This is a genomic window from Nocardiopsis sp. NPDC055879 (genome assembly GCF_053615935.1).
This window is the reverse complement of sequence record NZ_JBSHCT010000018.1, coordinates 111555-166197: the sequence shown is the minus strand read 5'-3', so window position 1 is coordinate 166197 and position 54643 is coordinate 111555. Positions and strand designations below refer to the sequence as shown.

At 69.1% G+C, this 54643-nt stretch carries 49 protein-coding genes and 1 riboswitch (1 of these 50 running past the window's edge); of the genes, 28 read left to right on the top strand and 21 right to left on the bottom strand.

The window, feature by feature from the left end:
- Together ACWGKS_RS21795 and ACWGKS_RS21790 are read left to right on the top strand one after the other, a co-directional pair.
- Window positions 1–326 (top strand): DUF418 domain-containing protein (locus ACWGKS_RS21795; RefSeq protein ID WP_452523693.1); only part of this gene is annotated, 326 nt, incomplete at its 5' end.
- A 124-nt stretch (window positions 327–450) separates the two neighbouring features.
- Window positions 451–843 (top strand): helix-turn-helix domain-containing protein, encoded by a 393-nt coding sequence (locus tag ACWGKS_RS21790; protein WP_358514474.1) that lies wholly within the window; start codon window positions 451–453, stop codon window positions 841–843.
- A 116-nt stretch (window positions 844–959) separates the two neighbouring features.
- Here the strand turns inward: ACWGKS_RS21790 and ACWGKS_RS21785 are convergent, their stop codons facing one another.
- The 3 genes from ACWGKS_RS21785 to ACWGKS_RS21775 all read right to left on the bottom strand — a co-directional run bounded on the left by ACWGKS_RS21785 (window position 960) and on the right by ACWGKS_RS21775 (window position 2949).
- Window positions 960–1571, bottom strand: a complete 612-nt coding sequence (locus ACWGKS_RS21785) for an ATP-dependent Clp protease proteolytic subunit (protein WP_358514472.1) — start codon at window positions 1569–1571, stop codon at window positions 960–962.
- Window positions 1568–2224: a ClpP family protease gene (locus ACWGKS_RS21780; RefSeq protein ID WP_358514470.1), complete on the bottom strand. Its 657-nt coding sequence runs from the start codon at window positions 2222–2224 to the stop codon at window positions 1568–1570. Before ACWGKS_RS21780 ends, ACWGKS_RS21785 begins: the two co-directional genes overlap by 4 nt.
- 230 nt (window positions 2225–2454) lie before the next feature.
- The gene (locus tag ACWGKS_RS21775) at window positions 2455–2949 is read right to left on the bottom strand and encodes a MarR family winged helix-turn-helix transcriptional regulator (protein ID WP_358514468.1); all 495 of its coding nucleotides are present in this window, start codon (window positions 2947–2949) and stop codon (window positions 2455–2457) included.
- 251 nt (window positions 2950–3200) lie between these two features.
- On the opposite strand from ACWGKS_RS21775, the gene ACWGKS_RS21770 reads away from it, so the two are divergent.
- The 6 genes from ACWGKS_RS21770 to mnhG are packed head-to-tail and all read left to right on the top strand — an operon-like array spanning window position 3201 to window position 9999.
- On the top strand, window positions 3201–6173 hold the full coding sequence (locus ACWGKS_RS21770) for a Na+/H+ antiporter subunit A (protein WP_358514482.1): 2973 nt from the start codon (window positions 3201–3203) through the stop codon (window positions 6171–6173).
- The gene (locus ACWGKS_RS21765; RefSeq protein ID WP_358514466.1) at window positions 6170–7003 is read left to right on the top strand and encodes a Na(+)/H(+) antiporter subunit C; all 834 of its coding nucleotides are present in this window, start codon (window positions 6170–6172) and stop codon (window positions 7001–7003) included. Before ACWGKS_RS21770 ends, ACWGKS_RS21765 begins: the two co-directional genes overlap by 4 nt.
- A gap of 2 nt (window positions 7004–7005) precedes the next feature.
- Entirely contained in the window at window positions 7006–8664 is a 1659-nt protein-coding gene (locus ACWGKS_RS21760) for a Na+/H+ antiporter subunit D (protein ID WP_358514464.1), read from the top strand.
- Window positions 8661–9269: a Na+/H+ antiporter subunit E gene (locus ACWGKS_RS21755; protein WP_358514462.1), complete on the top strand. Its 609-nt coding sequence runs from the start codon at window positions 8661–8663 to the stop codon at window positions 9267–9269. The genes ACWGKS_RS21760 and ACWGKS_RS21755 overlap by 4 nt, the downstream gene beginning before the upstream one ends.
- Complete coding sequence (locus ACWGKS_RS21750) at window positions 9266–9598, top strand: monovalent cation/H+ antiporter complex subunit F (protein ID WP_358514460.1); 333 nt, start codon at window positions 9266–9268, stop codon at window positions 9596–9598. Before ACWGKS_RS21755 ends, ACWGKS_RS21750 begins: the two co-directional genes overlap by 4 nt.
- Window positions 9595–9999, top strand: coding sequence for a monovalent cation/H(+) antiporter subunit G (mnhG, locus tag ACWGKS_RS21745; protein ID WP_358514458.1), 405 nt, complete (start codon window positions 9595–9597; stop codon window positions 9997–9999). The genes ACWGKS_RS21750 and mnhG overlap by 4 nt, the downstream gene beginning before the upstream one ends.
- A gap of 61 nt (window positions 10000–10060) precedes the next feature.
- Here the strand turns inward: mnhG and ACWGKS_RS21740 are convergent, their stop codons facing one another.
- The 3 genes from ACWGKS_RS21740 to ACWGKS_RS21730 all read right to left on the bottom strand — a co-directional run bounded on the left by ACWGKS_RS21740 (window position 10061) and on the right by ACWGKS_RS21730 (window position 13361).
- Window positions 10061–10444: a DUF779 domain-containing protein gene (locus tag ACWGKS_RS21740; RefSeq protein WP_358514456.1), complete on the bottom strand. Its 384-nt coding sequence runs from the start codon at window positions 10442–10444 to the stop codon at window positions 10061–10063.
- Window positions 10444–11967 (bottom strand): acetaldehyde dehydrogenase ExaC, encoded by a 1524-nt coding sequence (gene exaC, locus ACWGKS_RS21735; RefSeq protein WP_358514454.1) that lies wholly within the window; start codon window positions 11965–11967, stop codon window positions 10444–10446. Before exaC ends, ACWGKS_RS21740 begins: the two co-directional genes overlap by 1 nt.
- Window positions 11968–12095: 128 nt before the next feature.
- Window positions 12096–13361 (bottom strand): GAF domain-containing protein, encoded by a 1266-nt coding sequence (locus tag ACWGKS_RS21730; protein ID WP_358514452.1) that lies wholly within the window; start codon window positions 13359–13361, stop codon window positions 12096–12098.
- A gap of 215 nt (window positions 13362–13576) precedes the next feature.
- Between ACWGKS_RS21730 and ACWGKS_RS21725 the strand changes: the two genes are divergently transcribed.
- The 5 genes from ACWGKS_RS21725 to ACWGKS_RS21705 all read left to right on the top strand — a co-directional run bounded on the left by ACWGKS_RS21725 (window position 13577) and on the right by ACWGKS_RS21705 (window position 19484).
- The gene (locus ACWGKS_RS21725; RefSeq protein WP_358514450.1) at window positions 13577–14215 is read left to right on the top strand and encodes a hypothetical protein; all 639 of its coding nucleotides are present in this window, start codon (window positions 13577–13579) and stop codon (window positions 14213–14215) included.
- A 348-nt stretch (window positions 14216–14563) separates the two neighbouring features.
- The gene (locus ACWGKS_RS21720) at window positions 14564–15412 is read left to right on the top strand and encodes a hypothetical protein (protein ID WP_452523687.1); all 849 of its coding nucleotides are present in this window, start codon (window positions 14564–14566) and stop codon (window positions 15410–15412) included.
- Between the two features lie 100 nt (window positions 15413–15512).
- On the top strand, window positions 15513–16169 hold the full coding sequence (locus tag ACWGKS_RS21715) for a hypothetical protein (RefSeq protein WP_358514446.1): 657 nt from the start codon (window positions 15513–15515) through the stop codon (window positions 16167–16169).
- 55 nt (window positions 16170–16224) lie between these two features.
- Window positions 16225–17922, top strand: coding sequence for a serine/threonine-protein kinase (locus ACWGKS_RS21710; protein WP_452523685.1), 1698 nt, complete (start codon window positions 16225–16227; stop codon window positions 17920–17922).
- Window positions 17919–19484: a serine/threonine-protein kinase gene (locus ACWGKS_RS21705; protein WP_452523683.1), complete on the top strand. Its 1566-nt coding sequence runs from the start codon at window positions 17919–17921 to the stop codon at window positions 19482–19484. Before ACWGKS_RS21710 ends, ACWGKS_RS21705 begins: the two co-directional genes overlap by 4 nt.
- Here ACWGKS_RS21705 and ACWGKS_RS21700 read toward each other — a convergent pair.
- On the bottom strand, window positions 19481–20887 hold the full coding sequence (locus ACWGKS_RS21700) for a short-chain fatty acyl-CoA regulator family protein (RefSeq protein WP_358514440.1): 1407 nt from the start codon (window positions 20885–20887) through the stop codon (window positions 19481–19483). The genes ACWGKS_RS21705 and ACWGKS_RS21700 overlap by 4 nt on opposite strands.
- 1103 nt (window positions 20888–21990) lie before the next feature.
- On the opposite strand from ACWGKS_RS21700, the gene ACWGKS_RS21695 reads away from it, so the two are divergent.
- The 6 genes from ACWGKS_RS21695 (at window position 21991) to ACWGKS_RS21670 (ending at window position 30478) form a co-directional block, all read left to right on the top strand.
- Window positions 21991–23358 carry a DUF222 domain-containing protein gene (locus ACWGKS_RS21695; RefSeq protein ID WP_452523680.1) on the top strand — a complete coding sequence of 456 codons (1368 nt, stop codon included), beginning with the start codon at window positions 21991–21993 and terminating at the stop codon, window positions 23356–23358.
- A gap of 1063 nt (window positions 23359–24421) precedes the next feature.
- Window positions 24422–25930 carry an MmgE/PrpD family protein gene (locus tag ACWGKS_RS21690; RefSeq protein WP_358507076.1) on the top strand — a complete coding sequence of 503 codons (1509 nt, stop codon included), beginning with the start codon at window positions 24422–24424 and terminating at the stop codon, window positions 25928–25930.
- On the top strand, window positions 25930–26823 hold the full coding sequence (prpB, locus tag ACWGKS_RS21685) for a methylisocitrate lyase (protein ID WP_358507078.1): 894 nt from the start codon (window positions 25930–25932) through the stop codon (window positions 26821–26823). Before ACWGKS_RS21690 ends, prpB begins: the two co-directional genes overlap by 1 nt.
- Window positions 26824–26838: 15 nt before the next feature.
- A complete protein-coding gene (locus ACWGKS_RS21680) occupies window positions 26839–27975 on the top strand; it encodes a bifunctional 2-methylcitrate synthase/citrate synthase (RefSeq protein WP_358507080.1) in 1137 nt (378 codons plus the stop codon).
- A 160-nt stretch (window positions 27976–28135) separates the two neighbouring features.
- Window positions 28136–29161, top strand: coding sequence for a methyltransferase (locus tag ACWGKS_RS21675; protein ID WP_358507082.1), 1026 nt, complete (start codon window positions 28136–28138; stop codon window positions 29159–29161).
- 141 nt (window positions 29162–29302) lie between these two features.
- Entirely contained in the window at window positions 29303–30478 is a 1176-nt protein-coding gene (locus tag ACWGKS_RS21670; protein WP_358507084.1) for a beta-1,3-glucanase family protein, read from the top strand.
- Window positions 30479–30552: 74 nt separating this feature from the next.
- Here the strand turns inward: ACWGKS_RS21670 and mmsB are convergent, their stop codons facing one another.
- From mmsB to ACWGKS_RS21650, 4 genes are all read right to left on the bottom strand, one after another.
- The gene (gene mmsB / locus ACWGKS_RS21665; RefSeq protein WP_358507086.1) at window positions 30553–31470 is read right to left on the bottom strand and encodes a 3-hydroxyisobutyrate dehydrogenase; all 918 of its coding nucleotides are present in this window, start codon (window positions 31468–31470) and stop codon (window positions 30553–30555) included.
- On the bottom strand, window positions 31467–32543 hold the full coding sequence (locus ACWGKS_RS21660; RefSeq protein WP_358507088.1) for an enoyl-CoA hydratase/isomerase family protein: 1077 nt from the start codon (window positions 32541–32543) through the stop codon (window positions 31467–31469). Before ACWGKS_RS21660 ends, mmsB begins: the two co-directional genes overlap by 4 nt.
- Window positions 32543–33685 (bottom strand): acyl-CoA dehydrogenase family protein, encoded by a 1143-nt coding sequence (locus tag ACWGKS_RS21655; protein ID WP_358507090.1) that lies wholly within the window; start codon window positions 33683–33685, stop codon window positions 32543–32545. The genes ACWGKS_RS21660 and ACWGKS_RS21655 overlap by 1 nt, the downstream gene beginning before the upstream one ends.
- On the bottom strand, window positions 33682–35181 hold the full coding sequence (locus ACWGKS_RS21650) for a CoA-acylating methylmalonate-semialdehyde dehydrogenase (protein ID WP_358507091.1): 1500 nt from the start codon (window positions 35179–35181) through the stop codon (window positions 33682–33684). The genes ACWGKS_RS21655 and ACWGKS_RS21650 overlap by 4 nt, the downstream gene beginning before the upstream one ends.
- A riboswitch (adenosylcobalamin (AdoCbl) riboswitch) is annotated at window positions 35179–35329 on the bottom strand. Its footprint overlaps the gene before it by 3 nt.
- A gap of 418 nt (window positions 35330–35747) precedes the next feature.
- Between ACWGKS_RS21650 and ACWGKS_RS21645 the strand changes: the two genes are divergently transcribed.
- The gene (locus ACWGKS_RS21645; protein ID WP_452523674.1) at window positions 35748–37103 is read left to right on the top strand and encodes a hypothetical protein; all 1356 of its coding nucleotides are present in this window, start codon (window positions 35748–35750) and stop codon (window positions 37101–37103) included.
- A 136-nt stretch (window positions 37104–37239) separates the two neighbouring features.
- A complete protein-coding gene (locus tag ACWGKS_RS21640) occupies window positions 37240–37509 on the top strand; it encodes a hypothetical protein (RefSeq protein WP_358507095.1) in 270 nt (89 codons plus the stop codon).
- A 20-nt stretch (window positions 37510–37529) separates the two neighbouring features.
- On the opposite strand, the gene ACWGKS_RS21635 is transcribed toward ACWGKS_RS21640, so the two are convergent.
- Window positions 37530–39734: a hypothetical protein gene (locus tag ACWGKS_RS21635; protein ID WP_358507097.1), complete on the bottom strand. Its 2205-nt coding sequence runs from the start codon at window positions 39732–39734 to the stop codon at window positions 37530–37532.
- A gap of 57 nt (window positions 39735–39791) precedes the next feature.
- Between ACWGKS_RS21635 and ACWGKS_RS21630 the strand changes: the two genes are divergently transcribed.
- On the top strand, window positions 39792–39962 hold the full coding sequence (locus ACWGKS_RS21630) for a hypothetical protein (RefSeq protein ID WP_358507099.1): 171 nt from the start codon (window positions 39792–39794) through the stop codon (window positions 39960–39962).
- Window positions 39963–39982: 20 nt separating this feature from the next.
- Here ACWGKS_RS21630 and ACWGKS_RS21625 read toward each other — a convergent pair whose 3' ends face one another.
- Entirely contained in the window at window positions 39983–40576 is a 594-nt protein-coding gene (locus tag ACWGKS_RS21625) for a TetR/AcrR family transcriptional regulator (RefSeq protein WP_358507101.1), read from the bottom strand.
- Between the two features lie 526 nt (window positions 40577–41102).
- Here ACWGKS_RS21625 and ACWGKS_RS21620 point away from each other — a divergent pair.
- Both ACWGKS_RS21620 and ACWGKS_RS21615 read left to right on the top strand, forming a co-directional pair.
- A complete protein-coding gene (locus tag ACWGKS_RS21620) occupies window positions 41103–42206 on the top strand; it encodes a WD40/YVTN/BNR-like repeat-containing protein (protein WP_358507103.1) in 1104 nt (367 codons plus the stop codon).
- A gap of 1 nt (window position 42207) precedes the next feature.
- Window positions 42208–42492: a MoaD/ThiS family protein gene (locus tag ACWGKS_RS21615; RefSeq protein WP_358507105.1), complete on the top strand. Its 285-nt coding sequence runs from the start codon at window positions 42208–42210 to the stop codon at window positions 42490–42492.
- 4 nt (window positions 42493–42496) lie between these two features.
- On the opposite strand, the gene ACWGKS_RS21610 is transcribed toward ACWGKS_RS21615, so the two are convergent.
- Entirely contained in the window at window positions 42497–43675 is a 1179-nt protein-coding gene (locus tag ACWGKS_RS21610; protein WP_358507107.1) for a DUF418 domain-containing protein, read from the bottom strand.
- A gap of 148 nt (window positions 43676–43823) precedes the next feature.
- Between ACWGKS_RS21610 and ACWGKS_RS21605 the strand changes: the two genes are divergently transcribed.
- The 3 genes from ACWGKS_RS21605 (at window position 43824) to ACWGKS_RS21595 (ending at window position 46846) form a co-directional block, all read left to right on the top strand.
- Window positions 43824–45044, top strand: a complete 1221-nt coding sequence (locus tag ACWGKS_RS21605) for a sensor histidine kinase (RefSeq protein ID WP_358507109.1) — start codon at window positions 43824–43826, stop codon at window positions 45042–45044.
- Complete coding sequence (locus tag ACWGKS_RS21600) at window positions 45041–45691, top strand: response regulator transcription factor (protein ID WP_358507111.1); 651 nt, start codon at window positions 45041–45043, stop codon at window positions 45689–45691. Before ACWGKS_RS21605 ends, ACWGKS_RS21600 begins: the two co-directional genes overlap by 4 nt.
- Before the next feature lie 141 nt (window positions 45692–45832).
- A complete protein-coding gene (locus tag ACWGKS_RS21595; protein ID WP_067604607.1) occupies window positions 45833–46846 on the top strand; it encodes a zinc-binding dehydrogenase in 1014 nt (337 codons plus the stop codon).
- A gap of 9 nt (window positions 46847–46855) precedes the next feature.
- Here ACWGKS_RS21595 and ACWGKS_RS21590 read toward each other — a convergent pair whose 3' ends face one another.
- Window positions 46856–48322 (bottom strand): SDR family NAD(P)-dependent oxidoreductase, encoded by a 1467-nt coding sequence (locus ACWGKS_RS21590; protein ID WP_358507113.1) that lies wholly within the window; start codon window positions 48320–48322, stop codon window positions 46856–46858.
- 197 nt (window positions 48323–48519) lie between these two features.
- Between ACWGKS_RS21590 and idi the strand changes: the two genes are divergently transcribed.
- The gene (gene idi / locus ACWGKS_RS21585) at window positions 48520–49077 is read left to right on the top strand and encodes an isopentenyl-diphosphate Delta-isomerase (protein WP_358507115.1); all 558 of its coding nucleotides are present in this window, start codon (window positions 48520–48522) and stop codon (window positions 49075–49077) included.
- Between the two features lie 9 nt (window positions 49078–49086).
- Here the strand turns inward: idi and ACWGKS_RS21580 are convergent, their stop codons facing one another.
- The 6 genes from ACWGKS_RS21580 to ACWGKS_RS21555 form a co-directional block, all read right to left on the bottom strand.
- On the bottom strand, window positions 49087–49386 hold the full coding sequence (locus tag ACWGKS_RS21580) for a DUF6221 family protein (protein WP_358507117.1): 300 nt from the start codon (window positions 49384–49386) through the stop codon (window positions 49087–49089).
- Window positions 49387–49516: 130 nt separating this feature from the next.
- The gene (locus ACWGKS_RS21575; RefSeq protein WP_358507261.1) at window positions 49517–50344 is read right to left on the bottom strand and encodes a glutamate ABC transporter substrate-binding protein; all 828 of its coding nucleotides are present in this window, start codon (window positions 50342–50344) and stop codon (window positions 49517–49519) included.
- A 43-nt stretch (window positions 50345–50387) separates the two neighbouring features.
- Complete coding sequence (locus ACWGKS_RS21570) at window positions 50388–51782, bottom strand: hypothetical protein (RefSeq protein ID WP_358507263.1); 1395 nt, start codon at window positions 51780–51782, stop codon at window positions 50388–50390.
- Window positions 51783–52016: 234 nt separating this feature from the next.
- Window positions 52017–52739, bottom strand: a complete 723-nt coding sequence (locus tag ACWGKS_RS21565) for an FHA domain-containing protein (RefSeq protein ID WP_358507118.1) — start codon at window positions 52737–52739, stop codon at window positions 52017–52019.
- 9 nt (window positions 52740–52748) lie between these two features.
- Entirely contained in the window at window positions 52749–54098 is a 1350-nt protein-coding gene (locus ACWGKS_RS21560) for a vWA domain-containing protein (protein WP_358507120.1), read from the bottom strand.
- On the bottom strand, window positions 54082–54643 hold the 3' portion of the coding sequence (locus ACWGKS_RS21555; protein WP_358507122.1) for a PP2C family protein-serine/threonine phosphatase. 665 nt of this gene lie beyond the right edge of the window; the window shows 562 of its 1227 coding nt (coding positions 666–1227); its start codon lies off the right edge, out of view — the gene reads right to left on this strand; its stop codon occupies window positions 54082–54084. The genes ACWGKS_RS21560 and ACWGKS_RS21555 overlap by 17 nt, the downstream gene beginning before the upstream one ends.

Here is a 54643-nt window from a genome sequence, read left to right as displayed (position 1 = left end):
GAGTGCTGTTCGACCGGGTACGACGCCCCGGGCCCGTGACGGCCGCTTTGAGCTCGGTGGGCAGGACCGCGCTCAGCTGCTACATCCTCCAGAACATCCTGGCCTCGGTGCTCTTCTACGGCTGGGGAGTCGGTTTGGCCGCTCACGCGCACCACGCGGGCTGGATGGTGGCCGCCTGGGCGGTGATCGCTCTGATTCTGGTGGCGGGTTCTCGCTGGTGGCTGTCGCGATTCTCGCGAGGGCCCATGGAGACCCTGCAGGTCAAGATCTTGGCTCTGGGCACCGAGGGTAGACGCGCCTCCGGCCCTTCCCCCGTCAAGAGGTGAGACCCGCTTCGACGGGGCCGCTCGCTACTTCTGCCGTCCGCATAAGGCCACGGACACCTCTCCCCTTGGAGCGTTCGGCGGCGTAGTGTCGAGAAATCGGAGATCTCGACGGGGGAGGCATCAGATGAGCGAGAGCGTCCTACGCTCCCTGGAACAGGCGCGCAGGGGCCCGTCCCCCGCCGAGTCGACGAGCGAGCCGCTCATGCGCGACCTCATCGGTGATCTGCTGCGTCGCACCCGGGTCGAACAGGGCCGAACCCTGCGCGAGGTCGCCGAGGACGCCCAGGTGTCACTCCCCTACCTGTCCGAGATCGAACGCGGGCGCAAGGAGGCCTCCTCCGAGCTCCTCGCCGCCGTGTACCGGTCACTGGGCCTGAGCATCACCGAGGTGCTCGGCGAGCTGTACCAGCGCACCACGCTGTTCCGCATGGAGCGGGCCGGTTCCCACCAACCCCGCCTGGCCACGGTTCCCACCGCCCCGACCCACCAGGCCCGTGTGCTCTCCCTCGCGGCCTGACCTGCCGTATCCCCCCACACCAGACGGCACCGCGTTTCAGCTCATCCCAAGGCGCGCGGCGCCCGGCGGTGGTTCCGGGGCGCTCTGCCCGGAACCACCGCACCCCCGACCTCGAATCACACCGCGAGAGGTGCGAGCTCCCTCGTCGTGATCACGTTGTCCACCAGCCCGTACTCCTTCGCCTGCTCGGCGGTGAAGATCTTGTCCCGGTCGGTGTCGGCCCGGAGCCGCTCCTGGGTCTGGCCGGTGTGCCGGGACAGGATGTCCTCCACCTGCGCCCGAACACGCAGGATCTCCGCCGCCTGGATCTCCAGGTCGGCCGCCTGCCCCTGCCCCTCCGTGGAGGGCTGGTGCAGCAGTACCCGGGAGTGCTCCAGCGCGGAACGCTTACCGGCCGTCCCCGCCGCCAGGAGCACCGCCGCCGCGGAGGCCGCCTGGCCCATGCACACGGTCGCCACGTCCGCCTTGACGAACCGCATCGTGTCGTAGATGGCGGTCAGCGCGGTGTTCGACCCCCCGGGCGAGTTGATGTACAGCTGGATCTCGGTCTCGTGGCTCTCATAGTCCAAGTGCAACATCTGAGCCATGATCACGTTGGCGACGTCGTCGTCGATGGGCGTGCCCAGGAAGATGATCCGTTCGGACAACAGCCGGCTGAACACGTCGAACGAACGTTCCCCGTTCGGGGTGCGTTCGACCACCACCGGCACCGTGTAGCGCCCGCTCATCGCTTTCCTCCCCTCGGACCGGCGAACCCGGGCGTGGCACCACCCAGGCGCATGCCGCCCTCCATCTGGTCGACGGTCTCCACGACGTGGTCGACGAACCCGTACTCCCGTGCCTCCTCGGCGGTGAACCAGGCGTCCCGGTGCTGGTCCTTGGCGATGGTCTCCTCGCTCTTGCCCGTGTGTTGGGCGATGAGCCGCACCATGGTGCTCTTGGTGTGCGCGAGGTTCTCGGCCTGGATGGCGATGTCCGCGGCGGTCCCGCCCAGCCCACCGGAGGGCTGGTGCATCATGATCCGCGCGTGCGGCATGCTGTACCGCTTGCCCGGAGCCCCGGTGCAGGCCAGGAACTGCCCCATGCTGGCGGCGAACCCCATGACCAGGGTGGAAACGTCGTTGGGCACGAAGTTCATGGTGTCGTAGATGGCCAGGCCGGCACTGATCACTCCGCCGGGGCTGTTGATCGCCAGGGTGATGTCCCTGTGCGGATCCTCGTCGGCCAGCAACAGGATCTGCGCGCACACACGGTTGGCGCTCTCCTCGTCGACCTGGGTCCCCAACAGCACGATCCGGCTGCGCAGCAGGCGCGCGGCCAGTTGGTCGTCGAACCCACCACCGGGCGCGTACTCGGTGACGAGCGTGGGTCGTATCGGCATCGGTCCTCCTCATCGCCGGTGTTCGTACCGGTGATCCCAGCCTGCGCCGGGCGGGACCTCGACCGCCACGATTTCGCCCGGGAGCAGATCTGCCAACGGCAGAGCCACCCCGGCCCACCCCCGAACATGACGAAAGGCCCCGGGTGGGGGCCTTGGAGATGCGCGGACTCGGGGCCTGGGAGTCCTTGGCGGCGGGGGTGGAGGGAGGGGAGGGGGATGAGGTTCGTCGATCAGGTGTCGTCTATGGCGGCGCGCAGGTCACGGAGAACGTCGAGCACCAAAGGCCGAAGGGAGGGCCTTATGGCGTCGAAGACCTGCTTCTGTTTTCGCTCCAGGTGCTTGCGGCGCTCGGCGAGGACTCGTTCGCCCTCCGCCGTGATGGTGACCACCGTGCTGCGTTCGTCACGCTCGGACCGGCGTCGGGCCACCATGCCCTTGCGTTCCAACTGTTGGATCATCCGAGTGGCGGAGGGTGAGGAAACACCCACGATGTGAGCAACCGCACCGACACTCGGATTGTCCATCCCGCGCACCGCCTCCATCAGGAGCGATTGTGTCAGTGTGATCTCCTCCGCACCACGATGCCCATGCCCGCCCCGAGAGCGGGCGTGTAGCGCCGCGTTGATGAGTTCGGTCCAGACGCGCTGGAACTCTTCGAGTTCAGCCGCGTTCGGATGATCGCATTCCTGCTGCTCAGAACAGGAATCGGGGGTCTCTTCGAGCAAGAAACGGTCCTCGCTGGATGGGCTCTGCACACGGGTCCCCGACCCGCGCGGTGGTTTGACGTATGTGTAGTCTAGCTATTAAATAGCTTGCGCACGCAAGTTCAAGTAGATCCATGCCCCACCAAAACGGAAACGACACTCCCGTCCCCTGATCTGTTCCTGGACGGTCTCGTTCTCCACCGGGGTGGTGGACGTCCGCCCGGGCACGTCGGGCGGGCCCGGACCGGTCCGGGAGGGGCGCATTGACGACAGTGCTGGTCGCGCATTTCATAACAGCTGCGGTCGCGCCCTTAGTGATACGCCAGTGGGGCCGTAACGGTTTCTACGCGCTCGCGATCGTCCCCGGCCTGGCGACCGTGTGGACCCTGTTCCAGCTCCCGACCATCCTCAACGGCGGCACGCTGTCGGAGTCGGTGGAGTGGGCCCCCGAGTTCTCCCTCCGGCTCGGCACGCACATGGACGCCCTCGGTCTGGTCATGACGCTCATCGCCGCGGGCGTGGGCACCCTGATCCTGGCCTACTGTGCGCGCTACTTCAGTGACTCCGACGAAGGTCTACCGCGCTTCGCGGGCGTGTTCGTCGCGTTCGCCGGCGCGATGCTGGGCCTCGTCCTCGCCGACGACCTCATCCAGCTCTTCATCTACTGGGAGCTGACCACGGTCTTCTCCTACCTCCTCGTCGGTCACAAGGCCGAGTCGAAGGACAGTAGACGGGCGGCGATGACGGCCCTGGTCGTCACCACGTTCGGCGGCCTGGCGATGCTGGTCGGCATGATCATGCTCGGCGAGACCGCCGGGACCTACGTGATCTCCGAGATCGTCGCGGACCCGCCCACGGGCGGAGCGCTGGTCAACTCGGCGCTCGTGCTGATCATGGTCGGCGCGATGTCCAAGTCGGCGTTGTTCCCCTTCAGCCTGTGGCTGCCCGCGGCCATGCAGGCGCCCACACCGGTCTCCGGTTACCTGCACGCCGCGGCTATGGTCAAGGCCGGTGTCTACCTGGTCGCCCGTCTCACGCCCGCCTTCGGCGACGTGGCCGTGTGGACGACGATGGCGCTGTTCTTCGGTGTCATCACCATGATCTTCGGCGGGTGGAAGGCGCTACGCCAGTTCGACCTCAAGCTCGTCCTGGCCTACGGCACCATCAGCCAGCTCGGTTTCCTCATCGCCCTGCTCGGCACCGGGACCCGCGCCGGCGCCCTCGCCGGTATCGCGATGCTGGTGGCGCACTCCCTCTTCAAAGCTCCCCTGTTCCTCATCGTCGGCATCATCGACCACAGCACGGGAACCCGGGACCTGCGCGAGCTCTCCGGCCTGCGCAAGTCCATGCCGGCCACCTTCTGGACCACGATCGTGGCACTGGCCTCGATGTCCGGTCTGCCGCCCACCGCCGGGTTCGTCGCCAAGGAACTCGCCTTCGGGGCCTATACCGAGGGCGGTGGCGTCGACACCCTGGTCCTGGTCGGCCTGGTCCTGGGATCCACCCTCACCGTGGCCTACAGCCTCCGCTTCCTCTGGGGTGCCTTCCTCGACAAGGAGGGTGTGCAGCCCAACGAGGTCCACTCCCCCGGCCCGCTCTTCCTCGCGCCCGCGGTGGTCCTCGCCGCGCTGAGCCTGATCGGCGGAATCGTCTCCGGGAGGATCGACCGACTCTTCGCCACCTACGCGGACACCGTCCCCCTGGGACCGAGCGAGGAGTACCCCACCTACCTGGCCCTGTGGCACGGCTGGGAACTGCCGCTGCTGCTGTCGGCGGTCTGCGTCGTCGGCGGTCTGGTGCTGTTCTACTTCCGCCACCGGGTCGCCTGGCTCGGCAACCGGCTGGCCTACGTCAACCCCGAGCGCAACTACCGGCGGATGATGGCCGGCCTGGAGACCCTGGCGTTGCAGGTCACCGGTAGCACCCAGCGAGGTTCACTCCCGGTCTACCTCGGCACCATCCTGGTGTTCCTGGTGGTCACCGCCGGAATCCCGATGATCACGGGACGCCTGTGGGAGGGCGACTACCCGACGCTGCGCGTGTGGGACACCCCGGTGCAGGTCATCCCCGCCCTGATCATCGTGATCACCTGCCTGATGATCCTGTTCGTGCGACGCCGCCTCTTCGCGGTGATCCTCGTCGGCATCGGCGGTTACGGCGTGGGCGCCCTGTTCTACCTGCAGGGCGCGCCCGACATCGCGCTCACCCAGTTCCTCGTCGAGACCGTCAGCCTGGTGGTCTTCGTCCTCGTGCTGCGCCGCTTCCCGTCCCACTTCTCGGCACCCGCGCTCAAGGGCCGCCGGATCTGGAACATGGTGATCGGCGTCGCCACCGGCCTGCTCGTGTCGGCCATGACGTGGTTCGCCCTGGCCGGTCGACAGGAACCCTCCATCGCGGTGGGCGGACCCGACGGGCCCTCCTACGTGGAGGCGGCGGAGGAGGCCGGCGGGGACAACCTCATCTCCGTGCTGCTGGTCGACGTCCGCGCCTGGGACACCATGGGCGAGATCTCGGTGCTGGCCGCCGCCGCCGCGGGTGTGGCCAGCCTGATGTTCGTGCGTCGCCGGGCCCAGCCCCGAAAGGCCCCCGGTGGCGTGATGGCCCTGTCCGTCACCCAGCCGCCCACACCCACCGACGGACACGACCGGCTGGACCTGAGCAACCTGAAGGTCGCACCGCGGAACATGCACGTCAAGCCCCAGTGGAACCGTGCCTGGCTGCCAGGGGCGGAGGCGATGCCCACCGAACGCAGGTCGATCATCTTCGAGGTGGTCTCGCGCTTCCTCTTCCCGGTGATCATGGTGATCTCGGTGTACCTGCTGCTGACCGGGCACACCGACCTCGGCGGTGGTTTCGCCGGTGGCATCGTGGCGGGCCTCGCGTTCATCGTCCGCTACCTCGCGGGTGGTCGCTTCGAGCTGTACGCCACCGCGTGGGTGCAGCCGGGCGCTCTGATCGGTGCCGGTCTGGCGCTGGCGACGGGCACGGCGATCGGCGGGGCGATCTTCCTCGACGACGTGCTCGCCGGGGCGGACTACTACCTGAACTTCGGGATTCTCGGCGAAGCGCACGTCACGGTCTCGATGCTGTTCGACATCGGCGTGTACCTGCTGGTCATCGGACTGATCCTGGACATCCTGCGCAGTCTCGGCGCCCGCATCGACGAACAGATCGAACGAGACGCCGCGCACTCGGAGGCCATCGATCCGGGTACCTCCGCACGAACCGAGGAGGCCACCTCGTGAACGAGTCGCCAAGCCTGACACTCGTCATCGTCGTGGGCGTCCTCGTCGCGGTCGGCGTCGTGCTCATGTTGGAGCGCAGCCTCACCCGTGTGCTGCTGGGCTTCATCGTGTTCAGCAACGGCGTGAACCTGATGATCCTGGCGATGGCCGGAGAACCGGGCGGTCCTCCGATCCGGTGGTTCACCGACGACGTCAACGAGATGACCGACCCGCTACCACAGGCGATGATCCTGACGGCCATCGTCATCACCCTCGGCATCACCGCGTTCCTGTTGGCGTTGGCCTACCGGAGCTGGCAGCTGGAGGGCAACGACGAGGTCCAGGACGACGCCGAGGACCTCCGTATCGTGCAGGGCGAGGGCCGGCGCGCCGTGCGTCAGCGATTCCTACAGGAACGTCGCCGGCTGCGCGCGGACATCCGCAGGCAGCGGGCCGAGCTCCAGGCCACCATCGCCGCGGCCGACGCCCAGGAGCTGGCCGAACAGGCCCGCATCAAGGCGGAGATCGCGGCAGCCCAGGCCGAGCTCGCCAGGTTCGAGGTCGAGGCCGAGGACGGCGACATCGACGAGCAGTCCCAGGAGACCATGCGTCGTCTGACCCACCGCCGGCAGAGCATGGTCAACCAGGTGACGGAACTGCGCGGCCGGATCCGCATGGGACGCAAGCGACTGCGTGAGCACAGGCGCGCCGACCGCGCCGCCGAACGCGAGCTGTGGCGCGAGCTGCGCCGCCGCATCCGTTCGCAGCGGCGTCAGGCACGTCAGACCATGCGGGCCGAGCGTGAACGCTTGGCCCGCGCGGAAGACAGCGACCTGCAAGGGAACGACTGACCATGGAATGGGACTACCTCGCCGGAATCCTGCACTACCTCGTTCCCCTGCCGGTGGTGTTGCCGCTCTTCGCGGCCGGTGTCAAGCTCGCGATGGGTATCCGCCGGCCCCGCTTCCAGCAGTGGCTGAGCGTCATCTCGCTGACGCTGGTGTTGCTGATCGGTGCCACGCTGATGGTGGGCGCCGACATGTTCGGGCCCCAGGCCGTCCAGGTGGGCGGTTGGGAGACCCCCGTCGGCATCACGCTGGTGGCCGACCGGCTGTCCGCGCTGTTGGTGACGGTCTCCGCGGCCATCACCCTGGCCGTGCTGATCTACTCGATCGGTCAGGGCATGGCGGGCAAGGGCGAGGTGGCGCCACTCTCGGTGTACCAGCCGACCTACCTGATCCTGGTGGCCGGTGTCTCCAACGCCTTCCTCGCCGGTGACCTGTTCAACCTGTACGTCGGTTTCGAGATCCTGCTGACCGCCAGCTACGTGCTGCTGACACTCGGCGGTACGCAGTCGCGGATGCGGGCGGGCGCCATCTACGTGGTGGTGTCGCTGGTGTCCTCGGTACTGTTCCTGATCGGTATCGCCCTCGTCTTCGGCGCGACCGGCACCGTGAACATGGCCCAGCTGGGCGAGCGACTGCCCGAGATCTCCTCGGATCTGGCGCTGGTCCTACAGGTCATCCTGTTGGTCGCCTTCGGCATCAAGGCCGCCGTCTTCCCGCTGGCCGCGTGGCTGCCGGACTCCTATCCCACCGCGCCGGCCCCGGTCACCGCGGTGTTCGCGGGTCTGCTCACCAAGGTGGGCGTGTACGCGATCATCCGGACGCAGACCCTGTTCTTCCCCGGCGATCCGCTCAACGACGCCCTGATGTGGGTGGCCCTGGCCACGATGCTCCTGGGCATCCTGGGCGCCGTGGCGCAGACCGACATCAAACGTCTGTTGTCGTTCACCCTGATCAGTCATATCGGCTACATGGTGTTCGGTGTGGCGCTCGGCAGCCAGTTGGGTATGACGGGCGCCGTGTTCTACATCGCCCACCACATCACCGTGCAGACCACGTTGTTCCTGGTGACGGGGTTGATCGAGCGAAGGGGCGGGTCGACGTCGCTGGACCACCTGGGTGGTCTGGCGAAGATGGCACCGTTCCTGGCCATCCTGTTCTTCATCCCGGCGATGAACCTGGGCGGCATCCCGCCGCTGTCGGGCTTCCTCGGCAAGGTCGGGCTGATGCAGGCCGGTGTGGAGGCGGGCACCCCGCTGGCCTACACACTGGTCGGCGCCTCGGTGCTCACCAGCCTGCTGACGCTGTACGTCATCGCGCGTGTGTGGAACTACGCGTTCTGGCGCACTCCGTCCGAGGGCATGGTCGCCGAACCCGGCACGATCCTGGAGGACACCGAGGAGGAGGACGACTCCACCGCGGCCCTGGGCCCGGGCGAGGCCGTCGGCCCCTCCTCCCGGCTGAGCGACACCTCGACCGCGGCCACCCCGGTCGTGACCTCGGTGGTCCTGCCCAAGAGCATGGTGGGCGCCACGATCGGCCTGGTCGCCTTCGGTCTGGCCATGACCGTGTTCGCCGGTCCGCTCATCGGTTACTCCTCGAACGCCGCGACCGACCTGTGGGAACGCACGCCCTACATCGAAGCGGTCCTCGGAGGGTCCCGATGAACGCTCTACAGATCAAGAAGAAGATCGGTGCGCGCGCCCTGCGCAGCCGCATCGGCAAGGTGCAGATCCCCGTCGCCCTCGGGATGACCGTGGTCTGGATGCTGCTGTTCGACGCCTTCCGGCTGCGCCCGGAGACGTTGGGCATCGCTGCCCTGGGTTTCCTGGTGTCGGTGGTGATCATGATGGTGTTCCCGCTGCCGCCGATCGTTCCGGGCTTCCGGTTCTGGCCGTTGCGGGGGCCCCAGATGGTCCTGTACATCCTGGGTCAGATGTTCGTCGCCAGCGTCGAGGTGAGCTCCTGGGTGCTCCGTCCCGGGCCGCCGAAGAGCTCGGTGGTGGCGGTGCGCATGCGCACCGAATCCGACCTGATCATGGTGTGCGTGGCCATCGCCACCTCGATCATCCCGGGCAGTGTGATCGTGGAGGCCTCCCAGCCCGAACGCATCCTGTACGTGCACGTGCTGGGCGCGCAGAACGAGGAGGAGGCGGCCGAGGCGAAGAGGGGCATCCACGTACTGGAGGAACGCATCGCCCGCGGGATCGGCACCCGGGAGAACATCGCCGAGCTGGAGGCCGCCCTGGCCACCGAGCGGAGGAACACGTGAACATCCTGTGGACCGTCATCGCCCTCCTACTCGGTGTGGCCGCGCTACTGGGCATGATCCGGCTCCTGCTGGGACCGAGCATCCTCGACCGGGCACTGTCCGTCGACGCCCTGTTGGCCTTCGCCGTGACCGGCCTGGGCGCCTACGCGGCGTTCAACCGCGACCCCACGGTGCTGCCCACCTTGTTGGTGCTGTCCCTCCTGGGTTTCGTGGGATCGGTCAGCGTCGCCAAGTTCGTCGCCCGCCGTACCCAGGAGGACGACGACGATGAGCAGATCGTGCTCCCCGTCGTCGAGAACACGGTCGAAGAGGAGGGGAAGAGGTCATGAGCGATCAGGTCGTCCAGATCCTGGACTGGGCCGGAATCCTGTGCATCCTGGCCGGGGCGCTGCTGTCCTTCGTCGCCGGCATCGGCCTGGTCCGCTTCCCCGACCTGTTGTCCCGCATGCACGCGGCCTCCAAACCCCAGGTGTTGGGGTTGCTGCTGGTGTTGGTGGGGATCGGGTTCCGACTCCTTCCCGCGGAGGAGACCGGCGTCTTCAGCCTCGGCACGCTGTTCCTGGTGGGACTGTTCCAGGTGGTGACGGTACCGGTGGCCGGTCACATCGTGGCCCGGGTGGGGTACCGGACCGGTCGGATCCGCCACGACCTGGTGAGCACCGACGAGCTGGCCGAGCGACTGGCCACCCGACGCTCCGCCCCCGACACCTCCGAGGACACGGTTTCCTAGGATTCACGCAGGCATGACCGGGGCCGGTCGGGTCCCCTCCTCCCGACCGGCCCCGGTTCTCTTATTCGGTAGTGGTCTCCGCGTCCAGTCGAATCGCCTCCTCGTCGCTCATCAATCGGGACCGGATCAGGAATCGCTGTCCGGTCGGGGCCTCCACGGAGAACCCCGATCCCCGGCCGGGAACGACGTCGATGGTCAGGTGGGTGTGGCTCCACAGCTCGAACTGCGAGCGGGACATCCACACCGGCACCGGCTCCGGCAGCCCCACGTCCAGGTCTCCGAGGTGCACGTCGGAGGCTCCGGTACGGAACTCCCCCAGCGGATAGCACATCGGTGAACTGCCGTCACAGCAGCCGCCGGACTGGTGGAACATCAGCGGACCATGGTCGGCGGTCAGTTCCCGCAGCAGGGTCGCCGCGGGGTCGGTTACCGCCACCCGTTCCATCAGAAGAACCCCATCGCCTGGTCCGAGTAGCTGACCAGCAGGTTCTTGGTCTGCTGGTAGTGGTCGAGCATCATCTTGTGGTTCTCGCGCCCGATCCCCGACTGCTTGTAGCCACCGAAGGCGGCGTGCGCCGGGTAGGCGTGGTAGTTGTTCACCCACACACGACCGGCCTGGATGTCGCGACCGGCCCGGTAGGCGGTGTTGCCGTTGCGCGACCACACGCCCGAGCCGAGCCCGTACAGGGTGTCGTTGGCGATCTTGATGGCGTCGGCGTAGTCGTCGAACCGGGCCACGGAGACGACGGGGCCGAAGATCTCCTCCTGGAAGATGCGCATGTTGTTCTGGCCCTCGAAGACCGTGGGGGTGACGTAGTAGCCGCCCGCCAGGTCGCCCTCCATCTCGGCCCGGCCGCCACCGGTGAGCACCTTGGCGCCCTCCTGACGGCCGATGTCGATGTAGGACAGGATCTTCTCCAGCTGATCGTTGCTGGCCTGGGCGCCCATCATGGTGTCGGTGTCCAGGGGGTTGCCCTGCTTGATCCGACCCACCCGCTCCAGGGCGTCGGACATGAACCCGTCGTAGATGGAGTCCTGGATCAGCGCACGGGACGGACAGGTGCACACCTCGCCCTGGTTGAGGGCGAACATCGTGAAGCCCTCCAGCGTCTTGTCGTAGAACGCGTCGCGCTCGGCGGCCACGTCCTCGAAGAAGATGTTGGGGCTCTTGCCGCCCAGCTCCAGGGTGACCGGGATGAGGTTCTCCGACGCGTACTGCATGATCAGCCGACCCGTGGTGGTCTCACCGGTGAAGGCGACCTTGCGCACGCGCGGGTTCGAGGCCAGCGGCTTGCCCGCCTCCACGCCGAAGCCGTTGACGACGTTGAGCACGCCCGGCGGCAGCAGGTCACCGATGATGTCCATCAGGAGCAGGATGGACGCGGGCGTCTGTTCGGCGGGTTTGAGGACGATGGCGTTGCCGGCCGCCAGGGCCGGGGCGAGCTTCCAGACCGCCATGAGGATCGGGAAGTTCCAGGGGATGATCTGACCGACCACACCCAGCGGTTCCTGGAAGTGGTAGGCGACGGTGTCGCCGTCGATCTGGGAGCTGTGGCCCTCCTGGGCCCGGACCGCGCCGGCGAAGTAACGGAAGTGGTCGATGGCCAGCGGTATGTCGGCGGCCAGGCACTCACGGACCGCCTTGCCGTTCTCCCAGGACTCGGCGACCGCGATCCGTTCGAGGTTCTCCTCCATGCGGTCGGCGATCTTGTTGAGGATCAACGCGCGTTCGGCCGCGCTGGTGCGGCCCCACGCGGGCGCGGCTCCGTGCGCGGCGTCGAGGGCGAGTTCGATGTCGTCGGCACCACTCTGGGCCACCTCGGTGAAGGTGCGCCCGGTGATCGGGGTGGGGTTCTCGAAGTAGCGTCCCTTGACCGGCTTGACCCACTCGCCTCCGATCCAGTTGTCGTAACGCGGCGCGTACTGAACGACGCTGCCGGCCTCACCGGGGGGAGCGTAGATCGCCATAGGTGTGCCTCCTTCGACGTGGGAGCGCCGGTGGTCGCCGCCCCGGCGCGGAATTCCCAGGGACGGTCGAGTGTGACGCTAGTTACGTCGAGGTTGCGACCACGTTGCAACGGTGCGCCGACCCGCCTTCAGTATCCCGACCTGCGCAGACGGACCCGCAGTGTGGCGTGCCGGGGCGACCCCGGGTCGGTGGCGCGCAACGCGGCGTCGAGCACCCGAGGATCCTCCCGCCACTCCGGCTGTTCCGACCACACCAGCAGGGTCCACGGGTCGGCGTGCGTGGCGAGCACCTCGCACACCTCCGCCTGGAGTTCGTCGCGTTCCTCCACCACGCCCGGTGCCTCCGAACGCGGCAGCACGTGCCCCTCGTAGACGTTGACGGCCTGGCGATAGTCGCCCTTCCCCAGGTGTTCGCGCACCTCGTCCAGGTCGGTGCGTACCGGCCGGAGCAGCCGGTAGGGGCGGGAGGCGAGCAGGTCTTTGCCCAGCAGACGGCGCATCCTCGACATCTCCGCCCGAATCGTCACCGGGGAGGTGTCGCGTTCGTTCAGCAGGACGCCGAGGGCATCACCGGTCAGACCCCGTGGGTGGCGCGTCAACAGCAGGAGGATCTCGGAGTGACGGGTACTGAGCTCGACGGAGCGACCGTCCACTTCGAGGAGCCCCTGGTCACGGCCGAGCACCCGGAACCGGGCCGGGGCGCGCGGGTCACGTGGAGTAGGTAGCAGCCCGCTGAGTCGACGGGCCCGGATCTCCATCTCGGCTGCGGCCGCCGCGGCTCGGACCAGTGCCAACGCCTGCGGCGAGGCCAGGTGGTCGCCGCCGGTGAGGTCCAGGACTCCCAGGAGCCCGCCGGTGTCGGGGTCGTGCAGGGGCGCGGCGGAACAGCTCCAGTGCTGTACTCCCCGACTGAAGTGCTCGCTGGCGAAGACCTGCACCTCGTGGTCCAGGGCCAGGGCGACCCCGGGGGCGTTGGTGCCGGCCGAACGTTCGTGCCAGTTCGCGCCCGGCATGAAGTGCATGTCCTCGGCCCGGGTACGCAGCCCGTAGTCGCCCTCCACCCACAGCAGGCGCCCGGACACGTCGCCGACCGCGAGGATCTGTGGTCCCGGGGCGCCTTCGAGCAGCAGCCGTCGCAGCAACGGCATGGTGGCGGCGAGCGGGTGCGCGTCGCGCTGGTCGTCCAAGGCGGGTCCGGTGACTTCGAGCCGGGGAAGCGTCCGGTCCGGATCGACCCCGTGCCGGGCGCTGCGCCGCCAGGAGTCACCGACCACCGAGCGCACGCGCCCGCTGAGTCGGCCGGAGTCGGTGAAGCGTTCGTGCGCGACGGCCACGTCCCGGCGCACGCTGTCCGGATCGGTCTCCCATGACCACGCGTTCCATGCCCTGGACATCGGTGGATCCCTCCGTCGCGGTGGCTGCGCTCCCAGCGTCCATTCGCCTCTGGACCCTGATTGAATCCCCAGGTGAGGGTCTTGACAAGGGGTTCACCGGAACTACTGAAGAGTTGCCCCACTCACGACATGTATGTACCCGCGAGGCCCCACGTCTCACGGAGACCAAGGTGCTCGATTCCGCTTATGTCAGGGCGTTCTGCCACACTTCGTGTATGCCCAATCCCCCTCAGCACCCACATGGGAACCCCGTACCACCCGCGCCTTTCGCCGGCCCTGGTCACCCGGGTGGCCCCTCAGAGGTACCGGCATCGGCGCAGAAGAAGACGTCCGTTGCACGCGACTACCGGTGGTCCATCGGCCTCACGATCGCCGCGGTACTGTTGTTCGTCCCAGCTCTCTCGTTCGGTCTGAATCCAGCGTTTCCCACACCGGACATCGAGGAGCGCATCAGCGGCACCGATCGCATCACCTTCGAAGTCATCGAGGGAGAAACCAGAGCCTGGGGCGTCTATTCCGACTCCGAAACAACCGTCCTCCCTTGCCGCGTCTTCCCTCCCGAAGAGGACTGGGAATACACCTATCCGGAGTGGGACAAGGCCTCCCACCTCACTTTCGGGGACTGGCGCGGCGAGGGCATCTTGGACACCCCGGAGCCAGGGACCTACACGCTGGCGTGCGTAGGCGACGACGAATACGCTCTCGGCGCCTCCGGGCCTTTGCGAATGGTCCATCCCATCTACAACATCCTCGCGATGGTCATTCTCGGTGTCGTGCCGTCCCTCACCTTCGCGGCGATAGTGGTCGCGGTGGTGACCACCGTGCGTCGCCGTTCCGCCGTCCGACAGTCCTGATCCGACCCAACCAGGTACCCCCATGTCGCAACCACTCGAACCGTCGCCTTCCCCCAATTCCGGAGAGGAACGGGGGTCGGTCCAGCCGTGACGCTCCTTTTGGAAACCACCGAGACCTCCGAGGCCCTCGCTCCGGCCCTGGCCGGCCCTCCTCCCGGGTCGCCGCCGCCGGCACCACCCACCGGACCACCCGGACCCCCTGATCCCCCCGGCCCTCCCGACCCTCCCGGTCCGCCGCCTCCTCTTCCGCCGGGCCCGCCACCCCGGCCGACTCCGCCGATCCCTCCGGAGCCGGACCCGAAGTCGATCCGTCCGAGTCGGCGCTGGTACTGGGTCGGGGGCTCCCTGATGCCCACGGCGATCGTCTTCATGGTCGTGGTGCTGACCCTCACCGAGTGGTTCGAGGTGCCCGCTTGGGTGGGCGTGCTGACCGTCCTGGTGCTGGTCCTCGCCATCTTCGCCACGTTCGGCATCGTCCTTGGTGTGTTCATCACCAGGTCCACCCGTCTGGCGCGGCTGAACGCCGTGCGGAACCAGGCGATCATCGCCGCCGAGCAGGCGCGGTTCGGCTTCCGCCCCATGCCCGCGCCACCGCCGCGAGCACCCGCGACCCCGGCCAAGGACCGCCGTCCCCGACGCAGGTGGTTCTTCCTCGTCCCGCTCATCCCGCCCGCCTTCGTCGGCGTCGGATTGCTGCTCTTCCACCTGTTCGGCGGCGGGCTCCCAGGCCCCGACAAGACCCCCGAACTCGTCTCCGACGTGGTGGAGGGGAGCGGGTCCACCGAGTTCTACGTCCAGCCCGAGAACGTCGGAGAGCTCGGCCTGTACGCCTCCCCCTCGGAGCTCCACGTGGGGAACTGCGCCATCGACGGCCCCGAGTACCCCCGGATCACCGAACGCGAGGTCGGCCACAGCTGGGACGACTGGCGACTGGAGTACTCGGTGAACGTCCACACATCGGGCCTCTATACACTGACCTGCGACGGAGCACTCGAACAGTCGCACGTGATCGCGGAGACCCGAACCGCCCACGAAGCCGATCAGCGGGGCATGTTCCTGGCGTTGACCATCCTCGGGACCATTTTCCTCGGAGTCGTCGCGATGATCGCGACGTTCATCACCCTCGCGATCCGGCGGGCGACCTACACGGAGCGAATGGCGAGACGGGCACGCGGGGCGGCCGGCCGAAACGGTTGACCGGGTTCGTGCAACGAAGTCCGACCGGCGCGCGTCTCAACGAACAACCGCCGGCGGACCGCCCACCGGCACTTTCACACCCGGTCGAGGTAGAACTGCGATGAGTCAGCACCCGCCTTACGGTCACCCCGGCCCCCACGGCCGACCGAACATCCACGTCGACGCGCGCGAGGTCCGGCCCGGGAGGGGCTGGTTCGTCATCGGCGCCCTCGTCATCGTCGGCGGTATCGCGACCGCGATCGTGGGTTTCGTGCTCTCCCTGGTCTCCACGGTGAGCATCCCCGACTTCGAGGCCCGGGTGACCTCGGGTCAAGAAGGCTCCTTCACCGTGGCGGACCCCGGGTTCCAGCTCGGTCTGTACTCGTCCTCGGGCAGTGGCCGACAAGCGTGCGTCCTGCTGCTGCCCGACGGCGGCAGGGCCGACTTCGACAGCCCCGGGTACAGCCACAACGTCGACACCGGCGCCGAGAGCTGGTCCCTGGTGGGGACGTACGAGCTCAGCGAGGCGGGCGAGTACACCCTGTCCTGTTCCGACGACTCCACCACCACCGAGTTCGCGGTGACGAACAACGGGGACGGTGGCGTCGAGATCGTGCGAGGCGTGGGCTCGACCCTCCTGTGGGCGCTCGTCCCCTCCTTCCTGGGCCTGGTGCTCGGACTGACGATCATCATCACCACGGCGGTGCGGCGCGGCCGGTTCCAGCGTCGCCTGATCGCCGAACGACAGCAGCGGTACCACGGTCACGGGCCCCGCTAGGGCACACCCGCTCGCGCCGCGCACACCTTCGCATCCGCATCCCCCGGGAGTGCCCGTGACCGCCGACCTTCCGTCCTTTCCTCCCCTGAAGCCCCGCGATCCCGTCGAGATCGGCGGGTACCGGACCGTGGGTCGCCTCGGCGCCGGCGGCATGGGCGCCGTGTACGCCGCTCGGTCCCCCGCCGGTGAGTTGGTCGCCGTCAAGCTCGTCCACGGTGACCTGGCCATCGATCCCGAGTTCCGGGCGCGGTTCCGACGTGAGGCCGACCTGGTCGGTCGGGTCGTCGGCCCGTGCGTGCCGAGGTTCCTGGCCCAGGACACCGCCGCGGACCAACCCTGGTTGGCCACCGAGTACGTGTCGGGGCCGACCCTGCGTCAGCACGTCCGCGAACACGGTCCCCTCATGGGGACGTCCCTGCACGCCTTCGCGACCGGTGTCGCCGAGGCGTTGCGGGCCATCCACACCGCCGGGATCGTGCACCGCGACCTCAAACCGGGCAACGTCATCCTCGCGCCCGACGGACCCAAGGTGCTGGACTTCGGCATCGCCCGGGCCATCGACGAAACCGCCATCACCCGCACCGGTGGGCTGTTCGGCACACCGGGTTGGGTGGCCCCCGAACTCCTCAAGGGCGGCCCGCCATCGGTCGCCGCGGACGTCTTCGCGTGGGGTGGGTTGGTCGCCTACGCGGCCACCGGGCGTTCCCCCTTCGGGACGGGGTCGGCCGAGACGATGGCGGTGCGGGTACTGGACGGGAAACCGGACCTGGCGGGAATCCCGGACTCGCTGATGCCCTTGGTTCGGGCCGCGACCGGGGGTGATCCCGCCCGGCGGCCGACCGTGGAGCAGGCGCTCGCGGAGCTGCTCGGCGCGGACCGGGCCACGATCGTCGGTCCGGGACCGGAGGCCACCGAACTCGTCACCCGGGTGCTGCGGCAGGGGTGGGAGGCGCCGCCCCCGCCCACCGTGTTCACCGGGGATCCGGCCCCGCGCCGGCGTCCGAGACGGCGTCGGCCCCGGCTCCTGGTGGGGGCCGCCGTGTCCGCGCTGGTGTTGGTGGCGTCGGTCGCGTGGGTGGCGGGTGATCGGTTCGCACAGGAGCCGGTGGAGACGGACGTGGGGGCCGGTGGAGGGGCCGGTGGAGGATCCACCGAAGAAGTCGGCGACGGGGCCGGCGAACAGGTGGCGGTGGAGATCGCCTCGAACGGTCTGTTCATGGTGCACTCCGATCCCGACGGGACCCTCGACCTCACCCCCGGCTTCGACGGGGCCGGTTCCGCCCTGCCGAAGGGGGTGGACCGGGCGGAGTTCGTGGTGGCGAGCGTCGACGTCAACACCGTGTACGCCGACGTCCAAGAACAGAGCGGCATCCGGGTGTTCGGTGAACTGGAGTACCTGGCGGACGAGGGCGAGTTCACCCTGCGGGCCGGCGACTTCGTCCTCCTCGAAGTGGGCGACGAGTGGGCTCCGCTGCCGGATGACCCCACCGCCGACGGACGTCCCGCGCACACCGCCCCTGGTGAAGAAGTGGTCGCCACGGTCTCCGCGGACGCGCCGAACGCGGAGTTCGCGGTGGACTTCGCCGACGCCCCGCAGAGCGGGCTGCTGACCTACCTGCCGGCCGCGAACGTCGTCGGCGGTACGGCCGAGGTGGCCGGTGTCTACACCTGCTACATGAACTGGCATCCCTATCCCCCGGTCGACATGACCGATGTGGAGTACGTGCCCTGTCCCGCGGAGCGACCCGAATGAGCGGCCACACGACCACGGGTTTCTCCCCGTTGCGCCCCGACGACCCGGAGACCGTCGGCGGCATGCGCGTCGTCGGACGGATCGGTACCGGCGGTATGGGCACCGTCTACGCCGGGATCGGGCGGCGGGGCCGGTACACGGCGATCAAGGTCATCCGCGAGGAACTGACCGAGGACCCCGGACTGCGCGAACGGTTCACCCGAGAGATCCGACTGCTCGGGCAGGTCGAGAGTCGGTGCGTACCGGCGCTGCTCGGGTCCGGTCGGGACGGTGGCGTGCCGTGGCTGGTCACCGAGTTCGTGCCCGGGTTGTCGCTCTCCGCCCATGTGCGAGAACACGGACCGCTGCCGCCGAACCTGCTGCGCGGGTTGGCCGGTGGTGTGGCGGAGGCCCTGGTCGCCGCGCACACCGCGGGGATCGTGCACCGCGACCTCAAACCGGGCAACGTCATCCTGGCACCCGATGGGCCCAAGGTGCTGGACTTCGGCATCGCACGGGCCATCGACGAGACGGCCCTGACCCGTACCGGTGGGCTCGTGGGCACACCCGGATGGATCGCCCCGGAGGTGCTTCGGGGAGCGGCGGCCACGCCCGCCGCCGACCTGTTCGGTTGGGGTGCCTTGATGGCCTTCGCCGCGACCGGCCGGCCGCCCTTCGGCGCGGGTTCCACCGATTCCCTGGCACACCGGGTCCTGGACCGGGCGCCCGACCTGGCGGGTGTCCCGGAGGCGCTGTGGCCCCTGGTGACGGCCGCCCTGGACAAGGACCCCGCGCGCAGGCCCACGGCGGCGTGGCTCGCGGCGACACTGACCGGCCACCCTGGTGGGGATGGGCTTTCGGACGCGGTGGGCGCGCTGCTGGACCGGGAATGGGCGGGGGTGGCCGCCGAGCCGCCGGTTCCCCCCACGGGTGGAGGTCGAAAGGTCTTACCGGCCGTGGGCGCGGCCGTGCTCGTGCTCGGCGTGGCGGGCGGTGGGCTCCTGGCCGCCCGAGCCCTCACCGATGAGGGAAGCGAAGTCGCGGCGGGGAACGAGGCCGCAGAAGGGACCGAGGCCGTGGAAGGGACCGAGGCCGTGGAAGGGACCGAGGGCGGCGGCGAGGGGGCGTCCGAGGAACCCGAGTGGGACCCGCCCGCGCCGACCCCCTTCGGCGCCAACGCGGAATGGGAGGCCCAGACGTTCGTCTCCCCCGACGGGTACACGACCTTCCAGGCGACACCGGACCGGTTCGAGACACTCACCTATGTGTCGGTGACCTCGGTGGAGGACGTCGCCGAGGGAGTCCGGTTCTCGGTGCGCGTGCTCAACCTGGTGGAGGGGCACGACGTTCCCTCGATGCTCACCGTCACCACTCCGCAGGCTCCACTCGCGCCGCTGGAGTCACCCGGGCCGGTGGGGATCGGCGACGAACTCGACCTGACCTTCCCCGACGCACCCGACCAGGGACAACTCACCTTCTCCGACGCCGACCACGTTCCCGGGGTGTCCGGATTCCCGCCGATCAGCCTCTGCTACGACGCCTCGGCCGGCGCCCTATCGCCCGACGCGCGGGACTGCGCCTAGGGTTCGGCGACCGGATACGGGGAGACGGTGCCGGCGTTCTCGTTGACCAGCAGCGCCCGGCCCGCCGGCGGGAAGGCCCGCTGTGGGCAGGCGGGGCGTTCGCAGACCTTGCAGCCCAGGCCGATCGGGGTGGCGGCCGATGGGTCCTCCAGGTTCAGGCCGGTGGAATAGACGAGACGGTGGGCGTGGCGCAGCTCGCAGCCCAGGCCCACCGCGAAGGTCTTGCCGGGTGCGCCGTAACCGCCATAACCCCGGGTGACGGTACGCGCGACCCAGAAGTAGGTGCGTCCGTCGGGCATCTGCGCGATCTGCCTCTGGATGACACCCGGGGCGGAGAACGCGGCGTAGACGTTCCACAACGGGCACGTGCCGCCCGAGCGGGAGAAGTGGAAGCCGGTGGCGGACTGACGCTTGGACATGTTGCCGGCGCGGTCCACCCGGACGAACGAGAACGGGACGCCCTTCAGGCCGGGGCGCTGCAACGTGGACAGGCGGTGGCAGACCGTCTCGAAGCCCACCCCGAACCGGTCGGCGAGCAGCTCGACGTCGTAGCGTTCCTGTTCGGCGGTCATCCGAAAGTCCCTGTAGGGCAGGATGAACGCGCCCGCGAAGTAGTTGGCCAGCCCGATCCGTGCCAGCCGGACCGCCTGTTCGGTGGTGAGTTCCTCGCCGCGGGCGAGTTCGTCCAACAGGTCGCCGTGCTCCAGGAAGGCGAGCTGGGTGCCGAGCTGGAAGGCCCGCTGGCCGGGGCGCAGGTGCCCCGCCAGTGACAACACGCGTCGTTCGGGGTCGAACGTCCGGTTCTTGGACGATTGATCGACGGTCTCCACCCTGACCCCGTGCCGTTCGGCCAGGAGCCGGGTGAGGACCAGGTGCGCTTTGCCCGGTTCGGCGCCTTCCCGGTGGGCCAGGTCCTCGGCGAGCTCGTCCAGTTCGCCGATGTAGTTGTGGCGTTCGTAGAAGAAGTCCCGGACCTGTTCGTAGGCCATGGGAGCCACGGATGTGGCGCCCCCGTCCCTGCCCTCCGCCAGCGCGGCGGCCTGACCGGCGACGTCCCGGTAGCGACGGTGCAGATCCACGAGGGCTCGGGCGACCGAGGGCATGGCGGAGGCGAGTTCGTCGAGTTCCTCCGTGCCCACCTGGTCCCCGGTGGGCACGTCGGTGAGGGCTTCGCGGAGTTCGGCGATCAGACGCGAGGTGTCGCCGGTCGCGAAAAAGCTCGGGTCCACCCCGAAGGCTTCGGTGATGCGGAGGAGGACGGGCACGCTGAGCGGACGCTGGTTGTGCTCCATCTGGTTGAGGTAACCGGCGGAGATGCCCAGCTCACGGGCGAGTTCGGCCTGTTTGAGCGAGTGTTCCTGCCGCAACCTGCGCAGCCGCGGCCCCGCGAAGACCTTGCGCACGGCGATCGCCCCCTTCCATCCCCGCCAGACTAACCCGAAGGTGTCTCACCAGGTGTTAGCAGGCTTAGCTGGAACGAGAGGAAGCCTTAGCCGAACTCAGCAGGGAGTGGAATCGAGTTATCCACAGGCGAGTGGGAGTGGGATAGCGGTTGGTGGGCGGATTGGTGTCTTCTTGTATTGGGGGAGCCTTTGGTTCCGCCGGCTCTGTGCTGCCTGAAGGTGGGGTCAAAGGAGGGGGAGGGGAGGGGGAGGAGGGGAGGTGGGAGATGGGAGGTGGGAGATGGGAGGTGGGGTTCAGGTGGCTAATGCTGCGGGAGAAAGCTTCCGAGAGACCTACGTTGCTTGCGTGAGTGCATGGGGCGCCGGAGATCTCTGGTCTTTGAATTGTTGGGCGTTACTCGGGTGGCTGGTGGGGCGCCTGGAGTGGGGAGTCTTGGGGTTGTAGGGCGTTGTGTGGGGCGGGTTGGTGGGGCGCCTCGGGTCGAGGTCCTACCGGTTGTTGGGCGGGGCGGGGGTGGGTTCTCCCTCCTTCCCCGCCGCGTGATTGTTGCCGCCCGCACCGTACGCGTCAAGGCAATGTTGAGTGCTGTAGCGATCGGGCTGGTGGCCTTGACCCGTACGGCACGGGCGGCGGTTTGGCGGCTATCGGGGAAGGGGGGAGAGTGGTTGAGGTCCCAACGGCCCCGGGCTTCGCCCGGTCCGGCCGTAGCCGGCCGGATTCCTTCCCCCGTCTGGCTTTCTCGTGGGGCGCGTCGCCACTACGTGACCGGCCCGGTCACGAAGAGCCCGCTACAGGCCAGGCACGGGGCCGGGCGCGTCCCCGCGGTAGCCGGCACCGGCGCCCCTTTGGCGATGATCTTGCTCCTAGCGCCCATTTGGGCGCCCAACATGGCGCTACGGACAAGATCGTTTCCATTCAGAGCCCCTTCCCTCGAATTCGCTAGGAGCATCTCCGCGATAGACGGATCCGACCATAGCGAAAAGGGGTTGCGGGCAACCCGAAACAGAGGCTCTCACATAGCAGGAATGCCGGCCCCAGAATTCGGTTAATAAACTCGCGGGTAGGCCTGCCGTTCTTGGGGGTGTTCGCATATAATCAGAGTATGAGCTTTCCTCCCCACGCGCCGCGCCCGACCGGGGACACTCCGGTCGATAAGGCGATGGCGGGTGCGCGGGAGATGGCGGTGGAATTCTCCGGACGGGATATCCCGTTCGGGTGTGAAGCCGATGTGCTCGCCCAGTTCGGCCGACTCAACCAGGAAACAGACCGCATCCGCTACGGGATACTGCCCGCCCTGGCCCGCATGGAGACCACCGGCGCCCTGTTGGAAGAGGGTGGCCAGCGCAGCATCCAAGCGTGGATCACCCACCAGTGGGGCACCTCCCCGGCCGAGGCCAAGAGCTTTGCCATCCTCGCCCGGGCGTTGTACAAGCAGCAGTTGCCCTTGGTGAAAGAAGCCTTCCAGAACAAGGCCCTTTCGTTGGGTGAAGCGTGCGCCATCGCGACCTCCACCGAAAAAGCCACCACCGAGTGGGCCAAGGTCCTCGAAACGGCGGATGAGGAATTCCGTGCCCAGCGCCCTTCGGTGGAGGGGTTTCGGGCCCGGTTGGAATTCGGGCTGATCGGCTTCAAGGCCGAGTGCCCGCAGGCTTCGGTGCGCCAGTTGCGGGACGCGGCGAAATGGTTCGTGGCCCGCCTGGACCCGGATAAGGCCGACCGGGACTACGACGAAACGTTCGAGAACCGGGGCGCCCAATTCTCACCCACGTTCGAGTCCGGGTTTTTGCTGCGGATGTGGGGGCCTGGGGCCGACCACGAGCTCATCCAGGCCGCCCTAGAGGCCTACGCCGAACCGTACGGGCCCGAGAACGCCGCTACCCCGAAGCATCAGCGCACCTATGACGCGATGATGCGCATCTTCGAGACCGCCCTGACCCACCGGGGTTGCTCCAGCCTGAGCCGCCAACCGTTGGCCACGTTGAACATCACCGTCCCCCTCAAACGCTTCCTCGGAGACGGCACCGCAGAGCCGGCGGTGACCGAGGACGGTGTGGTCATCCCCGACCAGATGGTGGCCCGCCTGACCCCGCAGAGTTGGTTGCGCCGGTTCGTGACCGACGCCCAGGGTCGGACTCTGCTGGATGTGGGACGTAAGCAGCGGTGCGCCCCGGACCCGGTGCGCCAGGCAGCGGGGTTCAAGAAGCCCTACTGCGAGTGGCACGAAGGCTGCGACATGCCGCGTAGCTGGTCGCAGTACGACCACATCGTCCCCTTCTCCCACGGCGGAGCCACCAGCGCCGACAACATGCAGGTGCTGTGCTCGACCCATAACCGGCTCAAGCACCGGTTGCAGGCCAAGGTGAACCGGCAGATCTGGGAACACCACCACGCCCAAAACCACCAGGAAGCGGGAAAGGACAGCGGGTCCGGGGATGGTGAGGGGGAGCCAGCCCTAGCCACCGCCCCCTAACCACCACCCGCTTCTACCAGGTGGAACACCACCCCGACGAGATCACCCCCGGTTGGGTGTCAGACCCCAAGGGCCCTGTGTCCTGTGGGGATATCGGCATGTCCCCACCCTGAACCCCCGCCCGGAGTCATATCCCGGGGCCGGAGTGGCTCCCGTTGGGGGTCTCGGCGCCACTGCCACCATAGGTACCGGCCCACCGGCACCATCAACCCCGTGTTGTCTCTTCATCATGATGATCTTGTCCGTAGCGCCATGTTGGGCGCCCAACATGGCGCTACGAGCAAGATCATCAGGGAGAGAGCTTCACCAGAGCCGGCTACCGCGGGGACGCGGCCCGCCACCCGTCCCACCTGTAGCGGGCACTTCGTTACCCCACCGGTCACGTAGTGGCGACGCGCTCAACGAGGACACCAGAGGGAAGGGAAGGGATCCGGCCGGCCACGGCCGGAGTGGGCCGAAGGGCCCGCAGGGCCGTTGGGACCTCAACCACTCTCCCCCCTTCCCCGATAGCCGCCAAACCGCCGCCCGCACCGCACGGGTCAAGGCCACCAGCCCGATCGCTACAGCACACACCATCGCCTTGACGCGTACGGTGCGGGCGGCAACAATCACGCGGCGGGGAAGGAGGGAGAACCCACCCCCACCCCGCCAGGCCACCCGCAGGATCACTAGCCGAGGCGCCCCACCAACACACCCGAACAACGCCCGACAACCCCAAGACTCCCCCACCCCAGGCGCCCCATCCCTCCACCCCCACCCCACACCCGTCACTCACCCTCAACATCACTTGCCCACCCACCACCCACCCGCCCACCCGCGACACCCAAACTCGAAAACACTCGTTACACAGGAACATCGGGACTCGCGGGTTCTGCTGGCTTAGCGGTCTCTGTGGTCTCTGCACACCCTGCACGCCCTACACACCCCGCACGCTCTGCGAACTTGGCGAACTTAGCGGAATCACCCTTCTCCCTTAGCCGAACTCAGCAGCTTTAGGGCCTTCCACCTGCCCTTTCACCCATGCCAATCTCGGCTGCACAACAACCGCGTCGAGGGGATGAACATGGTGCAGCACCACGTCCGGGTCCACCGGAGCTCCGAGGGGCCCGCCAAGGAGGATCAGCTGGCCCACCGGATCGCGTCCGTGGCGACCGACCCGGTCAAGGTCGAACCCGCCGTGGTGGAGATGGTCGGTAACCGGATCATCGACAACGCCGCCGTGGCCGCGGCCTCCCTGCGCCGACGCCCCGTCCGCAGCGCGCGGGCGCAGGCCACCCGGCATCCGCTGGACCCGGGTGCCTCGATCATGGGCACCCCGACCTCCACCCGGGTCTCACCGGAGTGGGCGGCCTGGGCGAACGGGGTCGCGGTTCGCGAACTGGACTTCCACGACACGTTCCTGGCCTCCGACTACTCGCACCCCGGCGACAACATCCCGCCGATCCTGGCCGTGGCCCAGCACCTGGGCAAGGACGGCCGCTCCCTGGTCCGGGGCATCGCCACCGGCTACGAGATCCAGGTGGCGCTGGTCAAGGGCATCTGCCTGCACGAGCACAAGATCGACCACATCGCCCACCTGGGCCCGTCGGCCGCCGCGGGCATCGGCACGCTGCTGGAACTGGACACCGAGATCGTCTATCAGGCGGTCCAGCAGGCCCTGCACGTCACCACCACCACGCGTCAGTCCCGCAAGGGCGAGATCTCCAGTTGGAAGGCCTACGCGCCCGCGTTCGCCGGGAAGATGGCCGTGGAGTCCGTGGACCGGGCGATGCGCGGAGAGGGCGCTCCCTCACCCGCGTACGAGGGCGAGGACGGCTTCATCGCCTACCTGCTCGGCGGTCCCGACATCGAGTACGTCGTGGAACTTCCCGCTCCGGGCGAGGCCAAGCGCGGCATCCTGGAGACCTACACCAAGGAGCACTCCGCCGAGTACCAGAGCCAGGCCCTCATCGACCTGGCCCGCCGGCTCGGCCCGAGGGTCGGCGACACCTCGAAGGTCCGCGCGATCACCATCCACACCAGCCACCACACGCACTACGTGATCGGCACCGGCTCGGGCGACCCGCAGAAGATGGACCCGCGGGCGAGTCGGGAGACCCTCGACCACTCCATTCCCTACATCTTCGCCGTGGCCTTGCAGGACGGCGAGTGGCACCACGAGCGCTCCTACGCCCCCGAGCGGGCGCAGCGCCCCGACACCGTCGAGCTGTGGCACAAGATCTCCACGGTCGAGGACCCGGAGTGGACCGAGCGTTACCACGCCACCGACCCGAGCAAGAAGGCCTTCGGCGGCCGGGTGGTCGTGGAGATGGCGGACGGAACCGTCATCGAGGACGAGATCGCCATGGCCGACGCCCACCCGCTGGGCGCCCGTCCCTTCACCCGCCCGGACTACGTCGCCAAGTTCCGCGCGTTGGCGGACGGCGTGGTCTCCCTTGAGGAACAGGATCGTTTCCTGGGGCTGGTGGAGCGACTCCCCGAGCTCACCGCCGAGGAGGTCCGTCAGTTGTCCTTCACCGAGGACGCGGCCACCGTTCCGCGCGACCTGCCGACCTCGAAGGGGATCTTCTGATGTTGAACGCCACCGCCACACCGAACGCCAAGCGCCGCCGCCTGCGCGAGGACTTGGCCTCGGGCCGGTTGCTTCGGGTCCCCGGTGCGATGAACCCGCTCACCGCGGTCCTCGTCCAGGAGCTCGGCTTCGACGCCACGTACGTGTCGGGCGCGGTGATCGCCGCCGACCTGGCCCTGCCCGACATCGGCCTGACCACCCTGTCCGAGGTCGCCGGTCGCGGGCACCAGATCGCCCGGGTCACCGACCTGCCCACGATCATCGACGCCGACACCGGTTTCGGTGAGCCGATGAACGCGGCTCGCACCGTCCAGTCCCTGGAGGACGCGGGGATCGCCGGCTGCCATCTGGAAGACCAGGTCAACCCCAAGCGCTGCGGCCATCTAGACGGCAAGACCGTCACCGATACCGACACCATGGTCCGTCGGATCCGCGCCGCCGTCAGCGCCCGTCGCGACGGGGACTTCGTGATCTGCGCCCGCACCGACGCCGCGGGTGTGGAGGGCTTGGACGCCGCCATCGAACGCGCCAAGGCCTACGTGGACGCGGGCGCCGACATGGTCTTCCCCGAGGCGATGCGCGGGCCGGCCGACTTCGAGGCGTTCCGCAAGGCCGTGGACGTTCCGCTGCTGGCCAACATGACCGAGTTCGGCAAGAGCGAGCTGCTCACCGCCGAACAGCTCGAATCGCTCGGGTTGAACCTGGTGATCTATCCGGTCACGACGTTGCGTCTGGCCATGGGCGCCGTCGAGGACGGGCTGCGCACCATCCGCGACGAGGGTACCCAGGCGGGTCTCGTCGACCGGATGCAGACCCGCAAGCGCCTCTACGAGCTGCTCGACTACCCCTCCTACAACGCCTTCGACGGCGACGTCTTCAACTTCACGATCTGAACGGATGTGGTGAGCATGACCGACACGGCGATTCGCAAGGGACTGGCCGGGGTGGTGGTCGACACCACCGAGATCTCCATGGTCGACGAGGCCTCCAACTCGTTGACCTATCGGGGGTACCCGGTGCAGGATCTGGCCGACTCGTGCACCTTCGAGGAGGTCGCCCACCTGCTCTGGTACGGGGAGCTGCCCACGGCCGGGCAGCTGCGCGAGTTCACCGCGCGTGAGCGCGCCAACCGCGCCCTGGACCGGCACACGCTGGAGCTGCTGCGGAAGCTGCCCGAGACCGCACACCCCATGGACGTGCTGCGCACCGCCATCAGCTACCTGGGCGCGGACGACCCCACGGAGGACGACGGCTCGGTCGCCGCCAACCGGGTCAAGGCCGAGACGATGCTGGCCAAGCTGCCCACGGTCGTGGCCGCCGACCATCGACGACGCCGGGGTCTGGAGCCGATCCAGCCGGATGCGGGGCTGGGCTACGCGGAGAACTTCTTCCACATGTGCTTCGGGAAGGTGCCCGAGGCCGAGGTGGTGCGCTGCTTCGAGGTCTCGATGATCCTCTACGCCGAGCACAGCTTCAACGCCTCCACGTTCACCGCCCGGGTGGTGACGTCGACGCTGTCGGACATCTACAGTTCGGTGACGGCGGCGATCGGCGCGTTGAAGGGGTCCCTGCACGGGGGTGCCAACGAGGCCGTCATGCACATGCTCGACGAGATCGGTTCCGCGGACCGCGCCGCCGACTGGCTCGACACCGCCTTGGCCGAGAAGCGCAAGATCATGGGTTTCGGGCACCGCGTGTACAAGCACGGGGATTCCCGGGTTCCCACCATGCGCGACGCACTGGACAAGATGGCCGCGCTCAAGGGTGCCGACGAGCTCATGGAGCTGTACGAGGCCCTGGAGAAGGCGATGGTGGAACGCAAGGGCATCCATCCGAACCTGGACTATCCGGCGGGCCCGGCCTACCACCTGATGGGCTTCGAGGTCCCGACCTTCACGCCGCTGTTCGTGATGGCCCGGATCACCGGGTGGACGGCGCACGTCCTGGAGCAACAGGCGGCGAACGCGCTCATCCGTCCGCTGAGCAGCTACACGGGTCGTGATCGCCGCCCGGTGCCGCTGCCCGCGCGGCGTCTCGCCGGCTGACCGACGGTGTGTGCGGGGTCGCGTACCGGGTCTCCAGGGGGGACCGTCGGGATCACGAGTATTGACCGGAAACGGTCACCCTTCGCCGGTAGTCCGCCACGGGCCGGGGCCGCCGGATAGCCTCCCCGGAGAGTCGCAGCGGCATCACGAGGAGGTACCGATGGGTGAGGGACGAGAGGGCACCGAGGCGGCGCGGGAGGCGGCCGGGCGGCTCTGGGACCTGGCCAGTCCGGTGACTCCGATGGCGATCCGGGCCGTGGCCACGCTGCGGGTCGCCGACCACCTGGCCGAGGGACCCCGCACCGCGGAGGAGCTCGGCGTGAAGGTGGGCGCCGATCCGGACGGTCTGGACCGGGTACTGCGGTACCTGGCCCGGCGGGGGCTGTTCGACCTGAAGGGCGACCGTTTCGCCCTCACCGAGGTGGGCTCGGCCCTGCGCGCGGACCACCCGTACTCGCGGCTCGGCTGGTTCGCGGGGGACGGCGCGCACGGACGGGCCGACGAGTGTCTGTCCGAGCTGGCCGAAGCACTGCGCACGGGCAGGAGCGCCTACTCACTGCACTTCGAGGGGTCGGACTTCTGGTCCGACCTGTCCGCCGATCCGGCGCGGTCCCGCTCCTTCGACGAGCTGATGGGGACCCGCATGGTGGAGAAGGCCCACACCCTGGCCGGCATGTTCGAGTGGAACGCCTTGGACCATCTGGTGGACGTCGGTGGTGGGGACGGCACCCTGCTGCGCACCCTGATGGAGCGTTTCCCTCGCCCTCGCGGGACCGTCCTGGACCTGGCCGGCCCTGCCGAGGCCGCCCGCGCGAACTTCCGTGCGGCCGGTCTGGACGGGCGGGCCGACGCGGTCCAGGGCAGCTTCTTCGATCCCCTGCCCGAGGGCGGGGACGCCTACCTGCTGTGCTGGATCCTGCACGACTGGGACGACGCTTCGGCCGTGCGGATCCTGCGCCGCTGCGCGGAGGTGACGGGGGCGGACGGTCGGGTCCTGGTCGCCGAGTACACGGGCGGGGACGAGGTGAGCGAACTCGACCTTCGTATGCTCGCCTACTTCAACGGCCGGGAGCGGGACACCTCGGCACTGGTGCACCTCGCTGAACAGGCGGGACTCGGTCTCGCGGGGAACCATGTCTCAGAAGGCGTCTCCTTGTTGGAGTTCACGAGGCGCCTGCCAACGTGATCTACGTCACACACCACCCTCGTCACCATTGGTAACGCGCACACCACCCGAACGACCGCACTCCACCCATTGACGCGCACTCACCTCCCCTGGCTCCATGGGTCCACCTCTTCAACCCGCTACTGAGGAGAAGTACGACTCATGATCAATCGCAGGCTCTTCCTGGGCGGGGCGTCGATCGCCGCCGCCACTCCCCTGCTGAGCACCGTCGGCTGCGCCGGACAGCCCCAGGCGGCCAGACCGGTCAACAACGCCTCCAATGTGGGAGCGCTCCCGGTCAGCGTGACCAACAACAGCGGTCGATACGGAGACGACGAGGTCCTCCTGTACATCGTCGGCACAGACCTGACGACCGACCAGCACTGCTGGGTCGACTCCTCCGGCACGCCCCACCCCGTCAGCCTCGACGACAACACCGACGACGGCTACACGGACTACTCGATCCCCCTGGGCGCCCTCCCCACCGACATGACGCTCCCGTACATGTCCGGCCGGATCTACCTGGCCCTGGGCGGCAAGCTCGGCATCCGCATCGTGGAGGACGGCAACGGAAACCCCGCCCTCCAGCTGCCCGCCGGCTGGGTCGAGGAGGACGACTCCTTCGACGTCCTGCACGACACCGTGGAGTTCACCCACAACGAGGACGGGATGTTCTGCAACACCTCGATGGTGGACCAGTTCAGCGTGCCGATCGGCATCCGTCTGACCGGTGACGACGACCAGAGCACCGGGTTCCTCCTGCCCGGCGGTCGCGACGCGATCTTCGAGACGCTCGCCGCCGACCCGGAATTCTCCCCGCTGGTCTTCGAGGACCGCATCATCGCTCCGGGGCACGGTCTGGACAGCGGTCACTTCCCGACCGATTACTTCGATCCCTACATCGACCAGGTGTGGTCGCACTACGCGGGCACGGACCTGAGCGTGACCACCAACGCCGGCACCTTCACCGGGCGGGTGGAGGGCGACGAGCTGCTGTTCGACGGCGGGGTCTCGCCCATCGCCAGGCCCAGCACCCGGGACGTGCTGTTCTGCGACGGCGCCCTGGCCGCCCCCAACGACGGGATCACCGGACCGGTCGCCGCCATCGTCGGTGCCGCGCTCAACCGTTCCACCCTGCTGGACTCCGCCCAGCAGCCCACGAACGACCCGGCCGAGTTCTACCTGAACGAGATCGCCAACCACTACGCCGCCGTCTTCCACGAGCACACCGAGGACGGCAAGGCGTACGGGTTCGCCTTCGACGACGTGGAGGACTTCGCGTCCTACGTCCAAGACCACGGAGCCACCGGCCTGGAGATCACCCTCACCCCGTTCTGACCAGGGACGGAACGGAAAGGAGAGGCGTCCCGCCACCCACGTCGAGTCCACGTGGGCGGCGGGGCGCCTTTCGCCTATGTCGCCGGCCGCGACCGTTCGCGCACGGTCTCCACGATGGCGGAGAAGTCCCTCGGCTCACCGTCCAAGGCGTCGGCGAAGGCACGGTAGACCTCGGCGGCCCGACCGCCGATCCGCGCGTCCACCCCGGTCTGTTCCAACGCGCTCATGGCCAGCCCCAGGTCCTTGGCCATGAGCGTGGCCGCGAACCCCGGCTCGTAGTCGTTGTTGGCCGGGCTGGTGGGCACCGGACCGGGAACCGGACAGTAGGTGGTCAGCGACCAGCACTGTCCGGACGCGGTGGACATGACGTCGTACAACGCCTGGTGGGTCAGGCCCAGACGTTCCCCCAGCACGAACGCCTCGCTCACCGCGAGCATGGACGCGCCCAGGACCATGTTGTTGCAGATCTTCGCGGCCTGGCCGCCACCGGGGCCGCCGCAGTGCACGACCCGCCCGGCCATCGCCGACAGCAACGGTTCGGCACCGGGTAGGTCCTCCGCCTCGGCCCCCACCATGAACGTGAGGGTCCCGGCCTCGGCACCGGACACGCCCCCGGAGACGGGGGCGTCCACTGCCCGATGCCCCGCCTCGACGGCGGCCGCGTTGGCCGCACGGGCGTCGGCGACGTCCACCGTGGAGCAGTCCACGAAGAGCGTGCCGGGGCGGGCGGCGGCCAGCAGCCCACCGTCGGCCCCTTCGGTGCCTCGGTAGGCGTCGAGCAGGTGGCGCCCGCCCGGCAGCATCGTGATGACCACGTCGACCCTGGACACCGCCTCGGCGGCCGATGAGGCGACCCGGACCCCGCTCCGCTCGGCACGGGTCAGGGCGTCGGGGACCAGGTCGAACCCGATCACCTCGTGCCCGGCGGCCACCAGGTTGGCGGCCATCGGGCCGCCCATGTTGCCCAGTCCCACGAAGGCGACGGCGCTCATACGCGGCCTCCGGGGTCCTTCAGACCGAGTGGACCGTCCGGCGCGGGCGCGAACGCCGACTCGACGACGGCCGCGTCGACCTCCGCCAGAGTGGCCGGGGACCACTTCGGCGAACGGTCCTTGTCGATGACCTGCGCCCGGATGCCCTCCACCAGGTCCGGCCAGGTCAGCGTGGCGCAGGAGACCCGGTACTCCTGTTCCAGGACCTCCTCCAGCGAGCCCAGGGCCCGGGCGCGGCGCAGCGCGGACAGGGTGGTCTTCACCGAGGTCGGCGACTTGCCCTCGATGGTGTCGGCCGCCTTGGCCGCCTCGGGGTCCCCGTGGGCGCGCAGCCGTTCGACGATCTCCTCGGCGGTGTCGGCGGAGTAGCAGGAGTCGATCCACGAGCGGCGGTCGGCGAGGGTGCCCGCCGGGGCGATCTCCGCGAACCGACCCACCGCCTCGGTGACCGCGCTCTGTGAGTCCGGGCCGGCGAGCGCGGCGGTCAGCTCGGGCAGCCGTTCGGAGGGCACGAAGTGGTCGGCCAGGCCGACGTACAGGGCGTCGGCGGCCCCGATCGGCGTGCCGGTCAGCGCCAGGTGGGTACCGGTCTCCCCCGGCGCCCGCGACAACAGGAAGGTGCCGCCCACGTCCGGGACGAACCCGATGGTGGTCTCCGGCATGCCCACCTTGGAGCGCTCGGTGACCACACGGACTCCGCCATGCGCGGACACCCCGACACCGCCGCCCATGACGACGCCGTCCATGAAGGCGACGTAGGGCTTGGTGTAGCGGGCGATATGGGCGTTGAGGTGGTACTCGTCCCGCCAGAAGCGGGCGGCTCCGTCGTCGCCGTCGATGGCACTGGAGCGGATGGCGCGGATGTCGCCGCCCGCGCACAGGCCGCGGTCGCCGGCGCCGTCGACGAGCACCACGGAGACGGACTCGTCCTTCTCCCAGGAGTCGAGTGTGTCGGCGAGCGTCCGGACCATGTCGTGGTCGAGGGCGTTGATGGCGCGTGGCCGGTTGAGGGTGGCGTGGGCCAGCCCCTTGTCGACGCGCAGGAGCACCGTGTCTTCAATGGCGTTGGACATCAGGCGGCCCCGGTCAGTCCGCGAGCGATGATCAGGCTCATGATCTCGTTGGTTCCTTCCAGGATTCGGTGCACCCTCAGGTCGCGCACGATCTTCTCAATTCCGTATTCGGCGAGGTAGCCGTACCCCCCGTGCAATTGGAGGGCGTGGTCGGCGACGGTGTAGCCGGCCTCCGTGGCGAACCGCTTGGCCATGGCGCACAGGTGCGCGGCGTCGGCGTCACCGGCGTCCAGGGCCGCGGCGGCCCGCCACAGTAGGGAGCGCGCGGCCTCCAGTTCGGTGGCCATCTCCGCCAACCGGAAACGCAGCGCCTGGGCGTTGATGAGGGGGACCCCGAAGGCCTCACGGTCACCCAGATAGGACACGGTGTCCTCCAGGGCTCGCCGGGCGCCGCCCAGTGAGCAGGCGGCGATGCCGAGACGGCCGCCGTTGAGGCCGTTCATGGCGATACGGAACCCGTCGCCCTCCGCGCCCAACCTCCGGTCGGCGGGCAGGCGAACCCCGTCCAAGAGGACCTGTCGGGTGGGTTGGGCGTTCCAGCCCATCTTCGCCTCGTCGGCCCCGAAGGACAGCCCGGGGTCGTCGCGGTGCACGATGAACGCGGAGACGCCGGTGGCCCCGTCGCCGCCGGTGCGGGCCATGACCACGTACACCTCGGAGGCGCCCGCCCCGGAGATGAACTGTTTGGTGCCGGACAGAACGTAGTGGTCGCCGTCGCGGACCGCCCGGGTGGTGAGGGACGCGGCGTCGGAACCGGCTTCGGGTTCGGTCAGGCAGTAGCTGCCCAGGGCCTGCATGGTGCACAGGTTCGGCAGCCACCGGACGCGCTGGGCGTCGTCGCCGTAGCGGTCGATCATCCAGGCGACCATGTTGTGGATCGACAGGTACCCGGCCACGGACGGACAGCCGGTGGCCAGCGCCTCGAAGGCGAGGACACCGTCCATCCTGGTCAAGCCGGTGCCCCCGAACTCCTCGGAGACGTAGAGACCGCCCATACCGAGTTCGGCGGCCTTGCGGAGCACGTCGACGGGAAAGTGCCTGGCCTGGTCCCACTCGACGGCGTGCGGTGCGAGGTGTTCGTCGGCGAACGCGCGGGCGGTCTCGGTGAGGGCGCGCTGTTCGTCGGTGAGGGCGGCGTTCATCGCACGACCGGAATCGTGAACTCCGCGCCCTCCTTGACCCCGGAGGGCCAACGCGAGGTGACCGTCTTGGTCCGGGTGTAGAAACGGATCGAGTCCGGTCCGTGCTGGTTGAGGTCGCCGAAGCCGGACCGCTTCCAGCCACCGAAGGTGTGGTAGGCGATCGGCACCGGGATGGGCACGTTCACGCCGACCATTCCGGTGTTCACCCGGTGCGAGAAGTCACGAGCGGTGTCCCCGTCACGGGTGAAGATGGCGACTCCGTTGCCGTACTCGTGTTCGCTGGGCAGACGCAGGGCCTCCTCGTAGTCGGCGGCGCGCACCACCGACAGCACGGGTCCGAAGATCTCCTCCTGGTGGATCCGCATGTCGGGGGTGACCCGGTCGAACAGCGACGGACCGGCGAAGAAGCCCTCCTCGTGGCCGGGCACGGTGTGGCCGCGACCGTCCACGACCAGGTCGGCACCCTCCTCCACGCCCAACGCGACGTATTCGTCGACCCGTTGGAGGGCTTCCCGCGAGACCAACGGGCCGAAGTCCGCGTCGGGGTCGTCGGAGGCACCCACCCGGAGCCCCGCGATGCGGTCCTTGAGCTTGGCGACCAGCGCGTCGGCGGTCTCCTCACCCACCGGGACCGCGACGGAGATCGCCATGCAGCGTTCACCGGCCGACCCGTATCCGGCTCCGATCAGGGCATCCGTGACCTGGTCCAGGTCGGCGTCGGGCATGACGATCATGTGGTTCTTGGCGCCGCCGAAGCACTGGGCGCGCTTACCGTGGGCGGTGGCCGTGGAGTACACGTATTGCGCGATGGGGGTGGAGCCCACGAACCCGACGGCGGCGATCCGCGGGTCGGTGAGCAGGGTGTCCACGGCCTCCTTGCCACCGTTGACCACGTTGAACACACCCGGGGGCAGCCCGGCCTCGACGAACAGTTCCGCCAACATCAACGGCACGGAGGGGTCGCGCTCGGACGGTTTGAGCACGAAGGCGTTACCGCAGGCCAGCGCGGGCGCGGCCTTCCACAGCGGGATCATGGCGGGGAAGTTGAACGGGGTGATGCCCGCGACCACGCCCAGGGGTTGGCGCAGGGAGTGCACGTCGATGCCGGTGCCGGCGTTGTCGGTGAACTCGCCCTTGGACAGGTGCGGAATGCCGGCGGCGAACTCCACCACTTCCAGGCCCCGTTGCAGGTCACCGTGGGCGTCGGCGATGGTCTTGCCGTGTTCGGCGGACAGGGCCTTGGCGATGTTCGCCCGCTCGTCCTCGACCAGTTGCAGGAAGCGGAGCAGGACCCGGGCCCTGCGCTGCGGGCTCCAGGAACCCCATTCGACCTGTGCCCGCTCGGCGTCGGTGATGATCTGCTCGGTCTCGGTCCGGTCCGCGAGCGGCACCCGCGCCTGGACCCTTCCGGTGTTGGGATCGTAGACGTCGCCGAAGACGCCCGACCGGCCGTGGACCTTCTCGCCCTGCACGAAATGCGTCAGCTCGCTGACCATACGTGTTCGCTCCATCCTCGTGGATCACACGGTTCCTTGGCCGCGGGCGGTGACCTGACTTCCGAGGAGTTCCCCCGGTCACAGTGGCGGGACCGCGCCGGACTCGCACCGGCTTCCCCGCTCCGCGGTGGGGCCACCATATAGTTGGACGTCCTAATAAATCCAGACCCCTCGACCCGGTACTTGGTGTCACCCCACTCGCGCCCGGTAGGCTCTGCGACTTGTGACCGCCAAGGACGACACCCCCGCCGGCAGACCCCTCGCCCTCACCCCCGCGTGGCGCACCGCCCGCGCCGACCTGCACGTTCTCCTGGTGATCCACAGCCTCACCGCCGCCACCCGCATCGCCGACGTGCTTCCGGCCCTGTACGACCCGCGCGTGCAGCTCTACTGCACCCGGACCACCGGCGGTGTCTTCGCCAACGGTCTCGACGAATACCTCCGAGAAACGCAGATCCGGCACATCTCCTGGGAAAAGGCGAAGGAAACGGAATTCGATCTCGCGATCACCGCGAGCCTCGGGGACGACCTTCATGAATTAAAAACAAAAATCCTGCGCATTCCCCATGGCAACGGTTATAATAAAAAATGGTCGCAGGAGTCAGGAGTCAGGAGTCAGGAGTCAGGAGTCAGGAGTCAGAAGTCAGGAGGTCTTCGGGCTCTCCGACGACACCCTCAAACACCAGGGACGGCTGGTCCCCAGCTCCATCGCCCTCTCGCACGGCGAACAGTTCGACCGCCTCGCCCAAGGCTGCCCCGACGCGCTCCCGCTCGCCTTCCTCTCCGGTGATCCCTGCTACGACCGGCTGCTCGCCGGAGTGCCCCACCGACTCACCTACCGAAAGGCCCTCGGCCTACGCCACGGCCAGAAACTCATCACCGTCAATTCCACTTGGAACGACGAATCCCTCTACGGAAGCCACCCGGGCGTCATCACCGAATTGCTCGCCCGGCTTCCCTACGACCACTACCGGGTCGCGCTCGTCCTGCACCCGAACGTCTGGTCCTCCCACGGGCCGCGCCAGATCAGAATCTGGCAGGACGAGGCCCTCCGTTCCGGCCTCCTCCTGATCCCACCCCACGAGGGCTGGCGGGCCGCCGTCATCGCCGCCGACCTCGTGCTCTCCGACCACGGATCCGTGAGCGTCTACGCCGCCGCCCTCGGCCGGCCCGTCCTCCTCAGCTCCGACGGCCGGGACTCCGTCGACCCGGACTCCGCCCTGGGACGGCTCTACGAGGTCGCCCACCCGCTCGATCCCCACGCCACCCTCGTGCCCCAGTTCGAGCAGGCCGAGAAACTACGCGAACTCACCCACGAGACCGCCCTCACCTGGGTGAGTTCCGCCCCGGGTCGGGCCCTCGACCTCATCCGCGCCGAGGCCTACCGCCTCATGGGCGCCACTCCCCCGCCCGGCCGGCCCCGCCTCATGGCACCACCGAAGCCCGAGGTCCAGAGCCCGGAGCCGACCTCCCTCTGGGTCCGGGTACGGCCCACCGACGACGGTCTCGCCGTGTATCGCAGCCCGGCGCCGAAATCCGGTGGTGTCCTCGTCTGCTCCGACGCCGAGATGGACCACCGACTCGCCGCGGCGGCCGACGTCCTCACCATCGCCGAAGAGGCGTTGCCCGCCGACGAACGCCTGTGGTCCGAGACGGTGTTCGCGCACCGCCCCGGCGCCCTGCTCACCGCCGTGTACTCGGCCGAGGAGGTCCGGCTGCGCACTCGCGACGGGTCGCTCCTGCGGGTTCGCTTCACCGGCCCCGTCGACGACCCCGGCCTGGTCACCGGTGTGCTCGCCGAACGTCTGGTCACCTCCGGCCACGCACCCGCTCCGAAGATGCTCGCCGCCCTCGCCCCGCTCCACCTGCGAGTTTCCGAGGAACGAACCCTCACGATCCCCTTCGAGACGGCCAAGGGCTGAGTTCTCCGTTTTACCGGACACGGGCCGGTCACTTTCTGTAGTTTCCTGTCATGCCCGGATTCGAACACGAGCTCCAGGTACGCCTGCTCCAGAGTCGAAGCTGAACGCTGCGGCACGGAAAATGTGGGAGGACCTGATGGCGACCGGTACCTACGAGTGGCAGAGCGACTTCGCCCGCAAGTACGTCGGCCAAGGCCGTGAAGAGGGTCGTCAAGAAGGCCGCGAAGAAGCCCGTGCGGAAGGCAAGCAGGAAACGCTGATCCGTTTCCTGGAAGCCACCTCGGCGACCATCAGTCTCGACTCACGGCGACGCATCGAGGAGTGCGACGACATCGGCCGGCTCGATGACTGGCTGGACAAGGCCTTCAAGTCCCGCATCACCGACGCCGACGAACTCTTCGACTGACCTGGCGCGGCCGGGTCCGTTCAGGCCCGGCCGTCGATCTTGTCCCGAACACGGCCGGCGGCAGCGGCGGCACCGACCAGCTCGAAGACCTCCACCGCCCGTTCCCACCGCTCCCCCGATCCCCGACCGAGGTCGCCGAGGCGCTCCAGGACCTTGCCGACCTGGTAGGCGCGGTTGGCGGACACGAAACGGTCCAGGGCCTCCTCCAACAATCCGATCGCCTGGTCGGGGTGCTCCTCTGCGATGATGCGGGCCTGGTTGACGAGGAGCTTGCCCTCGTTGGCCTGGTCCCGTCTCCGGGTGGCGGCGTGCTCGCGGAAGAACGACAGCGAAGTCCGGTAGCACTCCAGGGCCCGTCGAGGCTCCTCGGCCAGAAGCGCCACGTCGCCCATGTGCATGTGGTGCAGCCCGAGCGCCTTAGGGCGGGTGTGGTCGAGCAGCGGCAACGATTCCTCCAGGAGGGCGCGGGCGGCTCCGGCGTCGCCCTCACGGCGCTCCAGGATCCCCAGCCACTCCAGGGCCGCCCCTTGGCCGCGCGGGTCCGCCCCACGACCGCGAGCGGCCGCCAAGGAGCGTTCCAGGTACGTGCGCGCCTCGGCCAGGCGTCCCTGCCCGAGCATCGCCTCGCCGCGCTGGGCCAGGACCCGGGCCAGGGCGTCGTCGTTCCCCTCGGCGTCGCGTTCGGCCAGGGCCAGCAGGGTGAGCCGCTCGTCGACACGCCCGTTGGCGGTGAAGTAGCCGTTGGTGGCCTCGGCCATGACGCCGGCGTATCCGGCTGCCGGGCGGGTGCCCCGCCAGATCCGTCCGGAGCGGTGGACGAAGGCCAGGATGGCGTCCATGTTCGCCTCGAACCACTCGTCGGGGCTCGGAACGCCCGCACCATGTCGGGCACTGCGTTCACGGACGTGGCGCCGGCGTTCGAGCCAGGCGTCGAAGCCCACCGCGTCGGCCTCGTGCTCGGTGGACCGGAAGTCCGGCAGGGAGCAGGGCGCCTGTGCCTCGTAGAGATCACTGACCCGCCAGCGGTCGGTGCGCACCCGGTCCGCGGCGACGGCACCGTACAGGTAGTAGTCGGCGAAGCGTCGGTGGACCTCGCGGCGTTCGGCCGGCTCCTCGCGCTCGGCGACCAGCCGCGCGTGTTCGTAGGTGAGGTCCTCCATGACGTAGCGGCCCGCCCGGTCCACCTTGACCAGACCGCGGCGCAGGAGCACGTCCAAGACCTGGTCGCCCTTGTCGGTGTCTCCGGGGAAGACCGCCCGGGCGAGCCAACGATCGAAGTCCCGGGTGGGGTGCGCTCCCAGGGCCCGGTACAGCAGTCGGGCGTCGGAGGCGAGCTCCCGGTAGAACACGTCGAAGACGGCGGCCGGGCGGGTGGCGGTCCGGGCGGCCTCCTCCAGGTGGGCCAGTCGGCCGGCGTCCTCCATCCGGGAGACCAGGTCGGCGATGGCGAGCCTGGATTCGTCGCTGAGCAGTCCACCGGTGTGGCCGGCCAGCAGCGGCACCCCGGCGCACAGTCGGACCAGCCGGGCGAAGGCCTCGGGTTCACGGGCCGGGCGTTCGTCTGCGATCAGGTCCTGAAGCAGCGCGGCGACGGCTTCGTCCGCGAGGGGGCCCAGGGGTACGACCACGGGTCGGCGTTGGGCCAGCCCGGGCACGGGTTCGCGGCTGGTGACGACCACCACCATGCCCGCCAGGTCGGACAGGAACGGCTGTACCTGGGCGGCGGTGCGCACGTCGTCGAGGAGCACCACCACGGGCTGTTCGGCGATCTCCTGGTGGAACCGGTTGAGCTTGCCCTGGAAGGTGCCGAGTCCGGGGGCGTCGGTATCCACCCCGACCGCGTGCAGGTACTGGTCGCACAGTTCCTCGATACCGCGCCCCTGACCCTCGCCGGGGTCTCCGCCGCAGGCCGCGGCGAGCTGGGCGTGGCCGAAACGGCGGCGGTTCCGCAGGATCCAGGTGAGCGCGGTGGTGGTCTTGCCGATGCCGGGCGGTCCGACCAGGTTGAGCAGCAGGCTCTGTTCGGACTCCAGGGCGTGGTCGAGGTGGGCGTCGAGCGCGGCCAGTTCGTCGTTTCGGTTCTGAAAGAGAGTGGTCTCGCGCTGGGGGACGATCCGGATGGCCTTCGCGGTGCTCTGGCGGAGGTCCATGGAGGCATGGACCACGCCCGCCTGGATGTGGACGCCTCGGTTCTGGCCATGGGAGGTGTTGTATGTGCCGCTCACAGCGCCCCATCCTGGCCGAGAAGACCGACGCCCACCAGCCCCACAGGTCGGAACGGGTTGTCCGGTACCGGTCACGGTGTGTTCCCGGTCCCCGACCACCCGTTGGATCGGGTGAACGCCGCCATGCGCACGGTGGGCCGGGGTATGAGCGCCGTGGGCATGGCGGCCGGTGGTGTCGTGTCCTTCGGTCGTCGGCTCACCGGTCTGGTGCGCGGGCACCACGTCTGAGGCGATGGCCCTCCGGCGGCTCAGCTCCCCAAGGTGCGGAGCATCCGGTGTGCCTCGTCCATGCGGTGCGGGAAGGCGTCCGGGCTGTCGGCGAGCTTCATGGCGGTCAGTTCGCAGGCCATGGCGGTGTGCGCGGCCAGGACCGCGGTGCTCTCCTCCGTTCCCGCCTCGACCAGGGCTCCGGCGAGACGGAGCGCCCGTTGCTGCCGGGTGAGCAGGTAACGGGAACGCAGGTCCACGCTCTCCCGGAGCAGGCGGACCAACACCGCCGAGTGCGCCGGGGACAGTGACGCGTAGGGCCGGGCGACCGCGCCGGCCTCCCGGATCAGGCCGATCGCCGCGGCGAGGTCGGTGCCGGGCGAGCGCCCGGACTTGTCCCGAACATAGGCGCACATGTGGTCCACCTCGGCGGCGTCGTCGGCGAAGAGGACCTGCTGCTTGTCGCCGAAGTACCGGAAGAAGGTGGTACGGCCGACCTCGGCCCGCTCGGCGATGGCCGCGACGGTCACGTTGTCGAATCCGTGTTCGGAGAAGAGTTGGAAGGCGGCTGACACGATCGTGGCCCGCGCCTTACGTCGTTTGCGCGCGTGGAGCGTGTCCGGGGGGTGTTGCATGAGGCGACCCTATCGATGGGAACTCGGTGCTTCTTGGTACGCGGGACCGTCCATAGGGACAGTGGTCCCGAAACGAACCGCGAGTCCGAGAGAGCGGGAAATCGTCCGGGCTGTTGAAGTGGTGGGATACGACCGGCGACCGTGGGCCTGGGGGAGCTTCGGGTAACCACCGGTTGGCCCGGGATTTTATTGCAAAGAGGCATGGGAGTGGCAACCGCCTTCCGCTGACCGGGGAACCCCTGCCCGGAAAGGGTTCCCCCCTGACGGAAGTTATGCCTCTCAGGGGCGCCCTTTTCCCGTGAGCTCCCCGAAACCTCGTATAAAACATCGAGGGTAAACCGTTCGGGATCCTAACTATTAACTTTCCGAGACGTCCGGAAACCCTCCACACGGCGCGATCGGTCGCCTATCGGCACGTACCGGACACCTGTTCTTCACTTTCCGATGACCTCCCTCCGGCCGGCGCCTCCGGATTGTCGGAGCCCTGTGCGACAGTGGAGATCTCCATCACACTACGGAGCTCCACATGACATATCTCCTGCTCATAGGCACACGCAAGGGGCTGTTCACCGCGCGCAGCGAGGATCGGCGCACGTGGGAGCTGGACGGTCCGCACCGACTCGACGAGGCCAACGACGCCGGGATGAGCCCGGTGTACTCCGTCGGCGTCAACCCGCATTCGGGACGCCTGCTCGCCGGTACCGAGAGCTGGCATTTCGGGCCCAGTGTCTGGCACAGCGACGACCTCGGCACGACCTGGACCGAACCCGCCGAAGCGCCGATCCGCTTCCCCGAGGACACCGAGGCCTCACTCACCCGCGCCTGGCAGTTCGCGTTCACCGACGACGCCGACACCGTCTACGCCGGCGTGGAACCGCACGCGTTGTTCCGCTCCACCGACGGTGGCGACAGCTTCAGCCTGGTCAGGGCCTTGTGGGAGCACCCCCACCGGGCGGAATGGTTCCCCGGCGCGGGTGGCGGAGCGATCCACACGATCCTGCCGGGCACACTCGGTACCAGCGAACGCTCACCCGAGGCCATCACCGTGGCCATGTCCACGGGTGGTGTCTACCAGAGCGCCGACTCGGGCGCGAGCTGGGCACCGACCAACCGGGGCATCTCCGCCGGTTTCCTCCCGGACGAGGAACCCGAGTTCGGCCAGTGCGTGCACAGGGTGGCGGCGGCCTCCGACGGCTCGTTCTACGCGCAGAACCACCACGGGGTCTACCGCAGCTCCGCGCCCGCCACCGAGGGATGGAGCCGGATCGAGACCGGGCTGCCCACCGACTTCGGTTTCGCCGTGGTCGCCCACCCGCACCGCCCGGAGTCGGCGTGGAACTTCCCGGTGGTGAGCCAGGAGGTGCACCTGCCACCGGACAACCGGCTGGGCGCCTACCGCACCGACGACTCCGGGGCCACGTGGCGGGCGGTCGACGACGGTCTGCCACAGGACCCCTACTTCGGGATCGTGTTGCGCGACGCGGCCTGCACCGACGGCGCGGACGTGCCCGGCTTCTACTTCGGCACCCGCAACGGCGACGTGTACGCGACCACGGATGACACCGATCACTGGCACCAGGTCACCGCGCACCTTCCCGACGTGTTGTCCGTACGCGCGGCGGAGGTGTGAGATGCGGGTGACCGTACACCTGCCGGGGCTGTTGCGCGCGGACGCCGACGGGGCCGCGCACGTGCCCTTGGAGGTCGGTGACGCCGCCGTGCTGCGCGGGGTGCTGGACGCGCTGACCGAACGCTATCCGGGGCTGGACCGGCGGATCCGGGACGATCGCGGGGAGCTACGCCGGTACGTGAACGTCTTCGTGGACGAGGACGAGTGCCGGGCGCTGGGTGGTCTGGACGCCCCGGTCCACGAGGGCGCCGACGTTCGGCTGCTGCCCTCCGTGGCCGGGGGCTGAACTCCTACGCCGGGAGCCGCTCCTCCCTGCGCAGTTCCTGGGGGCGAAGGTGGGTGACGCTACGCCAGACCCATTCCAGGGGACCCAACCGAAGCCGGCTCAGCCACCAGCGGGCGGCCAGGGCCATCACCACGAAGTAGCCGGTGGCCAGCGCGTACTGCGCGAGCATGGGCACCTCGCCTTCGAAGGGCTTCATCAGCAGGAACACCGCGGTGCTGCCCAGGTAGACGGTGAGCGTCATGCGACCCAGCGGCGCCAGCGTGCCCAGGGCCTTGGCCACGGCACCGTTACGGCCCAACAGCCACCACACCAGTCCCAGGTAGAACAGGCCCCCGCCCAGGCCGGTCAGCGTGGACGCGAGGTCCACCATCATCTCGGCCGGCAGCGGGGTCACCGGGAGACCATCGGGGCCCAGGACCGGGATGCCGTCGGCATCGAACTCCCTCGGGAAGAGCAGGTCGGAGCCGGCCAGCAGACCCATGCCCAGGACCTCTCCGATCAGTCCGCCCCACACCATCGGGGCGATGAGCCGGTTCGGTCCCGTGAAGTCCGGTGAGAGTTCGGGGCGCCGGGCCAGCCACACACCCACGCAGAAGAACCCGAGGGTCTGCGGGATCGGGCCGATCACCATGCTCTGGAACATCCCGGAGCCCACGAAGGGCTCGAACACCGGTGAGGCGAGGAACGCCCCGAGCGCGAACCACAGCGGCCGGTTCGGCGACCCCGCCGTCATCAGCGGCAGCAGCGGGGCGAGGAACAGCGCGGCGAGCGCGTAGTGGCCGAGGATGTCCCCGCTGAACACCAGCAGGTGCGGGAGTCCGAAGAGCACCCCGAGGGCGACGTACCTGCGGAGCATGGTCGCCATCGGGCGCCCACCACGACGGGTGACGGAACTCCAGGCCAGGACCGCTCCCACCCCGAGCAGCACCATCAACATGGCCCGGGCCTTGCCGGACATGAGCAGGGAGAAGCCGGCGTCCAGGACCGACGTGAGAACGCTCGACTCACGTTCACCGGCCATCTCCGCCGGGAAGACGACGTAGGTCGCGTTCATCAGGACGACGCCGATCATCGCGATCGCGCGGGCGACGTCGAGGAACGCCACCCGTCGACCGCGGTCCGACACGACCGGCGCGGAATCACCGCCGGCCGGTGCGGCGTCCGGGTTCGTGGCTGTGGTCAAGGCGGCGCCCCTTTCGGTTTCGACGAGGGGTCCAGCGTCGCCCGCGCACCACTTCGCGCACATCCACCGAAAAGCCGAGCACCCGCCGGCTCGCCTCATACCTTCGGCCGACGCCCGAAGGGGAGCCGGCGACCTAGCCTTGGACACCATGAACCGTGCCACCCTCACGAACGGGCTGTTCGCCTTCTTCGAGCGCAAGTCCCGCTCCCTGTCGCGGTTGATCGCGGCGGGGCTGGTGGTCGCGTTGCTCGTGGTCTCCCTGCACGACCTTCGCACCATCCTCGACTCCAGGATGATCGAGAACTGGGTCGGGCCACCGCACTCATCGATGGACTTCGTACCTTGGGCCTCCGGGGCCGTGTGCGCGCTGGTGGTCGCCCTGGCGGTGTGGCCCCGGGTCGGCCGGTGGGCCACCATGGCCGCCGGGGTGACCGTACCCACGGTGGTGCTGGTCGCCTCGGTGTTGTTGTGGCCGTCGCCCATGGGCATGTTCGGGTACCCCATCTACGGGGCGGAGACACTCGGTCTCCTGATCGTGCTGTCCCTGGTGGCCCTGCGCTGTCACCCCTGGCAGATCCTGCCGGTCTCGGTCCTGTGCTTCTTCGCGGCTCTGTCCGACTACCTGCGCGAACCCATCATTCTCGAACCGACCGTCGCGTTGTTGATGGTGCTGGTGGGGTTGGCACCCGGTGCGTACCTGCGCTGGCGGACGATGGAACGGCAGGCCCGGGTACACCGGGTCCGGGCCGAGGAACGGCTGGCGATCGCCCGGGACCTGCACGACGTGGTGGCGCACGAGGTCACCGGGATCGTGGTGCGGGTCCAGGCGCTGCGGCACGTGGCCGACCGTAGGCCGGAGCTGGTCGGCGAGGCCCTGCCGGAGATCGAGGAGGCGGGTACTCGGGCGCTGGAGTCGATGCGCGGTATGGTCTCGCGGCTGCGCGGCCCGGAGGATGCCCCCTTGACGTCCGATCCGGTCGACGGACTGTGGGCACTCGCCGCCCCCGCCGAACACGGGCGACCGGAGGTGTCGGTGCGGTTGGCGGGTCCGATGGCGGAACTACCCCCGGAGGTCGGCACCGCGGCCTGGCGGATCGCTCAGGAGTCGGTGACGAACGCGCTGCGCCACGCGCGCGGGGCGTCCCGGGTGGACATCGACGTGCGGGCCGACACCGACGCGATGACGCTCCGGGTGGTGGACGACGGCCGGGGCGGGGCCCGAGGCTCCGGCCCCGCCGGGGGCGGTCACGGTCTGGTCGGGATGGGAGAACGGGCCCGGGTGCTCGGCGGGGAGTTGTCCGCCGGCCCGAGCGGACAGGGATGGATGGTGTCGGCGACGATCCCGATACCGGAGAGAGGAACACGTTGACGATTCGGGTGCTGCTCGCCGACGACCAGAGCATGGTGCGGACGGGTTTTCGCTACATGCTCGACGCCGAGGACGACATCGCGGTGGTGGGCGAGGCCGGGGACGGAGTGGAGGCGGTCCGCCTGGCCGGGGAACTCCGGCCGGACGTGGTCCTCATGGACATCCGAATGCCCGGGATCGACGGGTTGGAGGCCACCCGTCGGCTTGCCGGGCCGGGGCTCGACGACCCGGTGAAGGTGGTCGTGGTGACCACCTTCGACCTGGATGAATACGTGCACGCCGCGTTGACCGGCGGCGCCGTGGGCTTCCTACTCAAGGACGCGGGGCCGGCGTTGCTGATCGAGTCGGTGCGGGCCGCGGCGCGCGGCGACGCCCTGGTGTCGCCACGGATCACCGTGCGACTGCTGCGGCACTTCACTCGGCCGACGGCACGGAGGGCCGAACCCGACCCGGGAGGGTTGACCGCCCGCGAACTGGACATCGTGCGCGAGGTGGCGCGTGGTCTCACCAACACCGAGGTCGCCGCGGAACTGTACGTCACCGTGAGCACGGTCAAGACCCACCTGGCCCGGGTGCAGGAGAAGCTCGGCGCCCGCAACCGGGTGGAGATCGCCATCTGGGCGCATCGCAACGGTCTGGTCGCCTGAGTCGCCTGAACTGTCCCGCTTGACAAAAAAGTGAGCGGGTTCTGACCCTTATGACCCGTGTCGCCCCCGTACGGACTCATGTGCGGAGCGTGATGATCGTGGGGAATCGCGTTACGACGACACGTCTGCGAGGAATACCCCATGGCCACCATGCGTGCGGCCCGGTTGAACATCACCGACCGGACCCTGAAGGTCACCGACGTCCCCAAACCGGTACCTGGTCGAGGACAGGTGCTGATCCGGGTGAGGGCCGCGGGGATCTGCCCGTCCGACGTACACCTGGTCGAGGGCGATCTGTCCCCGCTCTACCTTCGGGGGGATACCGTCACCCCGGGTCACGAGGTGTCCGGCGAGATCGTGGAGGTCGGCACGGAGGTCCTGGGCCACGAGGTCGGCGGCAGGGTGGCGCTCCGAACCGACGAACACGACCACCGTGGCCGGCTGCTCACCCGCGGGGTGGACTACGACGGAGGATGGGCCGAGTACGTGTTGGCCAACGAGGACACCCTCGTTCCGATCCCCGACGCCCTGCCGTTCGAACAGGGGGCGATCATCCCGGGCGCGGTGGCCACGGCCTGGGCCGCGGTCTCCGCCACCGGCGACGTGCGCGCCGCGGAGGCGGTGTGCGTGTGGGGCGCGGGCAGTCTGGGCGTCCACGCGGTCCAGCTGCTGCGGATGGTCGGCGCGGCCCCGATCATCGTCGCCGATCCCGACGAGATCGCGCGCAAGCGTTCCCTCGACCATGGCGCCGACGAAGCCCTCGATCCCACGGCCCCGGACTTCCTCACTCGGATCGGACAGCTCACCCACGGGCGCGGGCTGGACGTCGCCTTCGACTTCGCCGGGGCACCGACCGTCCGGGAACAGGCCACCCGTGTCCTGGGCGAACACGGGCGGCTCGTGCTGGTCGGACTGGCCGACAAGCCGTTGGAGGTCTCCGGCGGCACCCGCTTCGGTTACCTGCGCCAACGGATCCTGGGCCACCACGGTTCCGAGCCCGCGCACGTGGTGGAGCTGGTGGACCTGGTGCGCGCCGGACGGGTGGAGTTCTCCCGGTCCATCAGCGACACGTTCCCGCTGGAACGGGCCCCGGGCGCGGTGGAACGACTGGCCGGACGGTTCGGATCACCGGTCCGCCTGATCCTGCTGCCCTGAGCCCGCGACCTACCAGTCGCCGGTCCTGTAGTCCTTGAGGAAGCAGCCGTACAGGTCCTCGCCCAGCTCCCCGCGGACGATCGGGTCGTAGACGCGCGCCGCCCCGTCCTCCAGGTCGAGCGGAGCGTGGAACCCGGCCTCGGCGAGGCGCTCCCGGTCCGGGTGCGGGCGTTCGTCGGTGATCCATCCGGTGTCGACGCTGGTCATGAGGATGCCGTCGGACTCCAACATCTCCTCGGCGCTGGTCCGGGTGAGCTGGTTCAGCGCGGACTTGGCCATGTTGGTGTGCGGGTGCCCGGGCCCCTTGTAACCGCGACCGAACACGCCCTCCATCGCGGAAACGTTGACCACGTAGGTACGACGGGCCGGGGAGGCGGCCAGCGCAGGGCGCAGCCGGTTCACCAGGAGGAACGGGGCACTGACGTTGCACAGCTGGACTTCGAGCATCTCCACGGGGTCGATCTCCCCGGCCGTTCGGGTCCAGCTGTTGACCGGGGCCAGGTCGGGGACGAGACCGCCGGCGTCGATCGCGCCGCCCGCACGGACCCGGTCGGGGTGGGCGGCGCCGGTGGTCAGCGCCAGCGAGGTGAGCATCTCCGGGGTGAGGGTGTGCGGTGCGACGCGGGCGATGTCCGTCTCCCCGGCGCCCTCCAGGGCTTGTGGGCGCACACCGCCGAGCACCAGGGGTTCGGGCAGGCCGTCGCCGGTGAGCGGTCGGGCCTCCGCGGCGATGAGCGGCGCGTAGGAGTCGGGCGAGCGCCGTACGGTCTGCGCGGCGTTGTTGATGAGGATGTCCAGGTGCCCGCGCCCGCTCACCGAGTCGGCCAACCGCAGGACCTGGCCGGGGTCACGCAGGTCGATCCCGACGACGTCGAGCCGGTGCAGCCACCGGTCGCTGTCGGGCATCGCGGCGAAGCGGCGCACGGCGTCGTTGGGGAAGCGCGTGGTGATGGTGGTGTGGGCACCGTCGCGCAGCAACCGCAGCGCGATGTACATGCCGATCTTGGCGCGGCCGCCGGTCAGCAGGGCGCGGCGACCGGTGAGATCGGTCCGGGCGTTGCGGCGTTCTCGATTGAAGGCCGCGCACTCCGGACACAGCTGGTGGTAGAAGGCGTCGACCTCGCGGTACTTCTGCTTGCACACGTAACAGGGGCGGGCCTTGCGCAGCACCCCGGCGAGTGCTCCGGTGCTGCCGCTGGTGAGCGCGCGACCGTTGGTCTCGTCGTCGATTCGGTCCGGCGCCGCGGTGGCCGTGGCGGCCATGACGGAGCTGTCGTGGAGCTTCTCGGCGGCTCGACGCTCCTTGCGGCGGCGTTCCTTGACGGCCTTGAAGAGACCGGAGGTGGCCCGTTGCAGGGTGAGCGAGTCCTCGTGGTCAGGGGGCAGGGTCTCGGCCTTCGCGAGGACCTCCAGGCACCTCCGAAGCTCCTCCGGGTCGATCCCGTCGGCCGTCACCCTGGTCATCGTCTCCGTCATCACCACACCCGCCGCTGTTCCTGGTGCCCGCTTGGCCGGGCCAACAGGAACCTTATGCGCAGATTCGGACCGGGGCGCCCGGCTCCTCCGACCACCTGATTCGTATTCGCCCCCGTGAGAGGCGACCATGAGGGACCATGGGGGAGTCAGCGTCGACACGTGCGGCACGAAAGGTGTCCGCCAACGAGGGAGGAACCATGTCCCGGCCCGTTTCCGGACCGAGTACGGCGGAGCGCGAATTCGTGGTGCTGCTGGACGAGGAGCACCGCCCCACCGGTTCGGCGGACAAGGCCGTGGTGCACACCGAGGACACCCCTCTGCACCTGGCGTTCTCCAGCTACATCTTCGGCCCGGACGGCCGGGTGCTCTTCACCCGTCGCGCGCTGGGCAAGACCACCTGGCCGGGGGTGTGGACCAACAGCTGCTGTGGCCACCCGGCCCCGGAGGAGTCGATTCCGGACGCGATCCGCCGCAGGGCGCGACAGGAACTGGGGATCGGGTTGACCGAGATCACCGACGCCCTGCCGGACTTCCGATACCGGGCGATCTCGGCCGAGGGCATCGTGGAGAACGAGTTCTGCCCGGTGTTCTGGGCGCGCACCGAGGACGAGCCCGCCCCGAACCCCGACGAGGTGGCCGAATACGCGTGGGCGGACTGGGAGGGCGTGGTCGCCCTCGCCGAAGGCGCCCCCTGGGCGATCAGTCCGTGGGCCGTCGAACAGATCCCGCGCTTGAACGCGGTACGGAGGGGTTGACGCCCGCCTTCAGTCCTCCCAGGTGGGGTCGTAGAGGGGGTGGCCCCGGTAGACGGCGGCGAGGTACTTCACCGCGAGCCGCCAGGCCAGCAGTTCCGACCAGGGATCGCCCTTGACCTTCACGGCCGTTCCGGACGCGTCCAGGATGCGCATGCTCGCGGCGTGCGCCTCGGTGTAGCCCTGGACGATCTTGCGTTTGGCCGCGACTTCGGCCAGGGCTCTCTCCCGACCGCGCGAACCCACGGGCACGGCTTTGGACGCGCGTTCGTCCTCATCGAGACGTTCCTTCAGGAACTCGACGATGGTCAACGGCCAACTCCTCCTCTGTCCCCCAATTCGCTACATAAGGTTCAGTATCTGCCATAAGGCCCATTCGGGCCACCCCGGTAGACCCCCGTCGACCGATGTTCCCCGAGTGCTCTTCCCGGCTCGAAGCGCCTTAGTCACAACCCTCGAATTGGGGGACGCTGCGGACCACTTCGAGGCCGGTCTCGCCGAACCACTTGTCGAGCAGTTCGGACGCCGTCTCGTCCTGGTACATCTCCCCGACCGCCTTGTTCACGGCCTCGCAGGCGGCCACGTCGCCATAGGGCAACCCGACCCCGTACTTCTCGTCGGTGAAGGGATTGTTGACCAATCGGAACCCGTCCGGGTTCTCGGCGAGGTAGCCGGCGAGAATCAGATTGTCGGTGGACACCGCGTCCACCTCACCCTCGGCGAGACGCTCTATGCAGGCGCTGTAACTCTCCGCCTCCTGTAGTTCGGACACGTCGATCCCGAGTCCGTCGGTGATCCGCCGCGCCGAGTTGGAGCCCTCCCCCTGGCAGACGCTGCGCCCCTCCAGGTCACGGACCCCGGACACCTCGCTCTCGTCGGCGTGCACCAGGATGTCCTGCTTGGCCACGTAGTACGGACCGCCGAAGATCACCTCGGTCTTGCGGCCCGGAGTGATGGAGTAGGTCGCCACGACCATGTCCACCTCGCCACTGATCAGCTTGTCCTCGCGTTCGGCCGAGGTGACCCCGACCAGCTCCACGTCGGTGACACCCAAACGTTCGGCGATCTCGTGGGCCACGTCCACGTCGAACCCGACCAGCTCCCCCTCCACGTCCAGGCCCAACCCGGGCTGGTCGGCCTTGACCCCGATGGTCAACGACTCCGCGTCCACCAGGGACTCCCGTCCCTCCGCCGAGCAGGCGGGCGAAACCAGCGTCGCCGTGGCGAGCAGGGCCGCCACGGACCACGCGCGACGACGTCCGAACCACATGTGCGTGTTCACCTCGATCCGACTGTTCATCCCGAACAGTCCCTCAGCGGTACTCGGCGAGCCGGGGACGGACCCCGATCACCACCAGGGTCAACAGGATCAGCGCACCGACCGGAAGACCCCAGGTCCACGGTGCGAGCGCCGTGTTGCCCCGTTCGATGCCGTCGGCGAACTCCTCCTGGTGCAGGTCGATCAGTCCGTCCAGGGCGTCCATGTAGGCGGGGAAGACCCCGTCCTCGGTGTGGGAGACCCCCATCCGGACGTCGATCGCGGTCTCTCGGTCGCCCTCCCCCACGGCGGCGCGCAGGCTCTGGTCCTCGACCTGCAGGTCGTTGTAGGCCGTCAGCACCTCGGCGAGCGCGTCCTCGTGTCCCGGAAGCAGCGCGTCCCGGGCGTCCTCCCCCAGGTAGCCCAACGTTCCGGGGTCCTCGGGGTCGGAGCCGTCCGATCCGGGCAGGTTCGGGAACGCCTCAGGTACCTCGGCGACCTGCGCGTAGTAGTCGTCCAGGGTGCTCGCCGGGCGGAACAGCACCTGCTGGGATCGTTCCAGGTAGACCTGCTGGTAGTTGTCGGCGAACGAGTCGTCGATCAGGTATCGGCTCTGGTCGGCCTGCATGTCCGTGGTGATGGCGCCCGCTCGCGCCAACGCCATCGCGGCGTCCAACCCCTCGTCCTTGGCCTCTCCCTGGTGGCCGCCGCTGCTGTTGAGCGCGAGCGTGACCCCGACGGTCAGGACGACGGTGCCGACGGTCGCGGCCAGGAGCGGGGCGTTGAACCGACGGCGGAACCGCACCCGCAGGTACAGCTGAAGGGCGATGAGGGAGGCGACGGTGGCCACCCCGACTCCTCCGACCCACACCAGCCCCAGCGCGACCGAGGACTGTCCCTCCTCGTGGTTGGCGCGCACGATCGCCGAGGAGTCCAGTCCCAGGTTGAACGCCTTGGGCAGGAGTTCGGTGTGCATCAGCCGTGTTGCCTGCCGATAGCTTCGCAGGGCCTCGGGGTCGACCTCCCCCGGCGGGGCTTCGGCCTCGTCGTTGAGCAGCCGGGCCTGCGCGGCCAACTGTTCGTAGGCACCGATCCCGTCCAGGACCGCCTGGACGTTGTACTCCTCGACCGTCTGCTCATCGGTCGGCTCGCTCGACTCGGTCAACGAGGCCGCGTGGAGCAGGGCCCGACCGGCCTGGGTCCGGCTGGTCTCATAACCGTTCTCGGCCTCCGCACGCCCCGACCCGAGGTCGTGGTCGGTACCCATGAGGAGGATGTCGGTGACCCGGGCGTCCATGTCGGCCAGGGCCAGGTACAGCTCGGTGGTGGCCATGGCCTGGGGGCCGGCGTCCCGGCCCAGGACGTCGAGTCCGTCTCGGGCCTGGCCGAGGGTGACGGTCGCGGACCCGAACAGGCCCGCGATGGTCGCCACGCACAGCAGGGACAGCATCCACACCCGGGCCGGGGTGGTGCCCAAGGTCGATCGGATCCTCGGCCCCCAGGAGCGCGACCGTGGTGTGGGGCGCTCCCTCCCGGGTGACGAGGCGACCGCCGTTCCTTTGGGGCGCGGCGCACCGGGTGCCGGGCCGCCGGGGGTCCGTGGCGGTGGTCCCGGCGGTAGGGAGGGGGCTCCCGGCTCGGGTCGCCCTGCCACTTGTTCGGGGTTCGGGGGCATCAACGGGGTTCACCCCTTCTGGAGGAGGATGGAGGTCCACGCGCCGACGTAGATCCGGTCGCTGTCGTTCAGGGGGACCTCCACGTTGCGCGCTATGGGGTTGGCGGTCCCGTTGATCGTGGTCCCGTTGGTCGAGCCCGGGTCCACCAACGACCAGGTGTCGCCGGGGCGGGCCAACAGAACCGCGTGGATGTGGGAGATGGCGGGGTCTCCCCCGGGCCCGCCCAGGTCGATCTCGGGGAAGAACTCGCGCGAGCGACTCCCCCGACCGATGTGCACGCGATCGCCCTTGAGGGTCACCCGACGTTGCCTTTGGCCGGTGGGGAAGTCGATCCGGTCGGGATCGAGCATCCCCTGGTCGACCATGTACTGGTAGTAGGCCGGATCGGCGGCGACGATCGCCCGCCAGCGCACTCCCCTCGACGCGCTCCCAGGATCCGACATCCGGCGTTGGTGGCTGCCGGACTGTGACGCGAAGTCGTAGCCGCACTCCTCGCAGAAACGACCGGCCCGGGACGTGCCGCACTCCGGGCAGGGGCCACCGCGTTGCGCCGGTACGGGTCTGGGCGGTGGTGGAGGTGGCGGGTCGGGGGCGGGGGTGGGGGGTCGGGGCGGTTCCGGACGACGCCGTCCGGAGGCGACCCGTGTGGCGGACCACGCTTGGAGTCGCAGCCCGCAGATGTCGCAGAAGTCGTCGGCCGTGGAGTGGTGCCCTGAAGGGCAACTCGGCATGGGTCCCTCCTACCCGGGTCCGGGGGCACCGCCGGTTCCCGGCCCGTGCTGGCGGGGGCGGGTCCGTACGGTCCGGGTCGAGTTGGTGTCGAGGGTCATCTCGTCGATCTTGTCGACGCCGGGCTTGAGTCGGACGGTTCCGGTGACCGGGTCGATCACGTCGACGACCCGGTCGAGCAGCCTCGCCGTCTCCTCGTCGCCCGACTCGTGTGCGAGCGCGACGGCCCGACCCAATCGTGTGGTGGCGGTGGCCTCGTCGCCCCCTCGACGGGCCGTGAGCCCGTCCTGGATCGCCCGGGCCAGTTCCACCTGACCCGTGTAGTGGGCCACCCGGGGGTTGATCTCGGTGGCCCTGGCCTCGTCCGGTGTCCACTCGGCGAGGATGTTCCCCGAGGCCAGGACCTCGTCCCGGTCCGGGGTCCGGCCGGGCATCACCACGCGCACCCATCCGGCGCGCAGTTGTCGTCCGGGGTCGCCCGCGGGCACCTCGACGCACACGTGGTAGTCGCGGCCCTCGGTGCCCCAGGACCCGGTCGGGTAGTCGTTGGCCTGCGGTACCCGTTGGACGGCGCGGCCGGTGAGGTCCTGGACCGTGGGCGCGACCTGTTTGACGAAACGCACCACGGAGTTCTGCGGGGCCCACAGGCGCAACGCCACGTCGGCCACGGTCTTGCCCATGGACGCCTGGGCCATGGCCCGGAAGTCGGCGGTCATGTCGGCGGGGTCGGCGATGATGCCGGGGCCGCCGCCCAGGAGCGCCGCGTCGACGCGGCGCAGTTCCTCGACCTTCCAGTCGGTGCCGACCCCGCGACAGTCGCAGACGAACCTGCCCGCGATCCGTCGGAGCACCTCCTCGAAGACATCGGACATCTCGTTGTTCTGACCGTCGGTGAGAAGGATGGCGTGCTTGATGCCCTCGCCACCGGATTCGAACAACTCCGCGGCCTTGAGCAGCCAGGCGCCCATCCGGGTGCCGCCGTCGGCGCGCAACCGGCCCACGGCTTCCAGGGCCTGCGCGCGGGTCCGGTCGTCCACCTCGGCCAACCGATCGGCGGCGGGGTAGATCATCTCGGCCTCGCGGTGTCCGGCGACGATCGCGAAGCGCACACCCTCGCGCAGGGTCTCGATCGCCGCGCGGGCCGCCTGCTTGGCCGCGTTGATCTTCTCGCCGTACATGGACCCGGAGGTGTCGATGATGATCACCTCGGAGGCGCGTACCGAGGTCCCCACCAGGACGGGGCTGTGGGAGGTCACGCTCACCACGGCGTGCACCTCCGTACCGCCCAGCGGCAGGTAGGGGTTCTGGTCCACCTGGATCCGGAACTCGGGCCCCCCGGCCCGGTCAGACGTGTTCGGCACGGCGACCCCCTGTGGGTACGGGTATGACGACGACGGTGATGTTGTCCTTACCGCCGGCTCTCAGCGCCAGCCCGACGTAGGTTCTGGCCGCTTCCAAGGGCGCGGTGCCGGTGCCCGGTACGGCGTCGGCCAGGGCCTCGGCCTCCGGGTAGTAGTTCCACAGGCCGTCGCTGCACAGCACGACGGCGCCGGGTCCGGTGGGGGTCACGGTGGAGATGTGCGCGTCGATCTCGCCGGAGTCCGCGCCCATCCAGGCGATGAGCGCGTGGGCGTTGGCCGAGCGCATGGCCTCCTCCCGGGTCAGCGCGCCCATCTGCACCATCGCCTCGCTCCAGGAGTCGTCCCTGGTGAGCAGGGTGGAGGTACTGGAGGTGGGCCCACCGGAGAGCCAGTAGGCACGGCTGTCGCCGACCCACCCGACGGTCACCGCCCCCGTCTTCGGGCAGGTCACGGCCGACACGAAGGTGCAGGCGGGCGCGAATTCGGGTGATTCGGCGATGGCCGCGACGGCCCGGGCGGCCTGGGTCATCGCCTCCCCGGTGGCC

Bases quoted from the DNA above. Each gene is read 5' to 3' on its own strand.
- ACWGKS_RS21625 (WP_358507101.1), bottom strand. From the start codon at position 40,576: ATGCAACACCCCCCGGACACGCTCCACGCGCGCAAACGACGTAAGGCG.
- ACWGKS_RS21655 (WP_358507090.1), bottom strand. From the start codon at position 33,685: ATGAACGCCGCCCTCACCGACGAACAGCGCGCCCTCACCGAGACCGCC.
- ACWGKS_RS21640 (WP_358507095.1), top strand. From the start codon at position 37,240: ATGGCGACCGGTACCTACGAGTGGCAGAGCGACTTCGCCCGCAAGTAC.
- ACWGKS_RS21620 (WP_358507103.1), top strand. From the start codon at position 41,103: ATGACATATCTCCTGCTCATAGGCACACGCAAGGGGCTGTTCACCGCG.
- ACWGKS_RS21740 (WP_358514456.1), bottom strand. From the start codon at position 10,444: ATGGAACGGGTGGCGGTAACCGACCCCGCGGCGACCCTGCTGCGGGAA.
- ACWGKS_RS21755 (WP_358514462.1), top strand. From the start codon at position 8,661: ATGAACGCTCTACAGATCAAGAAGAAGATCGGTGCGCGCGCCCTGCGC.
- mmsB (WP_358507086.1), bottom strand. From the start codon at position 31,470: ATGAGCGCCGTCGCCTTCGTGGGACTGGGCAACATGGGCGGCCCGATG.
- ACWGKS_RS21695 (WP_452523680.1), top strand. From the start codon at position 21,991: ATGAGCTTTCCTCCCCACGCGCCGCGCCCGACCGGGGACACTCCGGTC.
- idi (WP_358507115.1), top strand. From the start codon at position 48,520: ATGTCCCGGCCCGTTTCCGGACCGAGTACGGCGGAGCGCGAATTCGTG.
- ACWGKS_RS21565 (WP_358507118.1), bottom strand. From the start codon at position 52,739: ATGCCGAGTTGCCCTTCAGGGCACCACTCCACGGCCGACGACTTCTGC.
- ACWGKS_RS21720 (WP_452523687.1), top strand. From the start codon at position 14,564: ATGCCCACGGCGATCGTCTTCATGGTCGTGGTGCTGACCCTCACCGAG.
- ACWGKS_RS21645 (WP_452523674.1), top strand. From the start codon at position 35,748: ATGGCAACGGTTATAATAAAAAATGGTCGCAGGAGTCAGGAGTCAGGA.
- ACWGKS_RS21785 (WP_358514472.1), bottom strand. From the start codon at position 1,571: ATGAGCGGGCGCTACACGGTGCCGGTGGTGGTCGAACGCACCCCGAAC.
- ACWGKS_RS21670 (WP_358507084.1), top strand. From the start codon at position 29,303: ATGATCAATCGCAGGCTCTTCCTGGGCGGGGCGTCGATCGCCGCCGCC.
- ACWGKS_RS21570 (WP_358507263.1), bottom strand. From the start codon at position 51,782: ATGCTGTCCCTGCTGTGCGTGGCGACCATCGCGGGCCTGTTCGGGTCC.
- ACWGKS_RS21780 (WP_358514470.1), bottom strand. From the start codon at position 2,224: ATGCCGATACGACCCACGCTCGTCACCGAGTACGCGCCCGGTGGTGGG.
- ACWGKS_RS21650 (WP_358507091.1), bottom strand. From the start codon at position 35,181: ATGGTCAGCGAGCTGACGCATTTCGTGCAGGGCGAGAAGGTCCACGGC.
- ACWGKS_RS21760 (WP_358514464.1), top strand. From the start codon at position 7,006: ATGGAATGGGACTACCTCGCCGGAATCCTGCACTACCTCGTTCCCCTG.
- ACWGKS_RS21575 (WP_358507261.1), bottom strand. From the start codon at position 50,344: ATGTGGTTCGGACGTCGTCGCGCGTGGTCCGTGGCGGCCCTGCTCGCC.
- ACWGKS_RS21590 (WP_358507113.1), bottom strand. From the start codon at position 48,322: ATGACGGAGACGATGACCAGGGTGACGGCCGACGGGATCGACCCGGAG.
- ACWGKS_RS21680 (WP_358507080.1), top strand. From the start codon at position 26,839: ATGACCGACACGGCGATTCGCAAGGGACTGGCCGGGGTGGTGGTCGAC.
- ACWGKS_RS21705 (WP_452523683.1), top strand. From the start codon at position 17,919: ATGAGCGGCCACACGACCACGGGTTTCTCCCCGTTGCGCCCCGACGAC.
- ACWGKS_RS21730 (WP_358514452.1), bottom strand. From the start codon at position 13,361: ATGTCCAGGGCATGGAACGCGTGGTCATGGGAGACCGATCCGGACAGC.
- ACWGKS_RS21615 (WP_358507105.1), top strand. From the start codon at position 42,208: ATGCGGGTGACCGTACACCTGCCGGGGCTGTTGCGCGCGGACGCCGAC.
- prpB (WP_358507078.1), top strand. From the start codon at position 25,930: ATGTTGAACGCCACCGCCACACCGAACGCCAAGCGCCGCCGCCTGCGC.
- exaC (WP_358514454.1), bottom strand. From the start codon at position 11,967: ATGGCGATCTACGCTCCCCCCGGTGAGGCCGGCAGCGTCGTTCAGTAC.
- ACWGKS_RS21675 (WP_358507082.1), top strand. From the start codon at position 28,136: ATGGGTGAGGGACGAGAGGGCACCGAGGCGGCGCGGGAGGCGGCCGGG.
- ACWGKS_RS21660 (WP_358507088.1), bottom strand. From the start codon at position 32,543: ATGTCCAACGCCATTGAAGACACGGTGCTCCTGCGCGTCGACAAGGGG.
- ACWGKS_RS21595 (WP_067604607.1), top strand. From the start codon at position 45,833: ATGGCCACCATGCGTGCGGCCCGGTTGAACATCACCGACCGGACCCTG.
- mnhG (WP_358514458.1), top strand. From the start codon at position 9,595: ATGAGCGATCAGGTCGTCCAGATCCTGGACTGGGCCGGAATCCTGTGC.
- ACWGKS_RS21690 (WP_358507076.1), top strand. From the start codon at position 24,422: ATGGTGCAGCACCACGTCCGGGTCCACCGGAGCTCCGAGGGGCCCGCC.
- ACWGKS_RS21725 (WP_358514450.1), top strand. From the start codon at position 13,577: ATGCCCAATCCCCCTCAGCACCCACATGGGAACCCCGTACCACCCGCG.
- ACWGKS_RS21790 (WP_358514474.1), top strand. From the start codon at position 451: ATGAGCGAGAGCGTCCTACGCTCCCTGGAACAGGCGCGCAGGGGCCCG.
- ACWGKS_RS21605 (WP_358507109.1), top strand. From the start codon at position 43,824: ATGAACCGTGCCACCCTCACGAACGGGCTGTTCGCCTTCTTCGAGCGC.
- ACWGKS_RS21715 (WP_358514446.1), top strand. From the start codon at position 15,513: ATGAGTCAGCACCCGCCTTACGGTCACCCCGGCCCCCACGGCCGACCG.